Here is a 55,155-nt window from a genome sequence, read left to right on the forward strand (position 1 = left end):
CTGGCTACTTCCCCCGAACAATGAGCCGGCGACCAAGGTCGCCGATCTTATAGTGCGTAGAAGCGGCCTTAGTCCGCCAATCGACGTCATGGCTCTACTGACGGACGTCGCGGAGGTGAGAGTCGAAGATTGGAAGTTTGATTGCGATGCAATAGCGGTTGGACTTGCCCCAATAAGTGGGGACGAAAGACCTGCGGTCTTTGTCAAGAAGGACATTCCTTACCGAAGATTTCGCTTCACCCTTGCCCATGAACTCGGCCATATTCGGCTGGGATGGCATATCGGCGTGCTTTCGTGTAAGCCTTCATACTCGGAGTTCTCTCTAGAACCAACTGCTCCACTTACTCGAGAGACGCTTCGTACAGGGCGACTAGCGGCCGAGATGGAGGGTGAAGCAACTAGGTTCGCCTCCCACCTGCTGATACCTCAATCGTTGGTAGAAGCTGCTGCGAGTTCGACAGACGATGTAGGAAAAACCCTGGAAGCCCTTGAGATGGCTGACGTTTCTGCCCTTGCCGCTGTGATGAGGCTGTCTCAGTGCTTACTTCCCGGCTTCCTATTTGAGATAAGTGAAGAGGATTCCTGGCGTACGGTGCGATCCTCCGGCACTCACGTACCTAGTTCAGTACGTCGCGGAAAAAAACTGACAGACCATTCGCATAGCCACGGGTCATTAAATTTTGCGGGTCGCAAGATCAGGTGGTATCAGTTTAGTAGTTTTCAGTCGAGCGCAGTCACGAGTGATCCTCGCTCGGCGACGGACCTACTCAGGGCGGCCATAGCTAAGGAGACTACGAGCTCCCTCACTGCTGACCAGCTATTCTTGAAGATAAATGGCGTCGTCGGTGGGATGCTGTCCAGAGACCGCTTTTCGACCGAAGACCAGGCGCTCGCGATTCTAGAGCAGCGCTTTGCTAGCGAGACCGGATACCGGTCGGTCACCGACAGCCCGGAGTTCGCTGCGTACCTGAAGAAAAAAGCTACTGAACGACTGACCGCTAAGAGGCGAACGACGCGCACAAAGTAGCGGCTCGGCCGGGCGGCCGAGGACGGCGCGAAGCGCCGCCCGCAGTGCCGCATCGGCCTAGCAGGCCCGCTTCTTGATTCAATAGCGCCTAATTCGGCAACGGAACGGATGGTACGACGCCGCGCTCGTAGCGGGTTTGTCCGGTGCGATAGGCGTCGAGGGCGACAACGAGGCGGCGAGCGAGGCGACCGCTGGCACGAGACCTGCCTCCGCAATCTGCGCTTGCATATGATGACACTCGCCGAGCTACCGCTGAGAGCGATAACGCCGGGAGTGGTTCGGGACTGGTACGGAAAAGCGATGCGGGCGGACGGCGGTAAGACATCAATCGCGCAGTCCTATCGATTCTTCCGCGCCGTGATGAACGCGGCGGTCCGGGAAGGCGCCATCCTCCGCAATCCCTGCACCCTCAGGCGCCGGCGCCGACCACGCCAAGGAACGACCAACTGCCACTCCGGGCCGCAGATCGTCGCCCTGGTCGACGCCATCACTCCGCGGTAACGCGCTGCCGTCCTCCTCGCGGCATGGGGCGGCCTCCGCCGCGGCGAAATCGTCGGACTTCACCGTGAGGACGTCGACCTCGCTGCGGGCACAGTCCGCGTACGCCGCAGCCGCGCCGAGCTGCTGGAGAGCAAGGTCGCCTACGACAAGGACCCCAAGTCGGAAGCCGGCAAACGCAGCGTCGCTCTCCCGCCCCACATCCTCCCGGTACTCGCCGAGCACCTCGACCTCTGGGCCGGCGACAAACGGGTCTTCGTCGGCCGCACCGGCGAACCCATGCGAGGCGACGCCATCCGCCAAGCCTTCACCCGCGCCCGCACCAAGGTCGGCATGAACGACTTCCGCTTCCACGACCTCCGCCACACCGGCCAGACCCTCGCCGCCGCCACCAGCGCCACCCTCGCCGATCTCGAGAAGCGCTTGGGTCACTCGTCCGACTCGGCTGCTTCTCGATATATGCACTATGTCGAAGGCAAGGATCGCGACATCGCGATCAAGCTGTCCTCACTCGCCGCGGAAGTATCCCCTCCCGACTAGAGCCTTCTCGCGCTCAGTAGTCGATTGCACGCGCACGGTAGCAGTCGTACCAGGCTTGTCAGGCAGGTGAGCTTCGATTAGAGTGCGCGGCTTCGGACCGGGGGGAACATGAGAACTGTTACCGAACTTCGCGTCAACCCGCAGTGCCTAGAGCTGAAGGCCGATACTGAGCTAGAGGAAGCTACTCTCGACCTAGTAAGGACGCTGCTTCGTGAGGAGCGAGTCGCGTACTTAGCCGACTCCATTCTCGTCTCCAGAGGCGAGTTACTCGACGCATATGCGGAACTGAAAAAGCGTCGCCGGCAGGCTGGTGGACTGCCAACGGATCCAGCTAGCTCCGAGATCGCGAGTGTGGCCGCGGGAATCGCAGCCGCCTCAGCCAGGAATGGCGAACAAGCCTCAGGGGTGACCGAGACGGGGATCGTCGTTGAAAGGGTAGAACGGGACCGGGATACTCTATCGCGTCGCCTTCGTGCAATACGTCATGGGCTGGCGATCCTAGCCCAGATTCCGCCGGACGATCAAGATGTCATTGAATCTGGGCTGCGTGACCTTTTGCACGATCGAGATAACGATGTGTATGGTCTCCTATTCCAGCAAGGAACGGGCTTCACGATAAGGCTCAGACATCATAGTCCTGACAGACTTAAGGCCGCGACCGAGAAAGTCGTCAATATCCTCGCTCCCCGGCCGGCAGCAGACTTGGACCGAGCTCTAGCGGAAGTGAAGAGCATTTCGTCCATCAAACAGCGCCTCGAAATCGACTTTCTCGGTTCAATTGAAATGAAGACACCGGCCGGCGAGCTGGCGCAAACTGGGCATGTGCACGTCGTTAGATCGCAGCTCGGTCTGCTAGGATACCTGGCCACTAGAGCCCCACAAATATGGCTTGTCTGGCTGACAGCCTTCTTGGCCGGCGTAGATCTTGTGTGGGAACTCTTCTTGGCGGGAAGCGCCTCGTCGGGATTTTCTTGGGGCGGATGGATCGCACAGTTCTGCGCCCGCCTAAGCACAGGCGCGTTTGGAGCTTACCTCGTCGCCCTTTTCACCCGGTACGGCGAGATCCGAAAGGCACTTCGTTCCGATCGTCGATCTACGAGGCGATTGACAAGCGCGGCGTATGGCGCGGTAGTCGAATGGACAACTGCCGAGTCGTAGCACCTAGGCCGATCGGCTGGGAGGCTAGGATGTTGCACGAGAGCAGCACGGCGTTCGTCCGGGATAGCTTTCAGCTGCGGATATTGGATCGAACGCGCCTTCCTGAAAAGCGGAAGGTCGGCGGTTCGACCCCGCCCCTGCCCACCCTCCCCTCTCGTTCTGCTGCGAGGGTGTGCCCTATGGCGTCGACCACGCGCACATGAGTCGTCGTGTCGACTACTACGAGGATCCCGATGCGCCGCGGGCGAACAGCATGGTGCCTTCGGTCAATGTCGTCGTGGAGAACAACGAGGCACGGCGGGAGTTCTCGATCCTGCTCACGGCGAGGCCGACCGGTGGCGGGCCGACGCCGAGCAGCGAGTCGAGCGACGTGGTCTGGACTCCCGTCGAGGCTGTCGCTGAGCTTCAGATGGACCGGTCCATGCGGCGACGGCTCGGCCACTATGTGGATCCCGCCGTCTGGCCGCACTTTGGCTGAGGCGCTGCTCGTCGTCGTGTCCGGGCTTCCCGGCAGTGGGAAGACGACCTTGGCGCGGACCATCGGACCTCGGCTGTCGGTGCCGGTGGTCGAACGGGACCGCCTCGCCGAGGTCTGCTTCGACGCGGTGGGCGCCGAGTCGCCGGCCGTGGCTCAGCTCGGCTCGGTGAGCTACGAGTTGCTCTTCCATGTGACGCGGGAGTTCATGGCGTCTGGGCGTTCGGTCCTGGTGGAGAGCAACTTCAGCCGGGCCCGGCACGCGGACCAGCTGCGCGCGCTGGTCGACGGTTCGGCGTACCGCCTGACGGAGGTGCACTGCCGGGCGCCCGGAGACGTACTCCTGGACCGGTACGTCGCGAGAGTCCGAGGCGGCGACCGGCACGCGCGTCACGACGACCTGAACCGCATCACAGAGTTCGCGGCGATCTTCGGCGATCCTGCTCGCCACGAGGATGCGGTGCTCTTCCCGGACCGGGCGCTCGTCCTGGACACCGCCCATGACGTCCCGGTGGAGCACGTAGTGAGGCACCTGGCCTGACGTCCTGTTGGATCTACGTCAGCGGGCAACGGAAAGTCCTCGGGCAGCGGGACGGCGTCGAGCACCATGCTGGTGTCGCCCCGTGCTCGATGTAGTGGGTCTGGCCTGCGCGGTAGGCGTCCAGAGCGACGGTGAGGCGGCGGGCGAGGCGCTGGATCGAGTCGCGTCGGCGCCGGGCAGGTCGCGGAAGTCGTAGGAGCGCAGCTCCTCCGTCTGGAGGCTGATGGCGGCGGGGCCTGCTGGTCCTCACTGGCCGCAGACCCTGATCCGCGTCCAGAATGACCGCCGAGGCCCGGATCTCGCTCGGCCGCGAGCCGAAGGAGTCCTGGGCCGACTTCGCCGCCGGCTGGCGGGAGCTCGGCGCGACCCACCTGTGCGTGAACACGATGGACGCCGGCCTCACCGAGGTCGAGCAGCACCTGGACGCGCTCCGCGAGATGATCGCCCTCGGAGCGGCGCCTTCGCGGACCTCGTGGACGGGACGAGCGGACCTGGCGACCGGGCGCTGGTGGACGCGATGCGGGCGGAGGCCGGGTGAGGCATCTCGGGGTTCCGTATCGGTCGCAGTGGGCCGGGTTGGGCTGCAACGCGGCGGTGGTCGGGGGTGCGGATCCGTGTACGACGGGACCGTGGTGGGAGACCGGGTTCACCGATGCCGACGCGTACCGGTTCTGGTCGGGGAAGGTGTGCGGGCTGGCCTGTCTGGAGTCGGCGCTGGACCACTGGCGACGAAGCCGGCCGGATCGGGCCGCGCTGCTCGGCGAGGCCTTGGAGTACGGCGTCTACGTACGGCGGGACGATGGCGGCGTCGACGGGTTGATCTACGCGCCATTCCTGCGCTGGATCGTGGCGCGGTTCGGGATCGCGGGCGAGGTGCACACAGAGACCTCGCTGCGAGATCTGGCGAGCACGGTCGGGCCGCGCTCGTTCGCGATCGCCTCGGTCAGCCCGGGGATCCGCTGGCCGGACCGGCCGAACGAGCGGCGCGGCGGGCATCTGGTGCTGATCACCGGGCGAGACGGGGATCGGGTCTGGTTCCACAACCCGTCCGGATTCGAGGCGAACTCGACGCTCCCGCTCGACGTGATGGACCGCTTCTTCGCTGGCCGCGGCATGACGATCAGCCGGTGACGATCGCGGCCGCGGCGCGACGATCAGCCGGTGACGATCTCGGTCGCGGCGCGAAGCAGAACCACAGGGTCGGCGGGCGGCAGCACGTGCAGGTCCCAGGAGGACAGCAGGTCCAGCGTCAGGTCCCGCTCCGCGCACAGATGAGAAGCCGCGCTCGCGACATCAGGGACGCCCAGCTTGTCGAGGTACCAGTCCAGCCAGGTCGGGTCCTCGCGCGCCGCCGCCCGGGGCAACGCGACCAGCGGATCCTCGTCCAGGTAGAGCACGACCGGTCGCACGATCTCGGCCAGCGCCGCGAGGAACGAACCCAGAGCCGCCGGCGAGTGCCCCCAGGCCCGCAGCGACGGCAGGTACGGGAACAGCGCGTCGGTGACGACGAAGTCCCCGTCACAGCGACCGACGAACGCGGAGGTCGCCGCGAGCAGGGTCGACGGCCGCACCTCACCCCCGGCCCGGAACTCGGCCGCGACCTCCGCGTACGCCGGCCGGGTCAGGATCTCCTCCTCCCGGAAGTGATCCACCCGCCCCGGCAGCGCCGCTGCCAGCCCGGAGCAGAGCGTCGACTTCCCGACCCCGGGCGCGGCCCCGAGGACGGCGATGAAGACCGTCACGCGGGTCCGGCGAGGCCGATCAGGTTGCCCTCCGGGTCGGTGAACTGCGCGACGACGAGGTCCCGCCCGGCGGCGCGGCCCGGGCCCATCACCCGGGTGCCGCCGAGCTCCTCCGCCCGGGCCAGCGCCGCGGCGACGTCCGGGACTCCGACGTAGAACACCGTCCGCGGTTCGTGCGAGGCGCCGCCACCGATGCCGCCCGGGATGCCGGTGCCGTCGGGCGGCGAGAGGAACCCGTACCGCCCCGGCTCGGAGACCTCCGGCACCGTCGATCCGCCGACCTCGAACTCCCAGCCGAACAGCGAGCCGTAGTAGCTGCGCAGCCCGTCCGGGTCGGTCCCGAGGATCTCGAAGTGCACGACTGGATTTCCCATGCGAGAACCGTAGGCCGGGGGTGGGACAAGTCAGCCCGGCAGCTGGGGCAGGATCGCCGCGGTGATCGCGAGCTCGCCGGCCGCCTTGGGGTGGAACGGCGCCGGGTCGCTCATGCCCTGCACCCAGGGCTCGATCGAGCACAGCTCGTGCCCGTCGAAGCGCGGCTGCACCACCGAGAAGCCGAAGCCCTGTGCACCCTGTTCGAGCACGGTGTTCATCCGGTCCAGCTCGACCCGCAGCGGCCGGATCTTCTCCTTGATCTTGTCGTCCTGGTTGTCCTGGCCGGGGTCGGGACCGAAGCCGTAGCCGGGCGGGGCGCCGGCGGAGGCGTGCGGGTCCTGCAGGGCCGGACAGTCGAAGCTCGACCCGAACGGGTCGTAGTACTTGGTCACGATCACCCGCGGGTGCGCCGGCAGGTCGCTGAGCTGCTGGAGCAGCTGGGCGTACTGGATCTTGAACGCGTCCAGGCGGCTGCGGAACAGCCGGTCGCTGGCCTCGTCGTCGCAGCGGGGCAGGCCGTAGCAGTACTGCAGGAAGTCCGACCAGCCGACGTCGTTGGCGCCGACGCTCACCACCACGACCGAGGCCGACTGGACCGACTGCAGGACGCCGACCTGCGGCGGCAGCGTGAGCCCGCCCGCGACCTGCTGCCCGAGCAGACCCTCGGACGCGGTCGCGGAGCTGCAGGCCAGGTTCAGCACGGTGACCCCGGCCACCGACTGCAGCGAGTACGCGTACGCGTCCGAGGACCGCTGGCAGGCCTTGTCCTGCGCGGTCGGCTTCGCCAGCGGCGCGTTGCCGATGCCGGCCGCGGTCGAGTCGCCGATGACGACCACTTCGGCGTCCGCCCGCGTCGGCCCGACCGCGGCCGGGATCGGCGCCAGCTTGGCCGTGCCGACCAGGTCCGAGAGCGAGGTGACCGAGCCGAGCTGGTCGACCGCGGTCCGGACGGTCAGCGCGGTGAACCCGAGCGTGACGACCAGCGAGGCCACCACGCTGCCGCCGAGCAGGCTCAGGTGCACGGCCCGGCTGCGGTGCCGGTGGTCCTTGCCGGTCAGCCCCGTCGCCCCGACCGTGACCAGGTAGAGCACGCCGCCGAGCAGACCGGCCGCGCCGACCAGCCAGCCGAAGTACCGCGTCCAGCCGGCCGCGAGCTCCCGGCCGACCTCGGCCGAGCCGGTGGAGACCGTCCGCCTGCCGTCGTCCGAGCCGGACTGGATGAACGCGGCCGCGTCGTCGTTGCGGTTGAACCGCTGCCAGACGATCAGCGGCCGGATGGGCCCGTCGAAGTGCTGGACGGTCGCGACGATGCCCTCGCCGAACAGGTCGGCCTGGCCCGGTCCGGACAGCCCGAGATGGGGGCTGGGCGCGACCGCGCCGACCTCGACGTCCTGGCCGAAGACCGAGACGGAGGCCTTCGGCGTGACGGCCAGCGCGAGCGTCATCGCGACCAGGGCCAGGGCGAGCACGAGCGCGAGCCGCCCGGCCCAGACCACCGGTCGACGCCGGCGCCAGTTCGCGATCCCCACCCCTCCACAGTGACAGGCGCCCGGGGGTGCCCGCCGGGGAAGCCGGCTCACGTACCGTCCGGGCAGGTCAGAACGACGGAGGAGGAATTCGATGGCGCACGCGCCGAGGATGACGCTGTCGACCACCGTGCTGGACGCGCCGGACGCACCGGCGCTGGCGGACTTCTACCGCCGGCTGCTGGGCTGGGTGACGGCGACCGAGGAACCGACCTGGGTTCTCCTGCGCTCACCCGACGGATCGAGGTCGTTGTCGTTCCAGCACGAGCCCCACTACCGGCGGCCCACCTGGCCGGGGAGGCCCGGCGAGCAGGGGATGATGATGCACCTCGACATCGAGGTCGACGACCTCGCCGAAGCGGGGGCGTACGCACTCGATCAGGGCGCAACGCTCGCAGAGTTCCAGCCGCAGGAGGACGTCCGGGTCTACTACGACCCGGCAGGTCACCCGTTCTGCTTGTGGATCCAGCCGTGACCTGTGCGGCGGGCTGACGTCCCGATCAGCGCGCCGCACGGCCGGCGAAGACGACGACGCCGCCGTGACGCGTCAAACGCCACGGCAGCGACTGTCGCCTAGGTTCTACTCCTCGGCCTTCGCCGGACTGCCGCCCTCGAGAAGTCCACGTACCTCGGACTCCTTGTAGCGGCGGTGCCCGCCGAGCGTGCGGATCGAGGTCAGCTTGCCTGCCTTCGCCCACCGCGTGACCGTCTTGGGGTCGACACGAAACATCGTGGCGACCTCGGCTGGTGTCAGCAGTGGTTCTGCTTCAGTTGTCTGGCGCGTGGTCATGGCTCGTCCCTTCCTGCCACGTTGGCCGACAGACCCCGGTTCGTCCCTCGGCCACAGTCCACTATGCACCATTCGACCGCATCACTCAACGGCCTGCCCGAGTTATACGTTCTCGATCTGTCGCAATCGCCCCGGTCGCGTCAATTTGCCGACTCCGCAGAGTAGGCGATTCGCCACCGTTCGGTTACGCGATCATAGGCCTCTGAGGCAAGTTTGGTGTCGCCAACCTGCAAAGCCGCCAGCGCTTCGGCCACATCTCCGGCCGAATCGTCATTCCTCAGCTCGGCGTCCGCGCAGAGGTCGACCAGGCCCAGATAGTCCAGTTCGACCAGGGACCGCGGGTGGAACTCCTCCAGCCACCGGCCCAGCACCTCCACCGAGTCCAGGGTCGGCGCGTCCGGCATCGACTTGCGCAGCACCTGCAGCGCCTTGGCCACCCGGCGCCGGGCCTGGCTCATCGCGGTCCGGTAGACCAGCGACCGGCTGACCGTCACGCCCTCGGCGGTCGAGCCGAACTCGACCCCGTAGCCGAGGCCCGGGTCGAAGTCGGCGGTCGGCCCGAGCTGCAGCCGGCGCTCCTCCCGGTCGAACAGGACGAACCAGCGGACCGGGACCGTCCAGCGGCTGGCCTGCACGTGCGAGCGGCGGGTCGGGTGCTCGGCCAGCCAGCGCTGGTGCTCGGCCGAGGCGACCGCCACCTCGGACTCCGGCAGCACCGCCCGGGCGACCTCCGGCGGCAACGCGTCCCGGGTCTCGGCCGCGGCCTCCCAGCAGCGCAGCTCGGTCCGCAGGGGACAGATCAGCAGCCCGGACTCGCCGCGCAGCACGGCGGCGTGCTCGCCGGCGTCACCGGCGCGCGGGACGGCCGGGGCCTGCCGGCAGGCGGCGACCAGGCCGAAGATCCGTTCCCGGCGCGCGCCGGCCTGACCGGAAGGGACGGCGGGCGCCTGCGCGTACTGCTGCCACCGGCGGCGCTCCTCCACGTCGAAGGCGGCCAGCGGCTCGTACACGCGCAACTCGGCGGCGTACGGCGGTGTCACCGGTCGATCGTCGCATGATCACCAGCCGCCTGGGGACGGACCGCGCTCTAAGGTGAGCGGCGGAGCTACCGCTCCGCCAGCTGCGGCCTGGTGGGCGATCCCCGCCACCCGCTCGGAGACGACAGCAGAACCTTCACGGCAGGAGTGCAGCGTGACCGTCTTCGCCAGCGACCACGAAGAAGTGGTCTTCTGTCACGACCGGGCCTCGGGCCTGCGCGCCATCATTGCGATCTACTCCACGGCGCTCGGACCGTCGCTCGGCGGCACCCGGTTCTACCCGTACGAGACCGAGGCCGACGCGCTCGCCGACGTGCTCAACCTCTCCCGCGGGATGGCGTACAAGAACGCGCTGGCCGGACTCGACCACGGCGGCGGCAAGGCCGTCATCTGGGGCGACCCGGGCACGGACAAGACCGAAGCCCTGCTGCGGGCGTACGGGCGGTTCGTCGAGTCCCTCGGCGGCCGGTACGTGACCGCCTGCGACGTCGGCACGTACGTCCGGGACATGGACGTGGTCGCCCGCGAGTCGCGCTTCGTCACCGGGCGCTCGCCGTCCGAGGGCGGCGCCGGCGACTCGTCCGTGCTGACCGCCTGGGGCGTGTTCCAGGGCATGCGGGCCTGTGCCGAGCGGCAGTGGGGCACCGCCTCGCTGGCCGGCCGCCGGGTCGGCATCGCCGGGGTCGGCAAGGTCGGCCGGCACCTGGTCGACCACCTGGTCACCGACGGCGCCGAGGTGATCGTCACCGACGTGCAGCCGGCCGCGGTGGCCGCGGTGATCGCCGCGTACCCGCAGGTGCGCTCGGTCGCCGACGCCGGCACCCTGGTCCGCACGCCGTTGGACGTGTACGCGCCCTGCGCGCTCGGCGGCGCTCTGTCGGACGAGGTCGTGGACGTGCTCACCGCGCCGGTCGTCTGCGGCGCGGCCAACAACCAGCTGGCCCATCCCGGGGTGGAGAAGACGCTGGCCGATCGCGGCGTGCTCTATGCGCCCGACTACGTGGTCAACTCCGGCGGTGTGATCCAGGTCGCTGACGAGTTCCGCGGCTACGTCGCGGAGCGGGCGCACGCGAAGGCGACGGCGATCTTCGACACCACCCGGGACATCTTCCGTACGGCCGCCGAGGAGGGCGTTCCCCCTGCTGTAGCGGCTGATCGGCTGGCCGAGCGACGGATGGCGGAGGTCGGCCGGCTGCGGGGGATCCTGCTGCCCGGGCCGTCCCGCTGAGGTTCCGCCGTCAGCGAAGGAGCGGGGCGACTGCGCCGAATTGCCGCAGTCGTTCCGCTGACCGGGTGATGTCGGCCGCGCCGGGCACCCGCTCGCGGTGACGCGACGTGGTACGAGCGGCGCGTGGGTTGTAATCTGGTGCTACGACGATGACCACATTGTGGGGCCGCCTCGTGCAGGTCGCCCCTTTGTCCTGTGCGAGGGGGTCGAGCCATGGGGCGCGGCCGTGCCAAGGCTAAGCAGCAGAAGGTGGCCCGTGCGCTGAAGTACAGCACGCACGACACCGACCTGACTGCCTTGCAGCGCGAGCTGAAGGGCGAGCCGTCCGCGGCGCCGCCGTCCGTGACGGACGACGACGACGGGGATGAGGCGGACGAGTACGACCCAGACGACGACTGGGAACCGTCCTCGCACGGCTGAGCTCGCCCGCCGCAGATCACGTCCGACGCGGCCGTACGGACCCCTCGTGCGGCCGCGATCCGGCGTGCCCTGTCAGCGTGGGTGGTCGCCGACGAGGCGGGCGACGCCGGACCCGGGGACGATCTCGCCCGCCACCCAGGACGGGACGCCGCGGTCGGCCAGCAGGCCGACCGCGACCGGTCCGTCGGGCACCACGGCGACCATGCCGACCCCGATGTTCAGCGTGCGCTCGATCTCGGCCGGGGCGACCGGGCCGAGCCGGGCGACGAGGCCGAACACCGGCGGCCGGGTCCAGGTGCCGCGGTCCAGCTCGGCGTCCAGCGTCGGCGGCAGCACCCGGGCCAGGTTGCCGGCCAGCCCGCCGCCGGTCACGTGCGCGTACGCGTGCACCTCGGTCGCCGCGGCCAGGGCCAGGCAGTCGCGCGCGTAGATCCGGGTCGGCTCCAGCAGCTCCTCGCCCAGGGTCCGGCCGAGCTCGGGTACGACCGTGTCCAGGGACAGGTCCCGCAGGACCCGGCGGACCAGCGAGTAGCCGTTGGAGTGCAGCCCGGACGAGGCCAGCGCGACCACGGCGTCGCCGGGCCGGACCCGCTCGGGCCCGAGCACGTCCTCGGCCTCGACCACCCCCACCGCGGTCGCCGCCAGGTCGTACGCGTCGGGCTCCATGAGGTCGCCGTGCTCGGCCGTCTCCCCGCCGACCAGCGAGCAGCCCGCGAGCGAGCAGCCCTGGGCGATGCCGCGCACGATGTCCGCTATCCGCTCCGGCACGACCTTGCCGCAGGCGATGTAGTCCTGCAGGAACAGCGGCTCGGCCCCGCACACGGCCAGGTCGTCGACGACCATCGCCACCAGGTCGAGGCCGATCGTGTCGTGCTTGTCCAGGGCCCGGGCGATCGCGATCTTGGTGCCGACGCCGTCGGTGGTCGAGGCCAGCAGGGGCTTGCGGTAGCGCTCGACGTCCAGCGCGAACAGCCCGGCGAAGCCACCGAGCCCGCCGACGACCTCGGGCCGGGCGGTCCGGGCCACGGCCGAGCGCATCAGCTCGACGGCGCGCTCGCCCGCGTCGATGTCGACGCCGGCGGCCGCGTACGAGATCTCGGGGCCGGTCACCGCCGGGTCGCCGGGTCGATGAGACCCAGCTCCTCGAGCGTGTCCCCGGAGGGGCCGGGCGAGCCGGTCGTCGCGGTGACCGAGCGCTCGATCCCCTCCAGCACGTGCTTGCCGACCAGCTCCGGCGAGGGCAGCGGGATCGGGTAGTGGCCGTCGAAGCAGGCCGTGCAGAGCCGGGAGGCCGGCTGCTCGCTGGCCGCGACGAGTCCCTCCAGCGAGACGTAACCGAGCGAGTCGGCGCCGATCGAGCGCCGGACGCCCTCGTCGTCCAGGCCGTTGGCGATCAGCTCGGCCCGGCTGGCGAAGTCGATGCCGTAGAAGCAGGGCCACTTCACCGGCGGCGAGGAGATGCGGACGTGCACCTCCAGCGCGCCCGACTCGCGCAGCATCCGGACCAGCGCGCGCTGGGTGTTGCCGCGCACGATCGAGTCGTCCACGACCACGATCCGCTTGCCCCGCAGCACGTCCCGCAGCGGGTTGAGCTTCAGCCGGATGCCGAGCTGCCGGATCGTCTGGGACGGCTGGATGAAGGTCCGGCCGACGTACGAGTTCTTGACCAGGCCCAGCCCGTACGGGATGCCGGACTCCTCGGCGAACCCGATCGCCGCCGGGGTGCCGGACTCCGGGACCGGGATGACGAGGTCGGCCTCGGCCGGGTGCTCGCGGGCCAGCCGGCGGCCGACCGCGACCCGGGCCGAGTGCACGTTGCGGCCGGCGATCGTCGTGTCCGGCCGGGCCAGGTACGCGTACTCGAACAGGCAGCCCTTGGGCGTGGGCTGGGCGAAGCGCTCCGAGCGCAGGCCGTCGGCGTCGATGGTGATCAGCTCACCCGGCTCGACCTCGCGGACGAACGAGGCGCCGACGATGTCGAGGGCGGCGGTCTCGGACGCGACCACCCAGCCGCGGTCGAGCCGGCCGAGCACCAGCGGGCGCACCCCGTGCCCGTCGCGGGCCGCGTAGAGGCTGTGCTCGTCCATGAAGACGAGCGAGAACGCGCCCCGCAGGGTGGGGAGCACCTTCAGCGCGGCCGCCTCCACCGACAGGTCCGGGTACGCGGCCAGCAGCGCGGTGATCAGGTCCGAGTCGGTGGTGGCCCCGCGGACGTCGGCGACACCCAGCTCCGCGGCCTGGGCGAACAGGTCGGCGGTGTTGACCAGGTTGCCGTTGTGGCCGAGCGCGAGGCCGGTCCCGGTCCGGGTGAACCGGAACGTGGGCTGCGCGTTCTCCCAGGTCGAGGACCCGGTTGTGGAGTAACGGCAGTGCCCGATCGCGATGTGGCCGCGCAGGCTGTCCAGGGTGGGTTCGTCGAAGACCTGGGCGACGAGACCGAGGTCCTTGTAGACGACGAGCGCGGCGCCGTCGCTGACGGCGATCCCCGCTGCCTCCTGCCCCCGGTGCTGCAGGGCATAGAGACCGTAGTAGGTGAGCTTGGCGACGTCCTCGCCGGGAGCCCAGACGCCGAACACGCCGCACTCCTCCCGAGGTGGCGACTCCTCCGGCACGTCCCTCACTCTACCGGGCGATCGGCCGTGTCCCGACCATCTCGGGTGCGGCTCGCGGCAGCCTCGGAGCCGCGACCGGCCGCGTGGGGGGATGCGGCCGGCCGCGGGCTCACAACGGTACCTCCGAGTAGGGTTTGTCGCACACTCTCCGGGACCGACCGGAGGCCGGTCAGAACAACGGGAGCCACCCGGTCAGGTCCGCCCGTTCCCCCCGCGCGTGCACAGAACCGCTGTTCACAGCCTCGGCCCAGGCCTGACGACCGGCCGCCAGGCGGATCCAGGTGAGCGGGTCGGTCTCCACCACGTTCGGTGGTGTGCCACGAGTGTGCCGAGGTCCCTCGATGCACTGCACGGCCGCGTACGGGGGGACGCGCAGCTCCAGCGACCGTCCCGGAGCCCGGGTGGCGAGCATGTCGGCGCAGGTCTGCGTGACCAAGCGCACAGCATCCCGGTCCAGCTCGACCGGGTCCGCGCCCGGCAGCGAGCGGGACAGGTCGTCAGCGTGCACGACCATCTCGATCGCCCGGGTGAGCAGGAAGTCGGCCGGCGCGATCGGCCCGCGCGGGGCGGCCACGGCCCGGGCCGGGCGGGGGTCGGCGATCGCGGTGGCCGCGGCGTCGCGGCGCTCGTACACCTCGGCCAGGATCTCGGCGGGGTCGCGGCCCGCGGCGGCCTTGACGTCCCGGTCCCGGATCTCGGCCGCGGCGCGGGCATATCCGGAGACGTACCGGTCGATGGTGCTCGGCTTGTCCGGGGTCGGGTCGGCGAGCACGACCGGGATCGTGCTCAGCGACTTGGCCAGGTGGGCGACCAGCTCGGCGATCGTCCAGCCCGGCAGCGCCGAGGGCCGGCGCCAGCGCGAGGGCGGCTGCATGGACAGCCACTCCAGCGTGCGATCGGCCTGGGCGAGCACGGTCGCGCCGACCTTCGCGGGATCGACCCGGCGGGCCATGTCAGTCGAACAGCGCGGGCAGCGTCGAGTCCGCCGCCTCGCGCAGCTCGGCCAGCCCCACGGTCAGGACATCCACGACGGTCAGCGTGGGCTGCTCGGTGACCTCGCCGAGGACCAGGCAGGGCACGCCGGCCGCCTCGGCCCGCCCGGTCAGCCGGTCCAGGTCGTCCTCGGCCACGGTGACCAGGGCGCGGGCGGTCGACTCGCTGAACAGGGCCACGAACGGGTCGCCCTCGACCGCGACGGTCGCGCCCCGGCCGCGGCGCAGGCCGGACTCGACCAGGGCCTGGGCCAGGCCGCCGTCGGACAGATCGTGGGCGCTGCGCAGCAGGCCGGACCGCAGCACGCCGGCCAGCGCCTTCTCCGCGTCCAGGTCGACCGGGGGCGGGGTGCCGCCGAGGTGCCCGTGCTCCGCGTACGCCCACTCGGAGCCGCCGAAGTCCGCACCGGTGGCGCCGAGCAGGACGACGACGTCCCCGGGCGCGTCGAAGCCGATCGGGGTCCGCTTGGTCACGTCGTCCAGCAGGCCGAGTACGCCGACCACCGGGGTCGGCAGGATCGGGGTCGCGCCGGTCTGGTTGTAGAAGCTGACGTTGCCGCCGGTGACCGGGGTGCCGAGCCGCAGGCAGCCGTCGGCCAGGCCGCGGACGGCCTCGCTGAACTGCCACATCACGCCCGGGTCCTCGGGGCTGCCGAAGTTCAGGCAGTCGGACACCGCGACCGGCTCGGCCCCGGTCGCGGCCACGTTCCGGTACGCCTCGGCCAGCGCCAGCTGCGCCCCGGCGTACGGGTCGAGCCGCGTGTACCGGCCGTTGCCGTCGGTGGCCAGCGCGACCCCGCGCTGGGTCGTCTCGTCGATGCGGACCACGCCGGCGTCCTCGGGCTGGGCCAGCACGGTGTTGCCCTGGACGTACCGGTCGTACTGGTCGGTGACCCAGGCCCTGCTGCAGAGGCCGGGGCTCGCGACCATCCGCAGCAGCAGCGCGCGCAGGTCGGTCGGCCTGGGCAACCGCGACGGCGAGTCGGCGTTCAGCGCGTCCTGGTCGGCCGGGCGTTCGATCGGTCGCCGGTAGACCGGGCCCTCATGCGCGACCGTCCGCGGCGACACGTCCACGATCCGCTCGCCGTGCCAGTCGACCTCCAGCCGGCCGGTCCCGGTGACCTCACCGAGGACGGTGGCCAGCACCTCCCAGCGGGCGCAGACGGCGAGGAACTCCTCGACCTTGTCCGGGGCGACGATCGCGCACATCCGCTCCTGGGACTCGCTGGCCAGCACCTCCTCCGGGCCCATCGACGGCTCCCGCAGCGGCACCCGCTGCAGGTCGACGTGCATGCCGCCCTCGCCGGAGCTGGCCAGCTCGGTCAGCGCGCAGGCGATCCCGGCCGCACCGAGGTCGGAGATGCCCACCACCAGGCCGGCCCGGTAGATCTCCAGGCAGCACTCGATCAGCACCTTCTCCGCGAACGGATCGCCGACCTGCACGTTCGGGCGCTTGGTCTCGCGGGTCTCGTCGAAGGTGGCCGAGGCCAGCACGGACGCCCCGCCGATGCCGTCCCGGCCGGTCTTCGCGCCGAAGAGGATCACCTTGTTGCCGATGCCGGTCGCGGCCGCGCGCTGGATGTCGCCCGCGCGCAGCAGGCCCACGCACAGCACGTTGACCAGCGGGTTGCCGAGGTAGCTGGGGTCGAAGACGACCTCGCCGCCGATGTTGGGCAGGCCCAGGCAGTTGCCGTACCCGCCGACGCCGGCGACCACGCCGGGCAGCACCCGCGCGGTGTCGGGCGCGTCCGCGGGCCCGAACCGGAGCGGGTCCATCACCGCTATCGGCCGGGCGCCCATCGCGAGGATGTCGCGGACGATGCCGCCGACCCCGGTCGCGGCGCCCTGGTACGGCTCCACGAACGAGGGGTGGTTGTGCGACTCGACCTTGAACGTGACCGCCCAGCCGTCGCCGGCGTCGACCACACCGGCGTTCTCGCCGATGCCGGCCAGCATCCGGCTGCTCGGCGGGGTCTTCTCACCGAACTGTCGCAAGTGGACCTTGCTCGACTTGTACGAGCAGTGCTCGCTCCACATGACCGAATAGACGGCCAGCTCGGAAGAGGTCGGGCGGCGGCCGAGGAGCTCGCGGATCCGGGTGTACTCGTCCGGGGCGAGGCCGAGGTCCCCGTGCGGCTGGGGCTCGTCGGGGGTGTCCGTGGCCCGGGTGACGGTGTCGATCACGCCGTCACCAGGGCCTTGAGCACGGAGGTGAAGAAGCCGAGTCCGTCGGCACCGGGGCCGGTGAGCGGGTCGACCGCGTGTTCCGGGTGCGGCATCAGGCCGACGACGTTGCCCTCGGCGTTGCGGATGCCGGCGATGTCGCGGGCCGAGCCGTTCGGGTTGCCGTCGAGGTAGCGGGCCACGACCCGGCCTTCGCTCTCCAGCTCGTCCAGGGTGCGGGCGTCCGCGACGAAGCCGCCCTCGCCGTTCTTGACCGGGATCACGACCTCGGCACCGGCCGCGTAGTCGCCGGTCCAGACGCTGCCGGCCTCGATCCGCAGCCGCTGGTCCCGGCAGACGAACCGGCGGACGTCGTTGCGGATCAGCGCGCCGGGCAGCAGGTGCGACTCGCAGAGCACCTGGAAGCCGTTGCAGATGCCGAGCACCGGCAGGCCCTGCTCCGCCTGGTCGATGATCGTGTTCATCACCGGGGCGAACCGGGCGATCGCGCCGCAGCGCAGGTAGTCCCCGTACGAGAAACCGCCGGGCAGCACGACCGCGTCCGCGCCGTGCAGGTCGGGGTCGGCGTGCCAGAGCCGCACCGCCTCCGCGCCGGCCGACGCGACGGCCCGCGCCGCGTCGCGGTCGTCGAGGCTGCCCGGGAAGGTCACCACGCCGACCTTGACTGTCACGGCGGCCATCGTACGGGCCGGACGCCGGTTGCTGCCCCGACAGGGTGGAGGGCCGACGCCTGCAGCGGGCCGGGGATGCAGGACCGGCGCGTACTACTCGGAGCGGTACCTACCACTCCGAGTAGTACTCCTCCGGACGAACCACCTCACTGGGCCGGCCGAGTGGTGCGGAAGGATCGGGGCGTGCTGGAGGCGACGCTGTCGGACCTGGTCGGGGCCGCACAGGTGCTGACCGACCCGGACCTGCGCGCCGGGGCGGAGGTCGACTGGACCGGGCGATGGCGGGGGACGGCGCGGGCGGTGGTACGGCCCGGGCGCCCGGCCGAGGTCGCGGCCGTGCTCAGGGTGTGCGCGGCCGCGGGCGTGCCGGTGGTGCCGCAGGGCGGGAACACCGGGCTGGTCGGCGGCGGCATCCCGGCCGGGGTGGACGGCGCGGTGGTGCTCTCGACCCGGCGGCTGACCGGGCTGGCCCCGGTCGGCCCGGACGGCACCGTGGTCGTCGGGGCGGGCGCGACGCTGGCCGCGGTGCAGGCGCACGCGGCCGCCGCCGGCTGGCAGCTCGGGATGGACTGGGCCGCCCGGGACACCGCCACCGTCGGCGGCGCGATCGCGACCAACGCCGGCGGGCTGCGAGTGCTGCGCTGGGGGCCGGCCCGGGCCCAGCTCGTCGGGGCCGAGGTCGCGCTGGCCGGCGGGGAGCTGCTGTCCCGGGTGGACGGTCCGCTCAAGGACTCCAGCGGCTACGACCTGTCCGGACTGCTCTGCGGCAGCGAGGGCACCCTGGGCGTGCTGACCAGACTGCGGCTGCGGCTGGTCCGGCCGCTGCCGGCGAACCGGGCGGTCGCGCTGGCCGGGGTCCGCTCACTGGACGCAGCCGCGGCCCTGCTCGCCGCCGTCCGCGGCACCGACCTGGCCGCGGCCGAGCTGATCGGCGACGTGGCGATGGACCTGCTCGACCTGCCGTCGCCGCTGGCCGCGCGCTGGCCCGCGTACGTGCTGGTGGAGACCGTCGGGAGCGCGGAGGAGCTGGCGTCCGTGCTGGCCGGCACCGACGTCGGCGATGCCGTGCTGGCCGAGGACGCCGCCGGCCGGGCCCGGCTCTGGCGCTACCGCGAGGAGCTCACCCCGGCCGTCTCCCGGGCCGGCGTCCCGATCAAGCTGGACGTCTCACTGCCGGCCGACCGGCTGGCCGACGTGTGGTCCGCGCTGCCGGCGGTCGCCGGCGCCGGCCGTACCGTCCTTTATGGACACCTGGCCGAGGCCAACCTGCATGTGAACCTGCTCGACGTCCCCGAGGCGGAGGAGGACGCGGTCACCGAGCGGGTGCTGCGGCTGGTCGCCGCGGCCGGCGGGTCGATCAGCGCCGAGCACGGCATCGGCCGGGCCAAGACCCGCTGGCTCCCGCTGACCCGGACGCCGGCCGAGCTGGCGGCGATGGCGGCGGTGAAGAAAGCGCTGGACCCGACCGGCATCCTCAACCCGGGGGTGTTGCTCGCGTGACGCAGAACGCGCTGGTGACCGGCATCAGCCGCCGGATCGGGATCGGCCGGACCGTCGCCGAGCGACTCGCGGCCGACGGGTGGACCGTGAACGGGACCGGCTGGCCCGCTCACGACGAGGAGCAGCCGTGGGGGCTCGGCGAGCCGATCGACCCGGACTTCGCCTGGGCGCCGTCCGACCTGTCCGACCCGGCGGTGCCGGCCCGGCTGGTCACCGACCACGTCGCGCGGTACGGGACGCTCGACGCGCTGGTCGCCGTGCACGCCCGCTCCAGCGACCAGTCCCTGGAGACGGTCACCGCGACCGAGATGGACCTGTCGTTCGCGGTGAACACCCGGGCGACCGTCCTGCTGGTGCAGGCCGCCGCGCGAGCCGGGGTTCGGCGGGTGGTGCTGTTCACGACCGGGGTGCACCGGGACCCGATGCCGACCGAGCTGCCGTACGCGTTGTCCAAGGCGGCGCTGCAGGGCATCACCACATCGCTGGCCGCGGCCCTCGCCCCGCTCGGGGCGACGGTCAACTGCGTCAACCCGGGCCCGAACGACACCGGCTACGCCGACGCCGGCACGCTCGAGTACGTCGCGGACCGGATGCCGCTGGCGCGGCGCTGGGGCCGCCCGGAGGACATCACCGAGCTGGTCGCGTTCCTGGTGTCGGACCGGGCCGGCTGGATCACCGGCCAGACGATCGACTCCGACGGGGGGTGGGGAATCCGTCCCTAGACGGGGCGGATCGTGAAGTCCTCGATGACCGGGTTCGCCAGCAGCGTCTCGGCGATCTGCGCGACCACCGAGTCGTCGGTGCCGTCGGCCACGTCCAGCTCGAAGTGCTTGCCCTGGCGGATGCCGGTGACCCCGGCGTAGCCGAGGCGGCCGAGCGCGCCGAGGATCGCCTGGCCCTGCGGATCCAGGATCTCCGGCTTGAGCGTGACGTCGACGACCACCCGTGGCACGGCCGGAACCCTAACCCACGAGCCGGGCGAGGGTGGCGACGAAGTCGTCCACCTCCGCGTCGGTGGTGGCGAAGGAGGTCATCCAGCGGACCTCGCCGGTGGACTCGTCCCAGACGTAGAACGGGTACGCCTCCTGCAGTGGCGCGACCGCGCCGGCCGGCAGGATCGCGAACACCGCGTTCGCCTCGACCGGGCGGGTGATCTTCACTCCGGGCACGTCGGCCGCGGCGGCCGCGAGCCGGGCCGCCGACGCGTTGGCGGACCCGGCCGCCCGGCGCCAGAGGTCGTCGGTGAGCAGCGCGACGAACTGGGCCGCCGCATACCGCATCTTCGAGGCCAGCTGCATGCCCTGCTTGCGGCGGAAGTGGACGTCCCGGCCGAGCTCGGGCCGCAGCACGACCACGGCTTCCGCGCCCATCCCGCCGTTCTTGGTGCCACCGAAGGACAGCACGTCCACGCCGCAGCCGGCGCTGGCCTCGCCCAGCGAGACCCCGAGTCCGGCGGCCGCGTTGGCCAGGCGGGCGCCGTCCATGTGCACGGCCAGCCCGCGGCCGTGGGCCCAGTCGGCCAGCTCCCGGACGGCGTCCAGGGTGTAGCGGGTGCCGAGCTCGGTCGACTGGGTGATCGACAGCGCCTTCGGCTGGACGTGGTGCTCGTCGCCGATCCCCCACACCAGCTTGTCCGCGGCCTCGACCGAGAGGCGACCGTCCACAGTGGGCGCCGGCAGCAGCTTGCAGCCCAGCTGCTTCTCCGGCGCGCCGCACTCGTCGGTGTGGATGTGCGCGGTGTCGGCACACACCACCGCCTCGTACGACCGGGTCAGCGCGCCGAGCGAGAGCACGTTCGCGCCGGTGCCGTTGAAGACGAGGTGGGCCTCGGCGTCCGGTCCGAAGTGGACCGTGAACAGCCGCCGGGCCTCCTCCGTCCACGGATCCGCGCCGTAGGAGGGGGCGTCGCCGTCGTTGGCCGCGACGATCGCGGCCAGCACGTCCGGGTGCACCGGGGCGTGGTTGTCGCTGCCGAAGGACTTCATGCGCCAGGCCAATCTGCGAAGGACAGTCCGGTGATCCGCTCGTACGCCCCGACGTACCGGGAGCGGGTCTGCTCGACGATCTCGGGCGGCAGCGGCGGCGGCTCGCCCCGGCGGTCCCAGTGCGCGGACAGCCAGTCCCGGACGAACTGCTTGTCGTAGCTGGCTTGCGGCCGACCCGGCTGCCAGCGGTCGGCCGGCCACCAGCGGGACGAGTCGGGGGTGAGCACCTCGTCCCCCAGCGTCAGCACGCCGGCACCGTCCACTCCGAACTCGAGCTTGGTGTCGGCCAGCAGGATCCCGCGCGCCTCGGCCAGCTCCGCCGCCCGCGCGTAGACCGCGAGCGTGAGGCCCCGCAGCTGCGCCGCCCGGTCGGCACCGACGCTCGCCTCGACCTCCCCGTACGTCATCGCCTCGTCGTGCGCGCCGACCGGCGCCTTGGTCGTCGGGGTGAAGATCGGGGCCGGCAGCCGCGAGCCGTCCTCGAGCCCCGGCGGCAGGTCCACACCGGACACCGCGCCGGTGTCGCGATAGGACGCCACGCCCGAGCCGGCCAGGTAGCCGCGGGCGACACACTCGACCGGCAGCATCTCCAGCCGCTTCACCAGCATCGCCCGGCCGCGCCACTCGGCCGGGATGGCCGGGTCGTCGATCGAGACCAGATGGTGCGGCACCAGGTCGGCCAGCCGCTCGAACCACCAGGCCGACAGCGCGGTCAGCACCCGGCCCTTGTCCGGGATCGGTGTCGGCAGCACGTAGTCGTACGCGGAGACGCGGTCGCTGGCGACGACGAGCAGCAGACCGTCGGGTCCGCCGTACATGTCGCGGACCTTGCCGGCGGCGAGGTGCTCCAGGCCGGTCACCCGGGCAGTGTTTCACGGTGCCGGACCGGGTAGGCCAGGCGGCATGGCCGACCAGAACGACGTCACACCCAACGCCGAGAAGGACCCCGAGGACTGGACCACCGGGGACGAGCCGATGACCGGCCCGCAGCAGTCCTACCTGAGCACGCTCGCCCGCGAGGCCGGCCGGGAGGACGTGCCGGCCGACCTGACCAAGGCGCAGGCGTCCGAGCTGATCGACCAGCTCCAGCAGGAGACGGGGCGGGGGACTAGCTGAGCCCGGCGAGACGGTCGAAGACCGGGCCGAGGCGGGCGACGTACCGCTCCGGACGCATCGCCTCGTCCAGCCCGGCCTCGTCCAGCTTCACCCCGGCGGCGGCCGCGTGCGTCCGCAGCGTGTCCCGGAACGGCGCCCCGCCCTCCCAGGTCTCCATCGCCGCCGCCTGCGTGAGCGCGTACGCGTCCTCGCGGGACAGGCCGGACCGGACCAGGTCCAGCAGCACCGCGGAGGTGTAGACCAGCCCGCCGGTCGACTCCAGGTTGGCCCGCATCCGGTCGGCGTCCACGACCATCCCGCGCACCAGCCGGGTGGTCAGCCGCAGCAGGTAGTCGGTGGCGGTGGCCGCGTCCGGCAGCGCGACCCGCTCGGTCGAGGAGTGCGAGATGTCGCGCTCGTGCCAGAGCGGGATGCCCTCGGTGACCGGGGTCACGTACCCGCGGACGATCCGGGCCAGGCCGGCGATCCGCTCCGACATGATCGGGTTCTTCTTGTGCGGCATCGCACTGGAACCCTTCTGCCCGGTCCGGAACGGCTCCCAGATCTCCCGGACCTCGGTCCGCTGCCCGTGCCGGACCTCGAGCCCGACGGCCTCGCAGACGGTGACGAGGATCGCCAGCGCGGACACCCACTCGGAGATCCCGTCCCGCAGCACGACCTGGGTCGCCACCTCGGCCGGCCGGAGCCCGAGCCCCGCGGCGACCGACGCCTCCAGCGCCGGGTCCACCGACGAGTACGTCCCGACGGCGCCGGAGATCTTCGCGACCGCGACGGCCCCGCGGGCTCGCCGCAGCCGGTCCCGGGACCGGGCGACGCCGAAGGCGAGGTCGGCCAGCCGGTGCCCGAGGACGGTCGGCTCGGCGTGGATGCCGTGCGTACGGCCGACCTTGAGCGTGTCCCGGTGCTCCAGGCCGCGGTCGCGCAGCGCCGCCACCAGCTCGTCCGCCTTGGCCAGCAGCACGTCGCTCGCCTCGACCAGCTGCAGCGCGAGCGCGGTGTCCAGCAGGTCGGACGACGTCAGTCCGAAGTGGACGTACGCGGCGGCCTCGCGCGGGCTGGTGTTGTCGGCCCACGCGGACAGGAACGCGATCACGTCGTGCTGGGTGACCTCCTCGATCTCGGCCACCGCCTCGGGGGTCGGCGGCGGCGCGTCCAGCACCGGCTGCACGGCCGACTCCGGCACGGTGCCGGCGGCCGCGTGGGCGACGAGCACCCGCCGCTCGACCTCGCACCACAGCTCGTACTTGTGGGCCTCGCTCCAGACCGCACCCATCTCCGGCAACGTGTAGCGCTCGATCACGGCACCCAGTCTCGCAGCCTGTCGGGTAGGTACGGCGTGCGCCGGGTAGTCCAGACTGGCCACGCCCCGTATCGACCGACCCGTGAGGACGTTCCGTGAGCAGGTCCAGCCGCTCCCCAGACAGCGCGGCCCGGGCGCCGGGCGACTCCGAGACCGCCCGGGACACGGCCTCCTCGGCCGCGGCCGAGGAGGACAACACCACCGGTCTGACCGGCGCGCCCGACCCCGACAGCGACAGCTCCGACGAGGCCGCGGCCCAGGACCGGGCCGAGCGGGACGACTCCCGGCACCGCACCGAGCCGGACGGCATCCGCGGCCGGCTCGCCTCGATCGACGTCTCGGCCGTGCCGCCGGGCGTCCGGGCCACCGCGGCCTGGGCCTGGCGCATCGTCGCGATCGCGGCCGCGTTCTACGTGCTGCTGCTGGTCATCTCGCGCATCCAGGTGGTGGTCGTGCCGCTGGCGATCGCGCTGCTGCTCTCGGCGCTGCTGCAGCCGCTGGCCGCCGTGCTGGCCAAGCGGGGCGTGCCGCCGGCGCTGGCCACGGCCATCACGCTGCTGTCCGGCGTGATCGGCATCGGGCTGCTCATCTGGCTGGTGATCGACCAGTTCCGCAACGGCCTCGGGGACCTGACCACCCAGGTCAACGGTGGCATCGACAAGATCCAGAACTGGCTGATCAACGGCCCGCTCGGGCTGTCCCAGCAGCAGATCAACGACTACGTCGACAGTGCCCGCCGGTCCCTGTCGGAGAACCGGTCCCGGCTCACCAGCGGGGCCATCGGCGCCGCCGGCACCGTCGGCGAGGTGCTCACCGGCCTGCTGCTGACGCTGTTCGCGACGATCTTCTTCATCAAGGACGGCCGGCAGGTCTGGACCTGGGTCGTCCGGCTGTTTCCGTCCGGCAGCCGGGAGCGGGTCGCCGGCGCGGGCGAGCGGGCCTGGCGGACGCTGATCAGCTACGTGCACGCGACGCTCGCGGTCGCCCTGGTCGACGCGATCGGCATCGGCGTCGGCGCGGGGATCCTGCGGGTGCCGCTGGCGCTGCCGCTGGGCGTGATCGTGTTCCTGGGCTCGTTCATCCCGATCGTCGGCGCGACCGCGACCGGCCTGATCGCGGTGCTCGTCGCGCTGGTCGCCAAGGGCCCGGTGACCGCGCTGATCCTGCTCGGCGTCGTGCTGCTGGTGCAGCAGGTCGAGGGGCACATCCTGCAGCCGCTGCTGCTGGGCCGGGCGGTGAAGGTGCACCCGCTGGCGATCGTGTTCGGCATCGCCACCGGCACGCTGCTGGCCGGCATCATCGGCGCCCTGCTGGCGGTGCCGATCGTCGCGGTGATCAGCACGGTCTCGGGCTACCTCAGCGGCGGCCGCGACGAGGTCGTCCCGCCGGAACCGGCCGACGAGAACACCCCGGGCGACACGGTCCCCTCCGGCGGCTAGCTGATCAGCCTGTTCTCGGCGAGCAGGCGGCCCTGGGCGTCGTACGAACGGATGATCAGCTCGGGCGGCGGTTCGTGGGCGTTCAGCAACCCGCGGGCCAGGAACGTGTCCGAGTGGACCACCGCCGCGACCACCCTCGACCCGGCCCGGACCTGGACGAACTCCACCTGCTCGGACACCTCGCCGGCGACCATCCAGCGCCGGGGATCGCCGGCGCCGGGCGGGTCGATCGCCGAGAGGTCGATCGTGACCGGGTCGGCCGCGGGCCGGTCGGGCGACCCCGTCTCGTGGCCGGTCAGGATCCGGTACGGGCCGGTGAAGTCCCGGTAGTCGCAGTAGAGCAGCGAGGCGCGGGCGTGCAGGGGGGCGTCGACCAGCAGGCTGCCGTAGCTGCCGCCGTTGTCGACGTGGTTCTGCACGAGGTACTGGTGGCTTACGCCGGCCGCGGCGCTGCACCCGGACACCAGCGCCGCCCCGTTGCGGTCGGGGAGCACCGGCGCCGGCGGTTGCTCGCGGCCCCGCGGCGACGGGCTCGGCGTCGGCCCGGCGATCGCCGCGGTCGGATCCGGCGACCGGAGCGCCGCGGTCGACACCACCGCGCCGCCGGTCACCGCGACCGCGGCCGCCGCCGCGGCGGCCACCGTCACCAGGCCGCGCCGCCGCCGCGCGCCCCGGCCGGCGGCGAGGGCGGTCAGCGACGACGGGGCAGCCGGACCGGCCGCGACCAGCTGCTCGAACGCAGCCCGCACGTCCGCGGCGCCGTCGTCCAGATCGAGGCTCATCGGGTCTCCTCCCGGCTCATCGAGGCGCGCAGCGTCGCCAGCCCGCGCGACGACGCGCTCTTCACGGTTCCCTCGCTGATGCCGAGCGCGGCCGCGGTGTCCCGCTGGTCGAGGTCGCACCAGTAGCGCAGCACCAGCACGGCCCGCTGCGTCCGGGGTAGCCCGCGCAGCGCCGCGGCCAACGCGAGGCGCTCGTCGACCGCACCCGGGCCGTCCCCCGGCGCCACCGGCTCCGGGGCCTCGACCCCGGTCCGCTCCCGCCGCCACGGCCGCCGGCCCTCATCCAGGTACGTGCGCAGCAGCACGGTCCGCGCGTACGCATCGACCGACCCGCGCCGGTCGATCCGCCGCCAGGCCAGGTAGAGCTTGGTCAGCGCCGTCTGCGTCAGGTCCTCCGCGGCATGCCAGTCGCCGCAGAGCAGGTACGCAGTGCCCCGCAGGGCGGAACCGCGCCCGTCCACCCAGGCGGCGAAGTCCCGCTCCCAGTCGCTCACACCTGTTACACGGAACGACCGGTCGCTGCCGTTCCGGCGATGTCCGTGCGGAAGTGGCCGCCGTCGAGGTGGATCTTGTCCAGGACGGCGTACGCGGCGTCGCGGGCGGCCGGGAGGTCGTCGCCGAGGGCGACCACGCTGAGCACCCGGCCACCGGAGGAGACGACCGCGCCGTCGTCCCGGCGGCGGGTGCCGGCGTGCAGCACGCCGGGCAGGTCGGCGCCGGTGATCACGTCGCCGCCGCGGGGGGTGCCGGGGTAGCCGAGGGCGGCCAGCACGACGGTCAGCGCGTACCCGCCCCGCCAGCGCAGCGGCGGGTGCGCGACCAGCCGGCCGGTCGCGGCGGCGGACAGCAGCCCGGCCAGCGGCGACTCCAGCAGCGCCAGCACGACCTGGGTCTCCGGATCGCCGAAGCGGGCGTTGAACTCCACCACCCGGGGCCCGTGGCGGCCGAGCGCGAGGCCCACGTAGAGCAGCCCGGCGAACGGCGTCCCGCGGGCGGCCATCTCCGCCAGCGTCGGGCGGACCACCCGGGCCAGCACGTCCTCGACGAACCCGGGCGGCGTCCAGTCCAGCGGCGCGTACGCCCCCATGCCGCCGGTGTTCGGGCCGGTGTCGCCGTCGCCGACCCGCTTGAAGTCCTGGGCCGGCAGCAGCGGCAGCACCGCGGTCCCGTCGGTCACGCAGAACAGCGAGACCTCGGGTCCGTCCAGGAACTCCTCGACCACGACCGCCCCGGAGCAGGAGGCGGCGTGCGCGAGCGCCGCCGCGCGATCGTCGGTCACCACGACGCCCTTGCCCGCGGCCAGCCCGTCGTCCTTCACCACGTACGGCGGGCCGAACTCGTCCAGCGCCGCCTCGACCTCGGCCGGCGTCGTGCAGACCCGGGCTCCCGCGGTCGGCACGCCGGCCGCGGTCATCACGTCCTTGGCGAAGGCCTTGGAGCCCTCCAGTCGGGCCGCGGCCGCGCTCGGTCCGAAGCAGGCGATGCCCCGGGCCCGGACCGCGTCGGCCGCCCCGGCCACCAGCGGCACCTCCGGCCCGATCACCACCAGCCCGGCCCGGACGTCGACGGCGAGGGCGGCCACCGCGTCGGCGTCCTCGACCGCGACCGGCCGCTGCTCGGCGACCATCGCGGTCCCCGCGTTGCCGGGCGCGCACACCAGCGCGGTCACGCCCGGGTCGGCCGCGAGCGCGAGACACAGCGCGTGCTCCCGCGCCCCACTGCCGATCACGAGGACACGCACAGCGACGGACCCTACCCGGCGACACATTCTCCTCGTCGGCAGACAGGGCCCTGAACGCACGAACGGTGCTGCCGCTGACCGCGACAGCACCGCCCGTGCGACGCCGGAGCTAGAACAGGTTCTTGGCCTTGAGGATCGTCTCCCAAAGACCGTAGATGATCATGATGCTGACCAGTCCCCAGCCGAGGACCAGACGGACGGCCTGCGTCTCCATCAGACCTTCTCCCTCTCCGTCGGGGCCGGGCTGTCCGGCGCGGTGTCAGATTCCGGTTCCCAGAACTTCGAGGCGACCGGGCGGATGAGCAGGTTGGAGATGAAGCCGACGGCCAGGATCGCGATCATCGTGTAGAGCGCGGGCCGATAGGCGTCGATCGTCAGCTTGCCCGGCGTGCCCTTCGCGTCCAGGTAGCCGTTGACGATCAGCGGACCGACCACGCCGGCCGCGGACCACGCGGTGAGCAACCGGCCGTGGATGGCGCCGACCTGGAACGTGCCGAACAGGTCCCGCAGGTACGCCGGCACGGTCGCGAAACCGCCGCCGTAGAAGGACAGGATCAGCATGGCCAGCAGGACGAACAGCACGGTCGCGTTGTTGCCGACCGTCGCCAGCAGCAGGTAGCTCAGGATGCCGATGCCCAGATAGAACATGTACATCGGCTTGCGGCCGATCTTGTCCGATGTGGACGACCACAGGATCCGGCCGAGCATGTTGGCCAGCGACAGGATGCCGACGAAGCCACCGGCCTCCGCGACCGTGACGGTCGAGCGCCCCGCGTCGTTGCGGAAGAAGTCCTGGATCATCGGCGAGGCCTGCTCGAGGATGCCGATGCCCGCGGTCACGTTGCAGAACAGGACGATCCACAGGAAGTAGAACTGCGGGGTCCTGATCGCGTTGGCCGCGGAGACGCTGTTGGTCGTGACCAGAGCCTTGGTCTTCAGCATCGACGGGTCCCAGCCGGCCGGGCGCCAGTCGTTGGCGGGCACCCTGATGTTGAAGACCCCGTACATCATGATGACGAAGTACACGATGCCGAGGGTGACGAACAGCTTCGCCACCGCGGGCCCGCTCGCGACGGACGTGGCCAGGGCGGAGTTGTAGTTCGAGTCGTACCAGCCCATGAGCTGCTGGGAGGCCGGCGTCGCGATCAGCGCGCCGCCGCCGAAGCCCATGATCGCCAGGCCGGTGGCGACACCCGGGTGGTCCGGGAACCACTTGATCAGCGTGGAGACCGGCGAGATGTAGCCGATGCCGAGGCCGATGCCGCCGATGACGCCGTAGCCGAGGTACAGCAGCCACAGCTGCTTGGTCTCGATGCCGAGCCCGCCGACGAGGAATCCGGCGCCCCAGAAGCAGGCGGCGGTGAACATCGCCTTGCGCGGACCCACCCGGTCCACCCAGGTGCCGCGGACGGCGGCGGACAGCCCGAGCATCACGATCGCGATCGAGAAGACGATGCCGATCTTGGTGTTGTTCGAGCCGAAGTTCTTCACCAGCGCCGTCTTGTAGACGCTGGTCGCGTAGGCCTGGCCGATACACAAATGAATAGCCAGGGCGGCTGGCGGTATGAGCCAGCGGTTGAAGCCGGGACCGGCAATAGAGCGTTCCCGGTCAAGGAAGGAGGCCATGCGCGAGCTCCTCACGGCGACGGACCGGCTGTGATCGCCGGCACAACCCCTACTACGTACATGTCCTGAGATCGGATCACTCGTCCCGCGCGCCGAGCGGACGTTGTTGCGCGGTGAACGGTTGGAAACCCGTCCGCAACCCGAACCGTCAGTCCACCAGAGCGGAGTTGACCATGGTCCGCAACTCCGCCCGGATCGGGTACGTGCTCGACGGGATCAGCTGCGTCATGAAGACCACCGTGATCCGCTCCACCGGGTCGACCCAGAACGTGGTCGAGGCCAGGCCGCCCCAGGCGTACTCACCCGGGGAGGTGAGGATCTCGTTGCGGGCCGGGTCGATCACGACCGCGAAGCCCAGCCCGAAGCCGATCCCCTCGAACGCGTCCTGCGGGCTCATCGAGCGGCCGATCGTCGCGATGTCGGCGTTGGCCGGCAGGTGGTTGCGGGTCATGTAGTCGACCGTCCGGCTGCCGAGCAGACGGACGCCGTCGAGCTCGCCCCGGTTGAGCAGCATGCGGGTGAACCGCAGGTAGTCGGCCGTGGTCGAGACCAGCCCGCCGCCGCCGGAGAAGTAGGTGATCTTCCCGCGCGGGTCGGGGGTGAACTCGTCCCGGCGGACCGGCGCCTGACCGGCCTTGGGAGTCAGGTAGAGCCCGCCCATCCGGTCGGCCTTCTCCGGCGGGACCGAGAACGCGGTGTCGGTCATCCCCAGCGGACCGGTGATCCGCTCGGCGAAGAACTGGTCCAGCGGCATGCCGGCGGCCACCTCGACGACCCGGCCGAGCACGTCGGTGGACACGCCGTAGTTCCAGCCGGTGCCGGGCTGGAACAGCAGCGGCACCTGGGCGAAGCGCTGCGCCATCTGCTCCAGCGTGACGCCCTCGGACGGGAAGAACTCGGCGTCCAGCAGCCGGTGCATCTCGTCCGCCGGGGTCTGGTGCAGGAACCCGTACGTCATGCCGGAGGTGTGCGAGAGCAGGTGCCAGACCCGGATCGGCTCGGCCGCGACCGTGCCGGGGTTGCTGGCCGAGCCGCTCACGAGCACCCGGGCGTCGGCGAACTCGGGCAGGAGCTCGCCGATCGGCTGCCGCAGCGGCAGCCGGCCCTCCTCCGTGAGCATCATCGCCGCGACCGAGGTGATCGGTTTGGTCATCGAGTAGATGCGCCAGATCGTGTCCGGCTCGACCGGCCGGTCGGCCTCGCGGTCCCGCAACCCGTACATGCCGTGGTGGACCAGCTGGCCGTCGCGGGTGATCGCGAGCTGCCAGCCCGCGAGCAGTCCCTCGTCGACGTAGCGGGCCAGGTGCGCGTCGATGCGGTCCAGGCGGTCCGGGGCGAAGCCGGCTTTCTCCGGGTCGAGCTCGATGTCCATGCTCCCGACGTTAATTACCGTCGGAGCCGGCTGGTAGACCCTGCGGCGTGGACCTGAGGATCGAGCCGGCCACGCCGGCACGGTGGGCGGACGTGCTGAGCGTCTTCGGCGCCCGTGGCGACCCGGCCCGGTGCTGGTGCGTCTACCTGCGGCACGCGAAGGTCTCGTACCAGGCCCGGGAGGAGAACCGGGACGGGCTGCGGTCGCTGGTCGAGGCCGGCCGGGAGCCCGGCCTGCTGGCGTACTCGGGCGACGGGCCGGTGGGGTGGGTGGCGGCGGCACCGCGGGAGCTGTTCGCCGAGCGGCTGGCGCGGTCGCCGGCGCTGAAGCCGGTGCCGTTCGACGGCCCGGTCTGGTCGGTGCTCTGCTTCGTGGTGCCACGGCCGTTCCGGCGGCAGGGCGTGGCGCACGCGTTGCTGGCCGGCGCGGTGACGCACGCGCGGTCCCGCGGGGCCGCGGCGATCGAGGGCGTGCCGCGGGACGACCGGACCGGGAAGAGCTGGTCGGACCCGACGGCGTACACGGGGACGGCGTCGATGTTCGAGGCGGCCGGGTTCAGCGAGATCGAACGCCGGCGGGACGACCGGGTGGTGTTCCGGATGGACTTGCGGTCAGGATCCGGCCGCAAGACCTCCTAGGGTCCGGGCATGACGAACACTCTCCGGACCGGCGAGCGCGCCGACCTCGTCGACACCCTCCGGCGGCACCGGGACTTCCTCCGGTACACCGTGCGGGACATCACCGACGACCAGGCCCGGCAGCGGACCACGGCCAGCGAGCTCACCCTCGGCGGCCTGATCAAGCACGTCGCGGTCACCGAGGCGACGTGGGCCGGCTTCATCGTGTCCGGCCCGGCGCCCGGCCCCGGCATCGACTGGGCCGCCGTGGACTGGTCCAACCCGCCGGCCGAGGTCGTCGCCTGGGCCGACGGACACCGGATGACCGGGGCCGAGACGCTCCCGGACCTGCTCGCCCGGTACGACGAGGTCGCGGCGGCGACCGACGAGCTGATCGCCGGCACCGATCTGGACGCGGCCCGGCCGCTGCCGGCGGCGCCCTGGTTCGAGGCCGGTGCGACCTGGACCGCGCGCCGGGCCCTCCTGCACATGATCGCCGAGACCGCGCAGCACGCCGGCCACGCCGACATCATCCGGGAGTCCCTCGACGGCCAGAAGACGATGGGCTGAGCTCAGTCGCAGAACCGGTCGATGATGCCCAGCCGGTCGGGGATCCCGAACGTAGCCGCGGACGCCGGTCTCCGCCTCGAGCGCGTCGGACAGCACGGCCTGCGCGGCGGCGGTGACGCTGCTGGCCTCGATCGCGTCCGCGCTCTGCTGGCGTTCCTCGACGGTCAGCGCCAGCGTCGTTCCCCCCCGCCAGCAGAGGCCCTTGCGACGCACCGGCAGGTCCGGCCAGCGGCGTGCGAGCCGCTGGCCAGCGGCGCGCGAGCCGCCGGCGCAGTCCGGTTCCCGTCCGCTGGATGTCCACGGCTACCGCCCGATGCCGACGAATAGGGGCACACAGAGTAGCCTGATATCGCTGTAAGTGATCACTCTGCGGATCTGTCGGGGTCGGCCGGTAGACCGGGGCGCATGCGGATCGGGCTGCGGTCGCCGTGGGACCGGGAGATCCTCCGGCTGGCGGTGCCCGCGTTCGGCGCGCTCATCGCCGAGCCGGTGTACGTGCTGTCCGACACCGCGATCGTCGGGCACCTCGGCACCCCGCAGCTGGCCGGACTCGCGGTCGCGGCCGCGATCCTGGTGACCGGCTACTCGATCTTCATCTTCCTGGCGTACGGGACGACCGCGGCGGTGGCCCGGCTCTTCGGGGCCGGCGACGAGCGGGAGGCGACCCACCAGGCCGTACAGGGGGTGTGGCTGGCGGCCGCGGTCTCCGTCCCGGTGACCGTGGCCGGGCTCGTCCTGGCCGGACCGCTGGTCCGCGGGTTCGGCGCGTCCGGCGCCGCCGCCGGGTACGCGGAGACCTACCTGCGGGTCAGCGCGCTCGGCCTGCCCGCGGTCCTGATCACCTACGCCGCCGTGGGCTGGCTGCGCGGCCGGCAGGACACCCGGACGCCGCTGCTGGTGGCGGTGATCTCGGCCGCGGTCAACCTCGCCCTGGAGATCGTGCTCATCCTCGGCCTCGGGTACGGGGTGGGCGCCTCGGCCGCGTCGACCGTGCTCGTGCAGTGGGGCGCGGTCGCGGTCTACCTGCTCGGGCTCGGCCGGCGGGCCGCGGTGCTGCAGGTCGGGCTGCGCCCGGTCGGCCGGGTGGTCGGCCGGCTGGCCCGGGTCGGGCTGGACCTGCTGATCCGGACGGTCGCGCTGCGGGTGGCGCTGACCTCGGCGACCGCGGTCGCGGCCCGGCTCGGGGCGGCCCAGGTCGGCGCCCACCAGATCGCGTTCGAGATCTGGAACACCCTGGCGCTGGCCCTGGACGCGGTCGCGATCGCGGCCCAGGCCCTGGTCGGGCGGCTGCTCGGGGCGGGCGACGTGGTCGCGGCCCGGGCCGCGACCCGGCGGATGGTCGAGCTCGGCCTGGCGTTCGGGGTGCTGGTCGGGCTGGTGCTGCTGGCGCTGCGCGGGGTGCTGCCGCACGCGTTCACCGACGACCCGCTGGTCGTGCACCTCGCCGCCTTCGTGCTGCTGTTCGCGGCGCTGCTGCAGCCGATCAACGCGGTCGTGTTCGTGCTCGACGGCGTGCTCATGGGCGCCGGGGACATGCGGTATCTGGCCGTGTCGACCGTGGTCGCCGGGGTGCTGTTCCTGCTGGTGGCCGGGGTCCTGCTGGCCACCGGCGCCGGGCTGGGCTGGCTCTGGACCGCGATCGGGGTGCTCATGCTGGCCCGGCTGGCCGCGCTCGCGGCCCGGCTGCGGACCGACCGCTGGCTCGTCACCGGCGCAACTCGGTAGACCGGTTCGGGAGGATATGGCGGTGACCGCTCAGATCTCGCACACGTCGTTCGACGCCACCGACGCGTACGCCCAGTCGCTGTTCTGGGCCCAGGTGCTCGGCTTCGCCGAGGATCCGGCCGACCCGAACGAGCCCGGCCACGAGGAGTGCATGATCTTCTCCCCGGACGGGCGGACCCGGCTGCTGTTCATCGAGGTGCCGGAGAAGAAGGACCGCAAGAACCGCCTCCACCTCGACCTGGTGCCGGCGTCCGGGAGCCGGGACGAGGAGCTCGGCCGGCTGCTCGCGATCGGCGCGACGGTCGTCGACGACCTGCGCCGCCCCGACGGCCGCGGCTGGGTCGTGCTCGCCGACCCCGAGGGCAACGAGTTCTGCATCCTGCGCTCCGAAGCGGAACGCGCCGCCTCCTGATCGCTGATCGGATCAGACGAGGTCGCGCAGGACCAGGGTCTGGTCGCGGCCGGGGCCGACGCCGATCGCGGAGACCGTGCAGTTCGACAGCTCCTCCACCCGCCGGACGTACGCCTGCGCGTTGTCCGGCAGGTCCGCGAACGTCTTCGCGTCCTCCAGCGGCTCGAACCAGCCGTCCAGGTACTCGTACACCGGGGTCGCCTTGACCAGGTCCGACTGCATCATCGGCATCTCGTCGACGCGCTCACCGTCGATCTGGTAGCCGACGCAGACCGGCACCCGGTCCAGCCCGGACAGCACGTCGAGCTTGGTCAGGAAGAGGTCGGTCAGGCCGTTGACGCGGGTCGCGTACCGCGCGATGACGGCGTCGAACCAGCCGCACCGGCGCAGCCGGCCGGTGGTCACGCCGATCTCGCCGCCGGCCTTGCGCAGGAACTCGCCGTACTCGTCGAACAGCTCGGTCGGGAACGGCCCCTCGCCCACCCGGGTCGTGTACGCCTTGAGGATCCCGATCACCCGGCTGATCCTGGTCGGCCCGATCCCGGACCCGGCCGCCGCGCCGCCCGCGGTCGGCGAGGACGAGGTGACGAAGGGATAGGTGCCGTGGTCGACGTCGAGCAGGGTGCCCTGGGAGCCCTCCAGCAGCAGGGTGGCGCCCTCGGCGAGGGCCCGGTCCAGCAGCAGCCGGGTGTCGGCGATGCGGGGACGCAGCCGGTCCGCGTACCGCACGTACTCGGTCCAGATCGCGTCCACGTCCAGCGCCCGCCGGTTGTAGACCTTGACCAGGATCTGGTTCCGGTCCCGCAGCGCGATCTCCAGCTTGGCCCGGAACGCCTCCGGGTCCAGGAGGTCCTGCATCCGGATGCCCATCCGCGCGACCTTGTCCCCGTACGCCGGGCCGATGCCGCGGCCGGTCGTGCCGATCCGGGACTTGCCCAGGTAGCGCTCGGTCACCTTGTCCAGGGCCCGGTGGTACGGAAGGATCACGTGTGCGTCGGCCGAGATGACCAGCCGGGACGTGTCCACGTTCCGCGCCTCCAGCGCGTCGAGCTCGTCGATGAGCACCGCCGGGTCGACCACGACGCCGTTGCCGATCACGCAGGTCACGCCCGGGGTGAGGATGCCGGACGGGAGCAGGTGCAGGGCGAAGTGCTGGCCGTCCGGCGTCACCACGGTGTGGCCGGCGTTGTTGCCGCCCTGGTAACGCACGACGTACTGGACCTGCTCGCCGAGCAGATCGGTCGCCTTGCCCTTGCCCTCGTCGCCCCACTGGGCGCCGACGAGCACGATCGCGGGCATCGGAACTCCTGGAGTCGGGAACAAACGGCAAAAGCCTAACCTGGGACCCATGCCCACGATCCCGTCGCCGCAACGTCTGGTACGGCTGGCCCGGGACCAGGCCGGGACGGGCGTCCGCCTGGCCGGGACAGGCGTGCGACTCGCCCGCGAGCAGGCCGAGGCGGTGGCCGCGCTGCCGGGCGCGTTGCTGTCGCTGACCCGCGCGGTGTCGAGCCTGGACTCGACGATCCGGGAGGCCCGGGCGACCGTCGGCCGGCTGCAGCGGGTGGGCGAGCGGCTGGAGGGGATCCTCGACGAGGTCGAGCAGCCGGTGAAGGACCTGGTGCCGGGACTGCGGCGGGTCGGCGCCGTGCTGGACGACCCCGCGGTCAGCGACCTGCCCGACACGGTCCGGCGGGTCCGCGAGGACCTGCTGCCGCTGGTCGCCACCCTGCGCGGCGGGGCCGACGTGCTGGACCGGTTCGCCGGGGCCCGCTCCCTGCTGGGCTTCCGCGGCCGGCTGCCGACCGAGCCGACCGACACCCCGCCGGTCATCGACCAGTGAGCGGGAGGTCGGGCGCGGCGGTGTCTTGGACCGGAGCGCGCCGCGGCCCGGACGTGCGCTTCCGCGCCGAGATCGAGGCGTGCGAGCTGTCCGGAGTGGTCGTCGCGGTCGGCTGCGTGTCAGTCGCCGAGGGCGGTGGCGGCGGTCGGATCGCTGTCGCGCAGGAAGTCGCGACAGCGGGTCGCCTCCTCGTCCTCGCCGATCGAGGCCGCGGCCCGGCCGAGCGCGTGCAGGCTGCGCAGGAAACCCCGGTTGGGCTCGTGCGCCCACGGCACCGGGCCGTGGCCCTTCCAGCCGGCCCGGCGCAGCGCGTCCAGCCCGCGGTGGTAGCCGACCCGCGCGTACGCGTAGGACTCCACGACGTTGCCGGCGGCGAAGGCGCGGTCGGCCAGCGCGGCCCAGGCCGCGGACGAGGTCGGGACGCGGGCGGCGACGTCGACCGGGTCGTCGCCGGCGGCCAGCGCCGCGGCTCCCGGGTCGACGGGCAGTTCGGTCCCGGGGGGCTGGGCGAGCAGATCGTGCGGCACGCGGGAATCCTGCCACGCCGGGGCGCGAGGCGGGGGACGCGGTCCGGATCCCGGTGCAGAGGCCCGGACCGCGTCAGGGGGGATCACGTCGTGAGCGACCTGATCGGGGATCGGAGCCCGTTCGCGGACCTGGCGTGGTACCGGAGCGCCTGCGAGGGCGCGGTGAGGGGCAGCGTCCACTGCCCGGTCCTGTCCGTGGAGAACCGGGTCCAGGTGCCCCACTCCCGGTGGCCGACCGGACGAACAGGATCATTCGAGTTCGGCCGGGCGGTGCCGCCGACGGTCACCTCGGGCCCTCCGCTGCCCGCGGAGAGCCGTTCGGTCCCGGCCGCCGCGGCCGCCGCGGTGGTGGCGACCCTGGTCGTGCGGACCGCGGACGTCTTCCCTCCGCGCCGCACGGCGACTCCGTCGGCGCGTCGCTCCGGTCCAGACGCCGCGCGCCCGCCCGGAGCGACCCGTCAGCTGACCGAGCGGCCGGCCGAGAGGAGGTCCTCGCAGGCGGTCACGACGCGCGCGGCCATGCCGGTCTCGGCCGCCTTGAGGTAGCTGCGCGGGTCGTACGCCTTCTTGTCCCCGACCTCGTCGTCGATCTTCAGCACGCCGTCGTACTTGCTGAACATGTGGCCGGCGATCGGCCGGGTGAACGCGTACTGCGTGTCGGTGTCGACGTTCATCTTGACCACCCCGTACGACAGGGCCTCGCGGATCTCCCGCAGCGCCGAGCCCGAGCCGCCGTGGAAGACCAGGTCGAACGGACGCTCCTTGCCGAGGTCCTTGCCGACGCTGTCCTGGATCTCCTTGAGGATCTCCGGGCGGAGCTTCACGTTGCCCGGCTTGTAGACACCGTGCACGTTGCCGAACGTCGCGGCCAGCAGGTACCGGCCCTTCTCGCCCGAGCCGAGCGCCTCGACGGTCTTCAGCGCGTCGCCCGGGGTGCTGTAGAGCTTGTCGTTCATCTCGCCGACGACGCCGTCCTCCTCGCCGCCGACCACGCCGATCTCGATCTCGAGCACGATCTTCGCCTGCGCGCAGAGCGTCAGCAGGTCGGCCGCGATCTCGAGGTTCTCCTCCAGCTCGACCGCGGAGCCGTCCCACATGTGGGACTGGAACAGCGGGTTGCCGCCGCCGTAGACGCGCTCCTTGGACAGCGCGAGCAGCGGCCGGACGTACTTGTCGAGCTTGTTCTTGGGGCAGTGGTCGGTGTGCAGCGCGATGTTGACCGGGTAGCGCGCGGCGACCACGTGGGCGAACTCGGCCAGCGCGACGGCGCCGGTCACCATGTCCTTGACCCCGGTGCCGGAGGCGAACTCGGCGCCCCCGGTCGAGATCTGGACGATGCCGTCGCTGCCGGCGTCGGCGAAGCCCTTGATGGCGGCGTTCACCGTCTCCGACGAGGTGATGTTGATCGCCGGATACGCGAAGCCTTTGGCCTTCGCCCGGTCGAGCATCTGGGCGTACACCTCGGGCGTGGCGATGGGCATCTTCGTCCTCCGACGGTCCTGGGATCCCTGTCCGGGAAGTATCCCGCACGTTTCGGGTGGCCCTGAGGGGTGTACAGAAACTGGTGACTCTACGTACAGCGCGTTGAGCAGTGTGTGACCTTGCGGGGGTCGCCGCCGCGGGCTGGCTGGGACTGGTCGCGCTGTCAGGATCCGCGGCCGCGGACACCGGCCCGCCGCGGCCCGGACCGCCCGGGGCGACCGGCCGCGGGGCCGGCGGCACCGACGCCCCGGACGCGCCGGCGCTGCCGGGCTCGGGCACCGCGTCCGGGAACGTGAAATACCCGGGCACCGGTCGGGGGTTCCCCGTAGTACCCGAACAAGGAGGCACCAGTGGCGAAGGCCGTCTGGAACGGCGAGGTCATCGCGGACAGCGACGACACCGTGATCGTCGAGGGCAACCACTACTTCCCCCGCGAGTCCGTCCGCGCCGAGTTCCTGCGCGAGTCCGACACCCACAGCGTGTGCCCGTGGAAGGGCACCGCGAGCTACCAGTCGCTGGAGGTGGACGGCAAGACGAACGAGGACGCGGCCTGGTACTACCCAGAGCCCAAGGACGCGGCCAAGCAGATCTTCGACCACGTCGCCTTCTGGAACGGCGTCGAGGTCACCGCGTAGTCCTGCCGGTCGCCCTGGTTTCGCCGGTCGCGTAACGGGCTGGTCCCGGGACGGGTGCCGGCGGCAGGGTGGTCGCATGCGACTGCTCGTGCTCGGCGGCACCCGGTTCCTCGGCCGCGGCGTGGTCGACGCCGCCCTGGCGGCCGGCGACGAGGTCACCACCCTCACCCGCGGCGTGTCCGGCGAACCACCGGACGGCGTCGAGGCCCTGCACGGTGACCGCTCCACCCCGGACGGTCTGGACGTGCTGCGCGGCCGGCAGTGGGACGCGGTCGTCGACACATCCGGCTTCGTGCCGAACGTGGTCGGCCGCGGGGCCGCGCTGCTGGCCGACGCGGTCGGCCACTACGTCTTCGTCTCCTCGATCAACGCGTACCCGGACTTCGGCGAGAAGCCGATCCGGGACGACAGCCCGGTGCACGACTGCGCGCCGGACGCCGGCTCCCCGGACGGCACCTTCGACCCGGAGCAGTACGGCCCGTTCAAGGTCGGCTCCGAGCGCGCCGTCGAGACGTACTTCCCCGGCCGCACCACCCAGCTACGGGCCGGCCTGATCATCGGCCCGTACGACGACACCGGCCGGCTGCCGTACTGGGTGGACCGGATGGCCCGCGGCGGCGAGGTGCTCGCCCCCGGCGACCCGGACCGGGTGCTGCGGCTGATCGACGCCCGCGACCTCGGCGCCTGGGCCGTCGAGACGGGCCGGACCGGCACCGCGGGTGCGTACGTCGCGACCGGGCCGGCGAACCAGGTCACCTTCGGCGCGATCCTGGCCACGGCGGCCGAGGTGTCCGGCAGCGACGCGACCGTCACCTGGGTGCCGGAGGACGTCGTCGTCGAGCAGGGCATCGCCGGCTGGACCGAGCTGCCGCTCTGGCTCCCGGCCGCCCAGGTGCCCTACGCGTTCGACCAGGACACGACCGCGGCCGAGCGGGCCGGCCTGCGCACCCGGCCGGTCGCCGACACCGTCCGGGACGTGTACGCCTGGCTGACCGGTCCGGACGCCGGCAACGAGCCGAACGAGCGCACCGGCAGGGCCGGCCTCGACCCGCAGAAGGAGAAGGACGCCCTGGCCGCCTGGCACGCCCGCTAGGACGTGTGGTCGTCCCGGACGTCGAGCTCGACCGCGTCCCAGGACTTGCGGGCGGCGATGAGGACCGGATCCCAGACCGGCGCGAACGGCGGCGCGTACGACAGGTCGAGGCCGGAGATCTCCTCCACGGTCATCTCGTTCCACAGCGCCGTCGCCAGCACGTCGATCCGCTTCGCCGCGCCCTCCCGGCCGACGATCTGCGCCCCGAGCAGCCGCCCGGACCGCTTCTCCGCGACCAGCTTGGTGGTGATCGGCTGGGTGCCGGGGAAGTAGCCGGCCCGGGTCGTGGACTCGACCACGGTCGAGACGTACCGCAGGCCGGCCCGCTCGGCGTCGGCCTCGCGCAGCCCGGTCCGGGCCACCTCCAGGCTGCAGACCTTGGTGACGGCCGTGCCGACCACGCCCGGGAACGTCGCGTACCCGCCGCCGAGGTTGATCCCGGCCACCCGGCCCTGCTTGTTCGCGTGCGTGCCGAGGGCGATGTGCACCGGCGCCAGGGAGACCCGGTTGACGGTCTGGACGCAGTCGCCGGCGGCCCAGACCTGCTGGTGGGAGAGGGTGCGCATGCGCATGTCGGTGACGATCCCGCCGGTCACGCCGACCGTGATGCCGGCGTCGCCGGCCAGCCCGCTGTTGGGCCGGACACCGAGGCCGAGCACGACCACGTCGGCCGGGATCTCCCGCTGGTCGGTGACCACCGCGGCCACCCGGCCGTCGGCGCCGGCCCGGATCTCGAACACCTTCTCCGACCGGTACAAGGTGATGCCGAGGTGCTCGACCGCCCCGGCGACCAGCGCGCCCATGTCCGGGTCCAGCGTCGACATCGGCTGCGGCGCGGCCTCGACGACCGTCACCTCCAGCTCCCGCTGGACGAACGCCTCGGCCATCTCCAGGCCGATGTAGCCGCCGCCGACGACCACCGCCCGGCGCGCCCCGGCCCGGTCGATCGCGGCCCGGACGGCTTCGCCGTCGTCGAGGGTCTGCACGCCGTACACGCCCTGGGCCTCGGTGCCGGGGATGTCCGGGCGGACCGGGATCGCGCCCAGGCCGAGCACGAGCTGGTCGAAGCCGAGCGTGTAGTCGGTGCCGGCGTCGAGGTCGCGGACCGTCACCGCGCCCCGGTCGAGGTCCAGGCCGACGGCCTCCTGCCGGAGCCGGACCTCGATGTCCTGCTTGCGGAACTCGTCCACCGAGCGGGTGACCAGGTCGTCGGCGGACTCCACCGCGCCGCCGATCCAGTACGGGATCCCGCAGGCCGAGTACGACGCGTGCCGGCCGCGGTCGACGGCGACGATGTCCAGCTTCCCGGCCGGCCGGCGCCGGCGCGCCTGGGACGCGGCCGTCATCCCGCCCGCGTCGGCCCCGATGACGACCAGCCGCTCGCGGCTCACCTGCAGGTCTCGTTCATGGTCACCTTCCGGTCGTGCCCAGGCCGCCATCGTCGTACGCCCTTAGGGTCAACGCGATGCCGGACTTCGCCGATCTGGACACGCTCGGCACGGCCGCCGTGTACGTCGTGGTCATCGGCCTGGTCTTCGCCGAGTGCGGGCTGCTGGTCGGCTTCTTCCTGCCCGGCGACACGCTGCTGTTCGCCGGCGGGCTGGTCGCCGCCGACGCCGCCCGGGAAGTCCAGGTCGGCTGGCTGCTGGCCGGGGTGCTGGTCGCGGCGATCGCCGGCGAGACGCTCGGCTACGTCATCGGGGCCCGGATGGGGCTGCCGCTGCTGCGCCGCCGCCGCGGCCGGGTGCTCACCCCGGAGCGGGTCGCCCGGGCCGAGGCCTTCACCACCCGCTACGGCGTGCTCGCGGTGATCTCGGCCCGCTGGATCCCCTGGGTCCGGACGTTCGCGCCGCTGCTGGCCGGCGCCACCGGCATGTCCTGGCCGAAGTTCCTGCTGGCCAACGTGATCGGCGCGCTCTGCTGGGGGCCGACGCTGGTGCTGGGCGGCTACCTGGCCGCCTCGGTGCCCTGGCTGCGCCACGTCGCGGAGGCGGTGGCCGCGGTCGCGATCACCGTCACGCTCGTGGTCGCCGTTCTCAGGTGGCGGACAGCTCGCTCGGAGGGGACCGAGACCCCGGGCCGGTAGCCTCTGCGGGGTGCAGAACCTCGCCCTGCTGCCGAACGCCATCGACCCGGACCACCTGCTGAGCTCATTCGGCCTGATCGGCCTGCTGATCATCGTGTTCGCCGAGTGCGGGCTGCTGGTCGGTTTCTTCCTGCCCGGGGACACGCTGCTGTTCAGCGCCGGCCTGCTCACCGCGACCGGCACGCTGGACGTGCCGTTCTGGCTGTCGCTGCTGCTGGTCCCGCTCGCCGCCATCGCCGGCAACCTGGTCGGCTACTGGATCGGCTACCAGGCCGGGCCGGCCGTGTTCAACAAGCCGAACTCGCGCCTCTTCCGGCAGGAGTACGTCGACCGCTCGCACGACTTCTTCGAGCGCTACGGCGCCCGCACGATCGTGGTGGCCCGGTTCGTGCCGATCGTGCGGACCTTCGCGACCGTGATGGCCGGCGCCAGCCGGATGCGCTTCGCCGTGTACGCGCTGTACAGCGTCATCGGCGGCATCCTCTGGGGCGGCGGCGTGCTCGCGCTGGGCTACTACCTCGGGCACATCTCGTTCGTACGGAAGACGATCGAGCCGCTGATCGAGCCGATCATCATCGCGGTCGTGCTGCTCTCGCTGGTGCCGGCCGCGATCGAGCTGCTGCGCTCCCGGCGGCGGCGCGGCGGGATGTCCTCGGCGCCGCTGGCCGAGGAACCGATCGAGCCCGACGGCGACGTCGAGCACGTCTCCGGCCGGCACCGGGTCGACTAGGTGACCATGAGCGCCGTGACGGAGCGGCAGCCGGCCGAGTGCTGGCTCACCGACATGGACGGCGTCCTCGTGCACGAGGGGATCCCGGTCCCCGGTGCGCAGGAGTTCGTCCAGGCCCTGGAGAAGTCCGGCAAGCGCTACCTCGTGCTCACCAACAACTCCATCTACACCCCGCGTGACCTGCACGCCCGCCTCCGTACGTCCGGGATCGACGTGCCCGCGGACGCGATCTGGACCTCCGGGATGGCGACCGCGCAGTTCCTGGACTCGCAGCGGCCGGGCGGCAGCGCGTACACGATCGGGGAGGCGGGGCTGACTACGGCGCTGCACCAGATCGGCTACACGCTGACGGAGTCCGACCCGGACTACGTGGTGCTGGGCGAGACCCGCAGCTACTCGTTCACCGCGATCACCAAGGCGATCCGGCTCATCGACGGCGGGTCGCGGTTCATCGCGACCAACCCGGACCCGACCGGGCCGTCCACCGAGGGCGCGCTGCCCGCGACCGGCTCGGTGGCCGCGCTGATCACCCGGGCCACCGGCGTCGAGCCGTACTTCGTGGGCAAGCCCAACCCGCTGATGATGCGCTCGGCCCTGAACACGGTCGGCGGGCACAGCGAGACGACCGCGATGATCGGCGACCGGATGGACACCGACATCGTCGCCGGGATGGAGGCCGGTCTGGAGACCGTGCTGGTCCTGACCGGGGTGACGACGCGGTCGATGATCGACCGCTTCCCGTTCCGGCCCAGCCGGGTCATCGAGTCCATCGCCGACCTCGTCGACGAGATCTGAGCTCCGCGGACCGCCCCGGACGCCGGCCGGCGGGTCGCCCGGGGCGGGGGCGTCAGGCGGCGGCCGAGACCGGCTCGGCCGGGGGCTCGGCCGGCGTTGGCGTGTCGCGGACCAGGGTGTACGCGGCGACCAGGGCGCCCAGGACGCAGGCGGCGCCGGCGCACAGCACCCAGGCCAGCCCGTTCGAGAGCGCGGACAGCGCGGCCTCGGACAGCGCCGGACGCAACCCGGCCGGGACCGCGGCCAGCGCCTGCTTGGTGCCGCCGGCCGCGACGGCCGTGCCGAGCTCACGCGCGTTCGCCGCGCCGACCTGGCCGGACAGCGCGTCGACCACCGCGTCCCGGACCCGGGCCTCGAACAGCGCGCCCAGCCCGGCCACCCCGACCGCCGTGCCGACCTGGCGGAAGGTGTTCACCGCGCCGGTGGCCATGCCCGCCCGCTCCGGCGCGACCGCGCCGAGGCCGACGTTGGCGATGATCGGCGTGCTCATGCCGAACCCGAAGCCGATGATGATCAGGCCCGGCACGGTCGAGCCGTAGGTCTCGGTCCGCCCGACCACCGCGGTGAGCAGGATACCGAGCAGGCTGATCCCCATCGAGGCGGTGAGCAGCAGCCGGGTCGGGACCCGGCCGAGCAGCCGCCGACCGGTCACCGCCGCGGCCACGAACGAGAGCACCGACAGCGGCAGGAAGCTCAGGCCCGAGCGCAGCGCCGAGAAGCCGAAGCCGGCCTGGGTGAGGATCACGACGTACGCGAACATGCCGATGATCCCGGCCGAGACGAGGAAGCCGACGATCGCGGCGCCGCTGAACGCGGGCGACCGGAACAGCCCGAGGTCCAGCATCGGCCGGGCCGAGCGCGCCTCCACCAGCACGAACGCGGCCAGCAGCACCGCGCCGCCGAGGAACGAGGCGAGCACCAGCCCGCTGGTCCAGCCGGCCGAGTTGCCCCGGACGATGCCGAGCACCAGCCCGAACAGGCCGAGCCCCAGCAGCACCGTGCCCGGGATGTCGACGCGGCGACCGCTCGGGTCCCGGCTTTCGGAGATCCGCAGCAGCGCGGCGACGAAGGCGACCGCGCCGATCGGCAGGTTGACCAGGAAGATCCACTGCCAGCCGAGGCTGTCCACCAGCGCGCCGCCGACCAGCGGGCCGACCGCGACCGAGCCGGCCAGGACCGCGCTCCAGACGCCGATCGCGGCCGCCCGGTCCCGGCCCCGGAACTCGTGCCCGAGCAGCGGGAGCGCGGTCGCGAACAGCAGCGCACCGCCGCCACCCTGTACGGCCCGGGCCACGTCCAGCGCCAGCGGTGTGGTCGAGGCGGCGCAGGCGGCGCTCGCCGCCGTGAAGATGGCCAGCCCGAGCAGGAAGATCCGCTTCCGGCCGGTGATGTCGGCCAGCGAGGCGGCCGGCAGCAGCAGCGCCGCCAGCGGCAGCGTGTACGCGTCGAGCGCCCACTGCACGTCGGAGAACGACGCGTTCAGGTCGGCCCGGATCGTCGGCAGCGCGGTCGTCACCACGGAGACGTCGAGCAACAGCATGAACGTGGCCGCGCAGACCAGCACGAGGGTCCAGGCCCGACGGGACATGGCCGCTTCTTTCATAGACGTGTGTAAGGTGACGTATGTCAGCTAAGCTCGTAGGCAGACACCTGTCAAGTGATTGGTGGGATGGAGCGATGCAGCAGAAGTCGAGCGCGGTCCGGGAGCGCAACCGGCGAGGTGAGGGCGATCGGCTGCGGGCCGAGATCCTCGCCGCGACCGCCCGCCTGCTCGAGGCGGCCGGCTCCGACGAGGGGCTGAGCCTGCGCGGCGTCGCCCGCGAGGTCGGCATCTCGCCCCAGTCGATGTACCTGCACTTCGCCAACCTCGACGAGCTGGTGCTGGCCGTCCTGGCCGACAGCCACGGGCTGATGGGCCGCGACCTGGACGCGGCGGCCGACGCCGAGGCCGACCCGGTGGAACGGGTGATCGCCCGCGGCCGGGCGTACCTGGCCTGGGGCGCCGCCCACCCCGGTCTCTACCAGGTCATGTACGAGGGCCGCCTGCAGTCGAAGCCCGAGCTGGAGCCGGGCGTCCTCCCGCCCGGACGGACGCTGCTGTACAAGGTGCGCGACGACGTCCGGGCCGCGATGGCCGCGGGCGCGATCCCGGACGGGGACGCGGAGTCGCTCGCGTACGAGCTGTGGGCGCTGGTGCACGGGCTGGTGTCGCTGCGGGCGAACAAGCCCGCGATGCAGTGGCCGGACACCGGTCTGCTGGTCGACGACGCCGGCCGCCGGATCCTCCGCGCGCCCTAGCGGGGTCCGACACCGCCGGGGAGCACGGAACCGAGCAGCCGGCGCAGTCTGTCCACTTCGGACGGATCCGGCGCGGCCGCCTTCGGCCGGATCCGCGGGGCGGCGGACACGGTCCGGGCTCATACGGCCCGGATCAGGACACCTCCCGCCGCATCAGCTCGCCGCCGTTCCGCTCGCCCTGCCGGTCGGGGTGCACGGCCAGGAACGCCAGCTGCCGGTGCTGTCAGCGCACCGCTGTAGCGAGTTCGGCGTACTCAGCGCTGAGCCTGGGCTGCTGATAGTGCGCGTTGAGGCCGGACGGGTTCGGCAGGACCCAGAGCGGGACGCCCTCGATCGGCTCCGGCTGCGGGCCGATCACCGCCTTCGGCCTCGCGAACGCGGTCCGGTACGCGGTGATCCCGAGGACGGCGACCGTCCGCGGCCGCCAGGTCCGGACCGTCTCCTCCAACCGCGGCACGCCCGCCCGGATCTCGCCGTCACTCAACTCATCGGCCCGTGCGGTCGCCCGATTGACCAGGTTCGTGATCCCGATCCCGGCCTCGACCAGTTCGTCGGTCTGCTCCGGCCGCAGCTTGCCGTCGGTGAACCCCGCCTCGGCCAACGTGATCCACAGTCGGTTGCTCGGCCGCCCGAAGTGCAGCCCCGACCATCCCGACCACAGGCTCGGATTGATCCCCACCAGCAGCACCCGCAGATCCGGCGCCACCAGATCCGGAATCACCTTCCCGTACGCCCCGGCAAGCTCCGCCTTCGTCGGCTTCCGCTCCACGCCCCGACCCTAGGCGGGCGGTTCAGAGGCCGGCGACCAGTTCCGGGTACTCCGTCCGGAGGATGGCGAGGCCGTAGTCGATGAGCGCCGGCAGCTGGCGGTCCACGATCTGCCAGACCACCTGCCACTCGACAGCGAAGTACTCATGCACGGCGACGTTCCGGAAGCCGATGATCGTGCGCCAGGGCATGTCGTCGTACCGCTCCCGGAGGTCGGCACTCAGCCGTTCGCCGCCTCACCCAGTGCGGTGAGGCGGGCGACAACCGCCCAGCGCACGATCTCGTCGTCGAACCACTCCTCGGCCGACTCGCCGCGGACGAACCGGCGGGCGTCTTGTGCGGCTTCGATGAGATCGACGATGTAGAGGTCATCAGGCCGCATCGGCATAGACGACGCGCGCCTCAGCGAGCACGCGCTCGCGGATCACCCTGTGCAGGAAGCGTTTCGGGACGATGTCGACGTCCCGACCGACCGCCGCGCGGAGCTCGTCGCGGAGATCGACGATCTCCCAGCCGAGAGTCGAGTCAGGCGACAGCACATACAGGAAATCGACGTCGCTGTCGGGTCCGAAGTCGTCGCGAAGTGCCGAACCGAAGACGGCCAACTCGGACACGCCGTACTTCCGGCAGATCGCGCCGATGCGGTCGAGCGGCAGGTCGGCGGCGAGATTCACGATGACAGGCTACATCAGGAGTTTTCTTTGATGTAGGTGTCGGGGTCCTTGTCGACCACGGGGACGCCGTCGACGTTGGTGGCCTCGTAGGCGACGAAGGTGACGGCGATGCGGTGGCGCGTGTCGAGGTCGACGTAGCGGCGGAAGTCGGCGAGGCCCTCGTGCTCCTCCTCGCCCATGTGCTCGTCGTTGGCCTTGCGGGCGGCGGTGACCCCGGCCCACCAGCCCTCGGTGCCGGGGTCGTGCTCGCGGGAGGCGAGGATGCCGTCGCGGATGTCGTTGTGGTCGCCGATGGCGTCCTTGGTCTCCTCGACCTCCTCGTCCTCGTGCCGGCGCTCACCGAGCTTCAGCAGCTCGGGGTAGAAGAAGAGCTCCTCGGCCTGGGCGTGCACTTCCAGCATCGCCGACAGCCGGGTCCACAGCGCGTCCAGCGTCGCGGTGTCGGACCGGTCGATCTCGTCGAGCATGGCGAACATCCGACGCTGCTCGTGGTGGTCGGAGAGAATGATCTCGGTGATGTCCACGGCGGTCATCTTCCCCCATCTCGCGCGGTCCAGGCGTAGAGGGCGACGGCGACCGAGGTGGCCAGGTTGTACGAGGAGACCCGGTCGCGGATCGGGATCGCGACCAGGCGGTCGGCCCGGGCGCGGACCGCCTCGGACAGGCCGTGGCGCTCGGAGCCGAAGGCGAGCACGGCGTCGTCGGGGACCGCGACCGTACGGAGATCGTCGCCGGCCGGGTCGAAGCCGACGAGACGCGCCGGCAGCGCGTCGACCCGCCGGACCGGGACGGCGAAGTGCAGACCGGCCGCGGCCCGCACGACCGCCGGGTGCCAGGGGTCGACGGTCCCGGTCGAGAGCACGGCGCGGGCGCCGAAGCCGGCCGCGACCCGGATCACCGCGCCGAGGTTGCCGAGATGACGCGGGTTGTCGAGCAGGATCGTCGGCCCGGTGCCGCCCGGGACCAGGTCCGGACGCCGGGCCAGGCCGACGAGATCGGCCCGCCCGCCCGCGAGCCGCTCGACCTCGGCCGCCGGCACCCGGTCGACCTCGATCCGGACGTCCGGCGCCACCGACGCGAGCAGGGCGAGCGCGGCCTCCGGGTCGGCCGAGACCACGGACTCCAGCGACGCCCCGAACCGGACCGCGTGCTTGACCGCGTGCACCCCGGCCAGCACCACGAGCTCGGACACCGGCTCAGGAGGGATAGGAGTGGTGTTCGTGGGTGACCACCCACCGGCCGTCCCGCTTGACCAGACCCACGGTCAGCCGGAGCCGGACGGCGGGATCGGCGTCGGCCGTCCCACAGCGCAGCAACGCGTACGCGAAGGCGACGTCGGCACCGGCGGTCACGTCGAGCGAGAGGAGGTCGAACGAGGCACCGGACGCCTGCCACCGGAAGAACGGCGGCCAGGACTCGCGGTAGGCGTCGATGCCGCGGATGCCGTCCTGCGGCGGCGGCACGTCGAACATCACGATGTCCTCGGCATGATCCGCGAGCACCGCGGCGAGGTCACCCCGTTGCACGGCCGTCGCCCAGTTCTCGATGAGCGTGCGGATCGCCCTCTCGTCGTCCATCCCGGCAGCGTAGGGCGGATGAACCATGATCACCCGGCGACCGAACGTTCACCGGGAGACCTCGCTGGGAAGGCCGGCACCCCGCCGGCCGGTGAGGCCACCGGGGGGCTGCACAACATCGCGCACCTGATCATCGGTGCGCTGCTGGTGTTCGCGGCGACCAAGGGCGAGGCCGTCTCCAGCCGGGTCGACACCGTCGTCGGCGGCCGGGCTCAGGCCAGGCCGAGGTCGGTCAGGTCGTATGCGGCCCGATAGGCCAGCCCGGCCGCGCGGACCTTGTCCCCGGCGCCGCGGTCCACGACCACCGCGACGCCGGCGATCTCCGCCCCGGCCTCCCGCAGCGCGTCCACCGCGGTGAGCACCGACGACCCGGTCGTCGAGGTGTCCTCCAGCGCCAGCACCCGCCGGCCGGCCACGTCCGGCCCCTCGATCCGGCGCTGCAGCCCGTGCGCCTTGCCTTCCTTGCGCACGATGAACGCGTCCAGCGGCGGCCCGGCCGCGGCCGCCGACGCGTGCAGCATCGCCGTCGCCACCGGGTCCGCGCCGAGCGTCAGCCCGCCCGCCGCCTCGTACGACCAGTCGGCGGTGAGATCGAGCATCACCCGCCCGATCAGCGGCCCGCCGACGTGGTGCAGCGCCAGCCGGCGCAGGTCGAGATACCAGTCGGCCTCGGCCCCGCTGGAGAGCGTGACCCGGCCGCGGACCACGGCCAGCTCGGTGATCAAGGTCCGGAGCTGGTCGCGATGGGTCACGGCGGCAGCGTAAGGCCCCACACCGCCGTACCCGCCGGTAGGGTGCCGGGAGAGCCGTCACCCGTGAAGGAGGTCGTCGTGGACTTCCGGGACAGCCCCGACGAGGCCGAGTTCCGCTCCGAGCTGCGGTCCTGGCTGGCCGCCGAGCTGCCGCCCGACTGGGGCGAGCGCGAGCCGCACGTCGGCCGGTGGGACTTCGAGGCCGCCCGCCGCTGGACGCGGAACCTCTTCGACGCCGGCTACGCGGGCCTCACCTGGCCGACCGAGTACGGCGGTCGCGGCCTGTCCCCGACGTACCAGGGCATCTACCTGGAGGAGACGGCCCGGATCGACGCGCCCGACCACATCGGGGTGATCGGTCTCGGGATGGCCGGGCCGACGATCATCGCGCACGGCACGCCGGAGCAGAAGGAGACCCACCTGCGCGGGATCCTGTCCGGCGAGACGATCTTCTGCCAGGGCTTCTCCGAGCCCGGCTCCGGCTCCGACCTGGCCAGCGTGCGGACCCGGTCCGAGCGGGAGGGCGACGAGTTCGTCGTCAACGGCCAGAAGGTCTGGTCCTCCTACGCGCACGTGGCCGACTACTGCATCCTGCTCACCCGGTCCGAGGCCGGCTCGCAGAAGCACCGCGGGCTGACGTACCTGCTGGTGGACATGCACTCCGAGGGCGTCGAGGTCCGGCCGCTGCGCCAGATCACCGGCGACCCCGAGTTCAACGAGGTGTTCCTCACCGACGTGCGGGTGCCGGTGTCCAATGTGGTCGGTGAGGTCGGCGGCGGCTGGGGCGTCGCGATGACCACGCTGCTGCACGAGCGCGGCACGCTCGGCTTCGCCCTCACGGCCCGGCTGGACGCGTTGTTCCGGCGGCTGGTCAGCACCGCGCAGAAGACCGGCGCCGCGAGCGACCCGCTGGTCCGCGACCGCATCGCCGACCTGTACGTGGACCTGCAGGGCCTGCGGTTCACCAACTACCGCTCGCTGACCGCGCTGATGAAGACCGGCGTACCCGGGCCGGAGGGCTCGGTGGCCAAGCTGCACTGGTCCGAGGCCAACCAGCGGCTGACGTCGCTGGCCCGGGAACTGCTCGGCGCGGACGGCCAGCTCGACGGCGAGGGCGCGTTCTGGAACGGCTACTGGCAGTACCAGCAGCTGCGCAGCCGCGGCAACACCATCGAGGCCGGTACGTCGGAGATCCTCCGCAACATCGTCGCCGAGCGGGTGCTCGGCCTGCCGCGGTCGCGTTAGGACGGTACACAGTGGACTTCGCGTTCTCCGAGGAGCAGGAGATGCTCCGGGCCGCCGCGCGCGAGTGGCTGGCCGACCGCTACCCGGCCGACCGGGTCGCCACCCTGGCCGACGGCGACGAGGGCTGGGACCCGGGCGTCTGGAAGGAACTGACCGAGCTCGGCTGGCTCGACCCCGAGCTGGACCTGCTGGAGCAGGCCGTGCTGGCCGAGGAGGCCGGGTACGCGCTGCTGCCCGCGCCGTGGTTCTCCTCGGTCGCGCTGGCCGGCGCCGCGGTCGGCGGGCCGCCGTCCCGGCCGGCCACGCTGGCCTGGGCCGACGACGCCGCCCGGACGCTGCGGGAGGCCGCGAACACGGTCTCCTGCCGGGCGGACGACGACGTCGACGGCTGGCGGCTGACCGGCGTCAAGCGGGCCGTGCCGGACGTGGGCGCGGCCGCGATCGCCGTGGTCGCGGCGCGCGAGCACGACCGGGTCACCCTGTTCCGGGTCGACCTGGCCGACCACCCCGAGGTCGTCCACCCGCTGTCCACTGTGGACCGCACCCGGCGGCTGGGCGAGCTGCGGCTGGACGGGACGCCGGCCGAGCGGCTGGACCTGGACGCCGGCGTCGCGCTGCGGACCGTCCGGCGGCGGGCGCTGGCGCTGCTGGCCTGCGAGGCCGCCGGGCTGACCCAGCGGGCGCTGGACCTGGCCGTGGAGCACGCGAAGACGCGGACCCAGTTCGAGCGGCCGATCGGGTCGTACCAGGGGGTGTCGCACCGGCTGGCGAACGTCTACACCGCGCTGGCGCTGGCCCGGTCGCTGGCCTACCGGGCGGCCTGGTGCGTGGCCGAGGACGACCCGGCCCAGGACGAGGCGGTCGCGTCCGCGGCGGTGGCGGCGGCCCGGGCCGCGGTCGGCGGCTGCGAGAACGCGATCCAGTCGATGGGCGGGATCGGCTTCACCTGGGACCACCCGCTGCACCGCTACTACAAGCGGGCGCAGTGGATCGCGTCCTTCGACGGGTCCCCGTCCCGGCACCGCGCCGAGCTGGCAGATCTGGTGCTGGGTTAGAGGGCCCGCCGCCGGAAGAGCTCGGTCACCCGCCGGTTCACCGACGGCGGGACCAGCCGGGACGCTGCCACGATCGCCTTGTACTGGGCACCGGGCACGCTGACCACCTTGCCGGCCCGGTGGTCCCGCAGCGCCGCCGCGGCCACCTCCTCGGCGTCCAGCCACATGAACTCGGGCACCTTCGACATCTCCAGCCCGGCCCGGCCGTGGAACTCGGTCCGGACGAAGCCGGGCGCGACCGCGGACGCGTGCACACCGGTCCCGGCCAGCGCTCCGGTCAGGGACTCGGCGAACGCGGTCGCCCAGGCCTTGCTCGCCCCGTACGCGCCGCGGACCGAGGGGGCGAAGCCGGAGACCGAGGAGACCACGATGATGTCGCCGCGGCCGCGCGGCACCATCGCGCCGAGGGCCGCGTGCGAGAGCCGCAGCACGGCCGTGCAGTTGAGGTGGAACATCCGCTCCTGGTCGGCCAGCGGGGTCTCCCAGAACTTCCCGCGCAGCCCGATCCCGGCGTTGTTGACCAGCAGGTCGATCGGCCGCTCGGTCGAGGCGACCCGCTCCTGCACCGGCAGCGTGGTCTCGGCGAACGCGAGGTCGGCGGAGATGACCTCGACCTCGACGCCGTACCGGTCGCGCAGCGAGGCCGCGGTGCCCTCCAGCCGGTCCATGTCCCGGGCGACCAGGACCAGGTCCATCCCCTCGGCCGCGAGCTGGCGCGCGAACGCGGCGCCGATCCCCGAGGTGGCCCCGGTGACGAGCGCGGTCATGCGACCGCGGGCCCGGCGCGGAAGAGGTTGCGCGGGTCCCACTCGGCCTCGATCGAGGCCGGCCGGGCCCGGATGTCCGGCGGCCAGGTCTCCGCGGTCTGCCCGGTCGGGGTGCTGATCCCGTAGCGGAAGCTGATCGAGCGGCCCAGCGTGTCGTCCTGCACGACGTCGAAGATCTCCCCGAGTGCAGCTCGGATCTCGTCCATCGGCAGCTCTCCCTGTCCGGCGGAGATCATGCGCAGAACGTTACGTGGCGTCCCGGCACGGGATCGCGCCGCCTCCCTTCCGCAGCGCGCCGCCGAGCTGGCGCAGGTCGCGGAGCGACCGACGAGACGAACAAAGGGCGGCACAGTACGTCCTCCTGACGCTCCTCGAACATCGGACGGGCACAGTCGGTCCCCATGAGCGAGGTGTCCTTGTTGCTGCGGCGGTCCGGGTTCGGCACCACCGGTGCCGAGGTGGCGGCGGCCACGGCCCGCGGGTACGAGGCCACGGTCGAGGCGCTGCTGACGCCCGGCGCGGACCCCGGGGCGGTGCCGCCGCCGGAGCTCGGGGTCGAGCCGGCCCGGCCGCCGAAGGCGGACGACAAGGCCGCGCGGCGGACGTACACGCGGCAGCTGCGGACCCGGTCCGAGACGCTGGCGCTGTGGTGGCTGGACCGGATGGTCCGGGTCCAGCAGCCGCTCGTCGAGCGGCTCACGGTCACCTGGCACGGGCACTGGGCGACCTCGATCCAGAAGGTCCGCAGTCCGGCGATGATGCTGGCGCAGAACGAGACGCTGCGTGCGAAGGGCCGGGGCGATTTCCGCGAGCTGGCCCGGGCCATGGTCCGCGACCCGGCACTGCTGGTCTGGCTGGACGGGCAGCGCAACAAGAAGGGCAAGCCGAACGAGAACCTGGCCCGCGAGCTGATGGAGCTGTTCACGCTCGGGGTCGGGCACTACTCGGAGACCGACGTCCGGGAGGCGGCGCGGGCGCTGACCGGCTGGACGGTCGACCGCGCGCACGCCACCGCGGCCCCGGTCCCGAAACAGCACGACGACGGCAGCAAGACCGTGCTCGGCGTGACCGGCGACCTGGACGACCGCGGGCTGGTCGACCTGCTCACCGCCCGGCCGGAGTCGGCCGCGTTCGTCGCCACCCGGCTCTGGTCCCGGCTCGGCTCCAGCACGCTGCCGGCCGACACGCTCGCCCGGCTGGTCGCCGCGTACGGGCCGAACCGGGACGTGACCGCGCTGCTGCGGGCGCTCTATCTGGACCCGGCCTTCCGTGCCGACAAGTCCTCGCTCGTCGCCGCCCCGGTCGAGTACGTCGTGGGCGTCTTCCGTGCGCTGCGCCTGGAGGTCCCGCGCGAGGGCAAGCCCGGCCGCGGGCTGCTGGCGACGCTGGACGCGCTCGGGCAGGTGCCGTTCCGGCCGCCGAGCGTGGGCGGCTGGCCCGGCGGGGTGGCCTGGCTGTCGACCGCGGCGACCAGGGAACGGCTGACGTTCGCGACCGCGATGGCGAAGAAGGCCGACCTGGGCGCGGTCTCGTCCGCGTCCGACCGGCCGGCCGCCGCCGCGCACCTGCTCGGCGTGGACGCCTGGACGCCGCGCACCCTGGCCGCGCTCAAGGACGCCGCCGCCGAGCCCGCCCGGCTGGTCACGCTCGCGCTGATCAGCCCCGAATACCTGGTCCGGTGACTGCATGGACACGCTGACCCGACGGAAGTTCCTCATCGCCTCCGGGGTGACCGGGGCGGCTGCGCTCGCGGCCGGCGCCGGCACCGTCGGCTGGCGCGAGATCGCCGGTCGGGCGTCGGCCGATCCGCTGGAACCGGACGCGAACGTGCTGGTCCTGGTCACGCTCTACGGCGGCAACGATGGCCTCGGCACGGTCGTGCCGTACGCGGACGGGGCCTACCACGACGCCCGGCCGGATCTCGCGTACGGCGCGGACGAGGTGCTGGAGCTGGACGACCAGCTCGGCCTGAACCCGTCGATGACGGGTTTCAAGGCGCTCTGGGACGACAAGAAGCTGGCGGTCGTGCGCGGTGTCGGCTACCCGAAGCCGGACCACAGCCACTTCCGGTCGATGGACATCTGGCAGAGCGGCTCGCCCGACCACCCGGCAAACACCGGCTGGATCGGGCGCTGGCTGGACGCGACCCGGCCGGACCCGATGCGGGTGGTCTCGGTCGGCGCGACCCTGCCGCCGCTCGCGATCGGCACCAGGGCGGCCGGGGTGGCGCTGCCGCTGACGTCGTTCCAGGCGCCGACGGGTCCACTGGGCGCCGGGGTGACGGCGCTGTCCGCGGCCGATCCCGCCGACCCGCCGACCCAGGCGATGGCCGCCCGGGCCACCGGCACGCTGCTGTCGGCGACCGCGCTGTTCGGGCCGCCGCTGGACGCCGCCGGTTCCGCGGACCCGGACGAGGACGACAACCAGGCCCAGGGCGGCTCCGCCGGCGGCCAGAACGCGCTGGCCAAGCAGCTCGGGATCGTGTCCCGCTGCATCAAGGCCAACGTCCCGACCCAGGTGTACGCGGTCAGCCTCGGCGGCTTCGACACCCACGCCGACGAGAAGGGCACCCAGTCCCGGCTGCTCGGCGAGCTCGACACGGCCGTCTCCGGCTTCGTCAAGGACATGTCCGGGCAGTCCCGCGGCGTGGTCGTGGCGATCTACTCGGAGTTCGGCCGGCGGGTCGGCGCGAACGCCAGCCAGGGCACCGACCACGGCACCGCCGGCCCGCTGCTGGTCGCCGGCACCCCGGTCCGCGGCGGCTTCTACGGCGACCAGCCCAGCCTCACCTCGCTCGACGACGGCGACCTCAAGGTCACCACCGATT

63 protein-coding genes (1 of these 63 only partly in view) are annotated in these 55,155 nt (G+C 72.3%); 28 read left to right on the top strand and 35 right to left on the bottom strand.

The genetic code is table 11. The features are described 5' to 3' along the window. Positions 1-1,027: ImmA/IrrE family metallo-endopeptidase (locus VGP36_04050; GenBank protein ID HEV7653897.1), on the top strand; the 1,027-nt coding region annotated here is incomplete at its 5' end. Positions 1,028-1,351: 324 nt separating this feature from the next. On the opposite strand, the gene VGP36_04055 is transcribed toward VGP36_04050, so the two are convergent. Beyond that, positions 1,352-1,957 (bottom strand): hypothetical protein, encoded by a 606-nt coding sequence (locus VGP36_04055; GenBank protein ID HEV7653898.1) that lies wholly within the window; start codon positions 1,955-1,957, stop codon positions 1,352-1,354. 216 nt (positions 1,958-2,173) lie between these two features. Between VGP36_04055 and VGP36_04060 the strand changes: the two genes are divergently transcribed. The 4 genes from VGP36_04060 (at position 2,174) to VGP36_04075 (ending at position 5,370) form a co-directional block, all read left to right on the top strand. Next, positions 2,174-3,223: a hypothetical protein gene (locus tag VGP36_04060; GenBank protein HEV7653899.1), complete on the top strand. Its 1,050-nt coding sequence runs from the start codon at positions 2,174-2,176 to the stop codon at positions 3,221-3,223. A 172-nt stretch (positions 3,224-3,395) separates the two neighbouring features. Further along, positions 3,396-3,701 (top strand): hypothetical protein, encoded by a 306-nt coding sequence (locus tag VGP36_04065; protein ID HEV7653900.1) that lies wholly within the window; start codon positions 3,396-3,398, stop codon positions 3,699-3,701. Further along, on the top strand, positions 3,667-4,239 hold the full coding sequence (locus VGP36_04070; protein HEV7653901.1) for an AAA family ATPase: 573 nt from the start codon (positions 3,667-3,669) through the stop codon (positions 4,237-4,239). Before VGP36_04065 ends, VGP36_04070 begins: the two co-directional genes overlap by 35 nt. A gap of 534 nt (positions 4,240-4,773) precedes the next feature. Then, complete coding sequence (locus tag VGP36_04075; protein ID HEV7653902.1) at positions 4,774-5,370, top strand: C39 family peptidase; 597 nt, start codon at positions 4,774-4,776, stop codon at positions 5,368-5,370. A gap of 23 nt (positions 5,371-5,393) precedes the next feature. Here VGP36_04075 and VGP36_04080 read toward each other — a convergent pair whose 3' ends face one another. Genes VGP36_04080 through VGP36_04090 form a run of 3 tightly spaced genes read right to left on the bottom strand, consistent with a single transcriptional unit; the run spans position 5,394 to position 7,885 of the window. Continuing rightward, positions 5,394-5,981, bottom strand: coding sequence for a hypothetical protein (locus VGP36_04080; protein HEV7653903.1), 588 nt, complete (start codon positions 5,979-5,981; stop codon positions 5,394-5,396). Next, positions 5,978-6,355 (bottom strand): VOC family protein, encoded by a 378-nt coding sequence (locus VGP36_04085; GenBank protein HEV7653904.1) that lies wholly within the window; start codon positions 6,353-6,355, stop codon positions 5,978-5,980. Before VGP36_04085 ends, VGP36_04080 begins: the two co-directional genes overlap by 4 nt. A 30-nt stretch (positions 6,356-6,385) precedes the next feature. Further along, positions 6,386-7,885 (bottom strand): GDSL-type esterase/lipase family protein, encoded by a 1,500-nt coding sequence (locus VGP36_04090; GenBank protein ID HEV7653905.1) that lies wholly within the window; start codon positions 7,883-7,885, stop codon positions 6,386-6,388. Between the two features lie 91 nt (positions 7,886-7,976). On the opposite strand from VGP36_04090, the gene VGP36_04095 reads away from it, so the two are divergent. Further along, entirely contained in the window at positions 7,977-8,357 is a 381-nt protein-coding gene (locus VGP36_04095; protein ID HEV7653906.1) for a VOC family protein, read from the top strand. Positions 8,358-8,462: 105 nt separating this feature from the next. On the opposite strand, the gene VGP36_04100 is transcribed toward VGP36_04095, so the two are convergent. Both VGP36_04100 and VGP36_04105 read right to left on the bottom strand, forming a co-directional pair. Next, a complete protein-coding gene (locus VGP36_04100; GenBank protein ID HEV7653907.1) occupies positions 8,463-8,672 on the bottom strand; it encodes a BldC family transcriptional regulator in 210 nt (69 codons plus the stop codon). A 140-nt stretch (positions 8,673-8,812) separates the two neighbouring features. Next, a complete protein-coding gene (locus tag VGP36_04105; GenBank protein HEV7653908.1) occupies positions 8,813-9,712 on the bottom strand; it encodes a hypothetical protein in 900 nt (299 codons plus the stop codon). Between the two features lie 151 nt (positions 9,713-9,863). On the opposite strand from VGP36_04105, the gene VGP36_04110 reads away from it, so the two are divergent. Together VGP36_04110 and VGP36_04115 are read left to right on the top strand one after the other, a co-directional pair. After that, positions 9,864-10,937: a Glu/Leu/Phe/Val dehydrogenase dimerization domain-containing protein gene (locus VGP36_04110; protein HEV7653909.1), complete on the top strand. Its 1,074-nt coding sequence runs from the start codon at positions 9,864-9,866 to the stop codon at positions 10,935-10,937. 213 nt (positions 10,938-11,150) lie between these two features. Continuing rightward, on the top strand, positions 11,151-11,357 hold the full coding sequence (locus tag VGP36_04115) for a DUF3073 domain-containing protein (protein ID HEV7653910.1): 207 nt from the start codon (positions 11,151-11,153) through the stop codon (positions 11,355-11,357). A 72-nt stretch (positions 11,358-11,429) separates the two neighbouring features. Here the strand turns inward: VGP36_04115 and purM are convergent, their stop codons facing one another. From purM to purQ, 5 genes are all read right to left on the bottom strand, one after another. Continuing rightward, a complete protein-coding gene (gene purM / locus VGP36_04120) occupies positions 11,430-12,467 on the bottom strand; it encodes a phosphoribosylformylglycinamidine cyclo-ligase (GenBank protein ID HEV7653911.1) in 1,038 nt (345 codons plus the stop codon). After that, entirely contained in the window at positions 12,464-13,969 is a 1,506-nt protein-coding gene (gene purF / locus VGP36_04125; protein ID HEV7653912.1) for an amidophosphoribosyltransferase, read from the bottom strand. Before purF ends, purM begins: the two co-directional genes overlap by 4 nt. A 169-nt stretch (positions 13,970-14,138) precedes the next feature. Next, a complete protein-coding gene (locus VGP36_04130; GenBank protein ID HEV7653913.1) occupies positions 14,139-14,921 on the bottom strand; it encodes a sterol carrier family protein in 783 nt (260 codons plus the stop codon). Position 14,922: 1 nt separating this feature from the next. Beyond that, positions 14,923-17,145, bottom strand: a complete 2,223-nt coding sequence (gene purL / locus VGP36_04135; protein HEV7653914.1) for a phosphoribosylformylglycinamidine synthase subunit PurL — start codon at positions 17,143-17,145, stop codon at positions 14,923-14,925. Continuing rightward, a complete protein-coding gene (gene purQ, locus VGP36_04140) occupies positions 17,142-17,816 on the bottom strand; it encodes a phosphoribosylformylglycinamidine synthase subunit PurQ (protein ID HEV7653915.1) in 675 nt (224 codons plus the stop codon). Before purQ ends, purL begins: the two co-directional genes overlap by 4 nt. A gap of 183 nt (positions 17,817-17,999) precedes the next feature. On the opposite strand from purQ, the gene VGP36_04145 reads away from it, so the two are divergent. After that, a complete protein-coding gene (locus tag VGP36_04145; GenBank protein HEV7653916.1) occupies positions 18,000-19,316 on the top strand; it encodes an FAD-binding oxidoreductase in 1,317 nt (438 codons plus the stop codon). Further along, complete coding sequence (locus VGP36_04150) at positions 19,313-20,038, top strand: SDR family oxidoreductase (protein ID HEV7653917.1); 726 nt, start codon at positions 19,313-19,315, stop codon at positions 20,036-20,038. The genes VGP36_04145 and VGP36_04150 overlap by 4 nt, the downstream gene beginning before the upstream one ends. On the opposite strand, the gene purS is transcribed toward VGP36_04150, so the two are convergent. The 3 genes from purS to VGP36_04165 are packed head-to-tail and all read right to left on the bottom strand — an operon-like array spanning position 20,035 to position 22,161. Continuing rightward, positions 20,035-20,268 (bottom strand): phosphoribosylformylglycinamidine synthase subunit PurS, encoded by a 234-nt coding sequence (gene purS / locus VGP36_04155; protein ID HEV7653918.1) that lies wholly within the window; start codon positions 20,266-20,268, stop codon positions 20,035-20,037. The two genes, VGP36_04150 and purS, sit on opposite strands and share 4 nt — an antisense overlap. 10 nt (positions 20,269-20,278) lie before the next feature. After that, entirely contained in the window at positions 20,279-21,301 is a 1,023-nt protein-coding gene (locus tag VGP36_04160; GenBank protein ID HEV7653919.1) for a beta-eliminating lyase-related protein, read from the bottom strand. Continuing rightward, entirely contained in the window at positions 21,298-22,161 is an 864-nt protein-coding gene (locus VGP36_04165; GenBank protein ID HEV7653920.1) for a phosphoribosylaminoimidazolesuccinocarboxamide synthase, read from the bottom strand. The genes VGP36_04160 and VGP36_04165 overlap by 4 nt, the downstream gene beginning before the upstream one ends. A 43-nt stretch (positions 22,162-22,204) precedes the next feature. Here VGP36_04165 and VGP36_04170 point away from each other — a divergent pair, with 43 nt between their 5' ends. Further along, positions 22,205-22,417 (top strand): DUF3072 domain-containing protein, encoded by a 213-nt coding sequence (locus tag VGP36_04170; GenBank protein HEV7653921.1) that lies wholly within the window; start codon positions 22,205-22,207, stop codon positions 22,415-22,417. On the opposite strand, the gene purB is transcribed toward VGP36_04170, so the two are convergent. Next, a complete protein-coding gene (gene purB, locus VGP36_04175; GenBank protein ID HEV7653922.1) occupies positions 22,410-23,717 on the bottom strand; it encodes an adenylosuccinate lyase in 1,308 nt (435 codons plus the stop codon). The genes VGP36_04170 and purB overlap by 8 nt on opposite strands. 95 nt (positions 23,718-23,812) lie before the next feature. Here purB and VGP36_04180 point away from each other — a divergent pair, with 95 nt between their 5' ends. Beyond that, positions 23,813-25,156, top strand: coding sequence for an AI-2E family transporter (locus VGP36_04180; protein HEV7653923.1), 1,344 nt, complete (start codon positions 23,813-23,815; stop codon positions 25,154-25,156). Here the strand turns inward: VGP36_04180 and VGP36_04185 are convergent. The 5 genes from VGP36_04185 to VGP36_04205 all read right to left on the bottom strand — a co-directional run bounded on the left by VGP36_04185 (position 25,153) and on the right by VGP36_04205 (position 30,677). Next, positions 25,153-25,938 carry a hypothetical protein gene (locus tag VGP36_04185; GenBank protein HEV7653924.1) on the bottom strand — a complete coding sequence of 262 codons (786 nt, stop codon included), beginning with the start codon at positions 25,936-25,938 and terminating at the stop codon, positions 25,153-25,155. The genes VGP36_04180 and VGP36_04185 overlap by 4 nt on opposite strands. Then, positions 25,935-26,432: a SigE family RNA polymerase sigma factor gene (locus tag VGP36_04190; GenBank protein ID HEV7653925.1), complete on the bottom strand. Its 498-nt coding sequence runs from the start codon at positions 26,430-26,432 to the stop codon at positions 25,935-25,937. The genes VGP36_04185 and VGP36_04190 overlap by 4 nt, the downstream gene beginning before the upstream one ends. A gap of 5 nt (positions 26,433-26,437) precedes the next feature. Beyond that, positions 26,438-27,679: a phosphoribosylamine--glycine ligase gene (gene purD, locus VGP36_04195; protein ID HEV7653926.1), complete on the bottom strand. Its 1,242-nt coding sequence runs from the start codon at positions 27,677-27,679 to the stop codon at positions 26,438-26,440. A 213-nt stretch (positions 27,680-27,892) separates the two neighbouring features. Then, complete coding sequence (locus tag VGP36_04200; protein HEV7653927.1) at positions 27,893-29,305, bottom strand: OFA family MFS transporter; 1,413 nt, start codon at positions 29,303-29,305, stop codon at positions 27,893-27,895. Positions 29,306-29,453: 148 nt separating this feature from the next. Next, positions 29,454-30,677, bottom strand: a complete 1,224-nt coding sequence (locus VGP36_04205) for a serine hydrolase domain-containing protein (protein HEV7653928.1) — start codon at positions 30,675-30,677, stop codon at positions 29,454-29,456. Between the two features lie 47 nt (positions 30,678-30,724). Between VGP36_04205 and VGP36_04210 the strand changes: the two genes are divergently transcribed. From VGP36_04210 to VGP36_04225, 4 genes are all read left to right on the top strand, one after another. Beyond that, positions 30,725-31,315, top strand: coding sequence for a GNAT family N-acetyltransferase (locus tag VGP36_04210; protein ID HEV7653929.1), 591 nt, complete (start codon positions 30,725-30,727; stop codon positions 31,313-31,315). Between the two features lie 9 nt (positions 31,316-31,324). Next, positions 31,325-31,864: a DinB family protein gene (locus VGP36_04215; GenBank protein HEV7653930.1), complete on the top strand. Its 540-nt coding sequence runs from the start codon at positions 31,325-31,327 to the stop codon at positions 31,862-31,864. 405 nt (positions 31,865-32,269) lie between these two features. Then, entirely contained in the window at positions 32,270-33,589 is a 1,320-nt protein-coding gene (locus tag VGP36_04220; protein HEV7653931.1) for an MATE family efflux transporter, read from the top strand. A 22-nt stretch (positions 33,590-33,611) separates the two neighbouring features. Next, positions 33,612-34,001: a VOC family protein gene (locus VGP36_04225; GenBank protein ID HEV7653932.1), complete on the top strand. Its 390-nt coding sequence runs from the start codon at positions 33,612-33,614 to the stop codon at positions 33,999-34,001. A 12-nt stretch (positions 34,002-34,013) separates the two neighbouring features. Here the strand turns inward: VGP36_04225 and VGP36_04230 are convergent, their stop codons facing one another. Next, positions 34,014-35,300, bottom strand: coding sequence for an adenylosuccinate synthase (locus VGP36_04230; protein ID HEV7653933.1), 1,287 nt, complete (start codon positions 35,298-35,300; stop codon positions 34,014-34,016). A gap of 49 nt (positions 35,301-35,349) precedes the next feature. Here VGP36_04230 and VGP36_04235 point away from each other — a divergent pair, with 49 nt between their 5' ends. Beyond that, a complete protein-coding gene (locus VGP36_04235; GenBank protein ID HEV7653934.1) occupies positions 35,350-35,844 on the top strand; it encodes a hypothetical protein in 495 nt (164 codons plus the stop codon). Positions 35,845-35,963: 119 nt separating this feature from the next. Here VGP36_04235 and VGP36_04240 read toward each other — a convergent pair whose 3' ends face one another. Together VGP36_04240 and fbaA are read right to left on the bottom strand one after the other, a co-directional pair. Beyond that, positions 35,964-36,371, bottom strand: a complete 408-nt coding sequence (locus tag VGP36_04240) for a DUF3151 domain-containing protein (GenBank protein HEV7653935.1) — start codon at positions 36,369-36,371, stop codon at positions 35,964-35,966. Positions 36,372-36,829: 458 nt separating this feature from the next. After that, positions 36,830-37,852 (bottom strand): class II fructose-bisphosphate aldolase, encoded by a 1,023-nt coding sequence (fbaA, locus tag VGP36_04245; protein HEV7653936.1) that lies wholly within the window; start codon positions 37,850-37,852, stop codon positions 36,830-36,832. A gap of 351 nt (positions 37,853-38,203) precedes the next feature. Between fbaA and VGP36_04250 the strand changes: the two genes are divergently transcribed. Both VGP36_04250 and VGP36_04255 read left to right on the top strand, forming a co-directional pair. Continuing rightward, positions 38,204-38,488, top strand: coding sequence for a DUF427 domain-containing protein (locus tag VGP36_04250; protein ID HEV7653937.1), 285 nt, complete (start codon positions 38,204-38,206; stop codon positions 38,486-38,488). Between the two features lie 76 nt (positions 38,489-38,564). Then, a complete protein-coding gene (locus VGP36_04255; protein ID HEV7653938.1) occupies positions 38,565-39,581 on the top strand; it encodes an NAD-dependent epimerase/dehydratase family protein in 1,017 nt (338 codons plus the stop codon). On the opposite strand, the gene VGP36_04260 is transcribed toward VGP36_04255, so the two are convergent. Beyond that, positions 39,578-40,972 (bottom strand): FAD-dependent oxidoreductase, encoded by a 1,395-nt coding sequence (locus VGP36_04260; GenBank protein ID HEV7653939.1) that lies wholly within the window; start codon positions 40,970-40,972, stop codon positions 39,578-39,580. The genes VGP36_04255 and VGP36_04260 overlap by 4 nt on opposite strands. 74 nt (positions 40,973-41,046) lie before the next feature. On the opposite strand from VGP36_04260, the gene VGP36_04265 reads away from it, so the two are divergent. From VGP36_04265 to VGP36_04275, 3 genes are read left to right on the top strand one after another with little or no spacing between them, the layout of a single operon-like run. Next, complete coding sequence (locus tag VGP36_04265) at positions 41,047-41,667, top strand: DedA family protein (GenBank protein ID HEV7653940.1); 621 nt, start codon at positions 41,047-41,049, stop codon at positions 41,665-41,667. A gap of 10 nt (positions 41,668-41,677) precedes the next feature. Continuing rightward, entirely contained in the window at positions 41,678-42,397 is a 720-nt protein-coding gene (locus tag VGP36_04270; protein ID HEV7653941.1) for a VTT domain-containing protein, read from the top strand. Between the two features lie 6 nt (positions 42,398-42,403). Continuing rightward, a complete protein-coding gene (locus VGP36_04275) occupies positions 42,404-43,192 on the top strand; it encodes an HAD-IIA family hydrolase (GenBank protein ID HEV7653942.1) in 789 nt (262 codons plus the stop codon). A gap of 52 nt (positions 43,193-43,244) precedes the next feature. Here VGP36_04275 and VGP36_04280 read toward each other — a convergent pair whose 3' ends face one another. Further along, positions 43,245-44,780, bottom strand: coding sequence for an MFS transporter (locus tag VGP36_04280; GenBank protein ID HEV7653943.1), 1,536 nt, complete (start codon positions 44,778-44,780; stop codon positions 43,245-43,247). A gap of 89 nt (positions 44,781-44,869) precedes the next feature. Between VGP36_04280 and VGP36_04285 the strand changes: the two genes are divergently transcribed. Further along, positions 44,870-45,490, top strand: coding sequence for a TetR/AcrR family transcriptional regulator (locus tag VGP36_04285; GenBank protein HEV7653944.1), 621 nt, complete (start codon positions 44,870-44,872; stop codon positions 45,488-45,490). A gap of 223 nt (positions 45,491-45,713) precedes the next feature. Here VGP36_04285 and mug read toward each other — a convergent pair whose 3' ends face one another. From mug to VGP36_04320, 7 genes are read right to left on the bottom strand one after another with little or no spacing between them, the layout of a single operon-like run. Then, entirely contained in the window at positions 45,714-46,259 is a 546-nt protein-coding gene (gene mug / locus VGP36_04290; protein HEV7653945.1) for a G/U mismatch-specific DNA glycosylase, read from the bottom strand. A 22-nt stretch (positions 46,260-46,281) separates the two neighbouring features. Then, on the bottom strand, positions 46,282-46,482 hold the full coding sequence (locus tag VGP36_04295) for a DUF86 domain-containing protein (GenBank protein HEV7653946.1): 201 nt from the start codon (positions 46,480-46,482) through the stop codon (positions 46,282-46,284). Further along, positions 46,479-46,640 (bottom strand): hypothetical protein, encoded by a 162-nt coding sequence (locus VGP36_04300; GenBank protein HEV7653947.1) that lies wholly within the window; start codon positions 46,638-46,640, stop codon positions 46,479-46,481. The genes VGP36_04295 and VGP36_04300 overlap by 4 nt, the downstream gene beginning before the upstream one ends. Beyond that, entirely contained in the window at positions 46,630-46,932 is a 303-nt protein-coding gene (locus VGP36_04305; protein HEV7653948.1) for a nucleotidyltransferase domain-containing protein, read from the bottom strand. Before VGP36_04305 ends, VGP36_04300 begins: the two co-directional genes overlap by 11 nt. A gap of 14 nt (positions 46,933-46,946) precedes the next feature. Further along, entirely contained in the window at positions 46,947-47,465 is a 519-nt protein-coding gene (locus VGP36_04310; GenBank protein ID HEV7653949.1) for a hemerythrin domain-containing protein, read from the bottom strand. Next, positions 47,462-48,124 carry a TrmH family RNA methyltransferase gene (locus VGP36_04315; GenBank protein HEV7653950.1) on the bottom strand — a complete coding sequence of 221 codons (663 nt, stop codon included), beginning with the start codon at positions 48,122-48,124 and terminating at the stop codon, positions 47,462-47,464. The genes VGP36_04310 and VGP36_04315 overlap by 4 nt, the downstream gene beginning before the upstream one ends. A gap of 4 nt (positions 48,125-48,128) precedes the next feature. Continuing rightward, positions 48,129-48,509 carry an SgcJ/EcaC family oxidoreductase gene (locus tag VGP36_04320; protein ID HEV7653951.1) on the bottom strand — a complete coding sequence of 127 codons (381 nt, stop codon included), beginning with the start codon at positions 48,507-48,509 and terminating at the stop codon, positions 48,129-48,131. Positions 48,510-48,527: 18 nt separating this feature from the next. Here VGP36_04320 and VGP36_04325 point away from each other — a divergent pair, with 18 nt between their 5' ends. Further along, positions 48,528-48,764, top strand: coding sequence for a hypothetical protein (locus tag VGP36_04325; GenBank protein ID HEV7653952.1), 237 nt, complete (start codon positions 48,528-48,530; stop codon positions 48,762-48,764). On the opposite strand, the gene VGP36_04330 is transcribed toward VGP36_04325, so the two are convergent. Beyond that, on the bottom strand, positions 48,722-49,261 hold the full coding sequence (locus tag VGP36_04330) for an orotate phosphoribosyltransferase (protein HEV7653953.1): 540 nt from the start codon (positions 49,259-49,261) through the stop codon (positions 48,722-48,724). The two genes, VGP36_04325 and VGP36_04330, sit on opposite strands and share 43 nt — an antisense overlap. A 78-nt stretch (positions 49,262-49,339) precedes the next feature. Between VGP36_04330 and VGP36_04335 the strand changes: the two genes are divergently transcribed. Together VGP36_04335 and VGP36_04340 are read left to right on the top strand one after the other, a co-directional pair. Continuing rightward, entirely contained in the window at positions 49,340-50,506 is a 1,167-nt protein-coding gene (locus VGP36_04335) for an acyl-CoA dehydrogenase family protein (GenBank protein ID HEV7653954.1), read from the top strand. An 11-nt stretch (positions 50,507-50,517) separates the two neighbouring features. Further along, complete coding sequence (locus tag VGP36_04340) at positions 50,518-51,561, top strand: acyl-CoA dehydrogenase family protein (protein ID HEV7653955.1); 1,044 nt, start codon at positions 50,518-50,520, stop codon at positions 51,559-51,561. Here the strand turns inward: VGP36_04340 and VGP36_04345 are convergent. Together VGP36_04345 and VGP36_04350 are read right to left on the bottom strand one after the other, a co-directional pair. Continuing rightward, a complete protein-coding gene (locus VGP36_04345; protein HEV7653956.1) occupies positions 51,558-52,328 on the bottom strand; it encodes an SDR family oxidoreductase in 771 nt (256 codons plus the stop codon). The genes VGP36_04340 and VGP36_04345 overlap by 4 nt on opposite strands. Then, entirely contained in the window at positions 52,325-52,564 is a 240-nt protein-coding gene (locus tag VGP36_04350; GenBank protein HEV7653957.1) for a hypothetical protein, read from the bottom strand. Before VGP36_04350 ends, VGP36_04345 begins: the two co-directional genes overlap by 4 nt. A gap of 165 nt (positions 52,565-52,729) precedes the next feature. Here VGP36_04350 and VGP36_04355 point away from each other — a divergent pair, with 165 nt between their 5' ends. Beyond that, entirely contained in the window at positions 52,730-54,010 is a 1,281-nt protein-coding gene (locus VGP36_04355) for a DUF1800 domain-containing protein (GenBank protein ID HEV7653958.1), read from the top strand. Between the two features lie 4 nt (positions 54,011-54,014). Continuing rightward, positions 54,015-55,155 carry the 5' portion of a DUF1501 domain-containing protein gene (locus tag VGP36_04360; protein HEV7653959.1) on the top strand. The gene runs 95 nt beyond the window's last position, so only the first 1,141 of its 1,236 coding nucleotides appear in the window; its start codon is at positions 54,015-54,017; the stop codon falls past the right edge of the window.

This window comes from Mycobacteriales bacterium (assembly GCA_035995165.1).
Classification (GTDB): domain Bacteria; phylum Actinomycetota; class Actinomycetes; order Mycobacteriales; family CADCTP01; genus CADCTP01.

What these genes read in the sequence shown, in the direction of transcription:
- VGP36_04325 (HEV7653952.1), top strand. Translation starts at nt 48,528, where the DNA reads ATGAACCATGATCACCCGGCGACCGAACGTTCACCGGGAGACCTCGCT.
- VGP36_04200 (HEV7653927.1), bottom strand. Translation starts at nt 29,305, where the DNA reads ATGGCCTCCTTCCTTGACCGGGAACGCTCTATTGCCGGTCCCGGCTTC.
- VGP36_04205 (HEV7653928.1), bottom strand. Translation starts at nt 30,677, where the DNA reads ATGGACATCGAGCTCGACCCGGAGAAAGCCGGCTTCGCCCCGGACCGC.
- VGP36_04095 (HEV7653906.1), top strand. Translation starts at nt 7,977, where the DNA reads ATGGCGCACGCGCCGAGGATGACGCTGTCGACCACCGTGCTGGACGCG.
- VGP36_04185 (HEV7653924.1), bottom strand. Translation starts at nt 25,938, where the DNA reads ATGAGCCTCGATCTGGACGACGGCGCCGCGGACGTGCGGGCTGCGTTC.
- VGP36_04220 (HEV7653931.1), top strand. Translation starts at nt 32,270, where the DNA reads ATGCGGATCGGGCTGCGGTCGCCGTGGGACCGGGAGATCCTCCGGCTG.
- VGP36_04345 (HEV7653956.1), bottom strand. Translation starts at nt 52,328, where the DNA reads ATGACCGCGCTCGTCACCGGGGCCACCTCGGGGATCGGCGCCGCGTTC.
- VGP36_04060 (HEV7653899.1), top strand. Translation starts at nt 2,174, where the DNA reads ATGAGAACTGTTACCGAACTTCGCGTCAACCCGCAGTGCCTAGAGCTG.
- VGP36_04310 (HEV7653949.1), bottom strand. Translation starts at nt 47,465, where the DNA reads ATGACCGCCGTGGACATCACCGAGATCATTCTCTCCGACCACCACGAG.
- VGP36_04280 (HEV7653943.1), bottom strand. Translation starts at nt 44,780, where the DNA reads ATGTCCCGTCGGGCCTGGACCCTCGTGCTGGTCTGCGCGGCCACGTTC.
- VGP36_04285 (HEV7653944.1), top strand. Translation starts at nt 44,870, where the DNA reads ATGCAGCAGAAGTCGAGCGCGGTCCGGGAGCGCAACCGGCGAGGTGAG.
- VGP36_04085 (HEV7653904.1), bottom strand. Translation starts at nt 6,355, where the DNA reads ATGGGAAATCCAGTCGTGCACTTCGAGATCCTCGGGACCGACCCGGAC.
- VGP36_04235 (HEV7653934.1), top strand. Translation starts at nt 35,350, where the DNA reads ATGCCCACGATCCCGTCGCCGCAACGTCTGGTACGGCTGGCCCGGGAC.
- VGP36_04300 (HEV7653947.1), bottom strand. Translation starts at nt 46,640, where the DNA reads ATGCGGCCTGATGACCTCTACATCGTCGATCTCATCGAAGCCGCACAA.
- VGP36_04350 (HEV7653957.1), bottom strand. Translation starts at nt 52,564, where the DNA reads ATGATCTCCGCCGGACAGGGAGAGCTGCCGATGGACGAGATCCGAGCT.
- VGP36_04355 (HEV7653958.1), top strand. Translation starts at nt 52,730, where the DNA reads ATGAGCGAGGTGTCCTTGTTGCTGCGGCGGTCCGGGTTCGGCACCACC.
- VGP36_04230 (HEV7653933.1), bottom strand. Translation starts at nt 35,300, where the DNA reads ATGCCCGCGATCGTGCTCGTCGGCGCCCAGTGGGGCGACGAGGGCAAG.
- fbaA (HEV7653936.1), bottom strand. Translation starts at nt 37,852, where the DNA reads ATGCCCATCGCCACGCCCGAGGTGTACGCCCAGATGCTCGACCGGGCG.
- VGP36_04130 (HEV7653913.1), bottom strand. Translation starts at nt 14,921, where the DNA reads ATGGCCCGCCGGGTCGATCCCGCGAAGGTCGGCGCGACCGTGCTCGCC.
- VGP36_04070 (HEV7653901.1), top strand. Translation starts at nt 3,667, where the DNA reads ATGTGGATCCCGCCGTCTGGCCGCACTTTGGCTGAGGCGCTGCTCGTC.
- VGP36_04275 (HEV7653942.1), top strand. Translation starts at nt 42,404, where the DNA reads ATGAGCGCCGTGACGGAGCGGCAGCCGGCCGAGTGCTGGCTCACCGAC.
- VGP36_04100 (HEV7653907.1), bottom strand. Translation starts at nt 8,672, where the DNA reads ATGACCACGCGCCAGACAACTGAAGCAGAACCACTGCTGACACCAGCC.
- VGP36_04320 (HEV7653951.1), bottom strand. Translation starts at nt 48,509, where the DNA reads ATGGACGACGAGAGGGCGATCCGCACGCTCATCGAGAACTGGGCGACG.
- VGP36_04160 (HEV7653919.1), bottom strand. Translation starts at nt 21,301, where the DNA reads ATGAAGTCCTTCGGCAGCGACAACCACGCCCCGGTGCACCCGGACGTG.
- VGP36_04255 (HEV7653938.1), top strand. Translation starts at nt 38,565, where the DNA reads ATGCGACTGCTCGTGCTCGGCGGCACCCGGTTCCTCGGCCGCGGCGTG.
- VGP36_04170 (HEV7653921.1), top strand. Translation starts at nt 22,205, where the DNA reads ATGGCCGACCAGAACGACGTCACACCCAACGCCGAGAAGGACCCCGAG.
- VGP36_04215 (HEV7653930.1), top strand. Translation starts at nt 31,325, where the DNA reads ATGACGAACACTCTCCGGACCGGCGAGCGCGCCGACCTCGTCGACACC.
- VGP36_04115 (HEV7653910.1), top strand. Translation starts at nt 11,151, where the DNA reads ATGGGGCGCGGCCGTGCCAAGGCTAAGCAGCAGAAGGTGGCCCGTGCG.
- VGP36_04265 (HEV7653940.1), top strand. Translation starts at nt 41,047, where the DNA reads ATGCCGGACTTCGCCGATCTGGACACGCTCGGCACGGCCGCCGTGTAC.